We start from the raw sequence: 57112 nt of genomic DNA on the forward strand, positions 1-57112 counted from the left end.
CGGCGCCCCCGGGGCCCGCCCCGCCGCCGGCGCCGGGGGCCGGCCGCGCCCCCCCCCCCACCCCACCCCCCCCCCCGGCGGGGGCGCCCCCCCCCCCCCCCCCCGCGGCGGCGGGGGGGGGGGGCCCCCCCCCCGCTTCAGGGGTGGATCAGCTCGCGGCCGTGTCGCGAAAGCCACTTTCGCGACGTGTGACGTCCCGAAAGTGGCTTTCGCGACATGCTGTCAGGCCGCGCGGAGACCGGGCCCAGGGACGTCCCAGGCGGTACCGCGGTGCTCCAGGTACCAGTCCACCGTCTTCGCCATGCCTTCTTCCAGCGTGACCAGGGATTCCGGCTCGATGCCGACGGAAAGCAGGGTCGAGACATCGGCCGTGACCGGGGTGTCCGGCGTTTCACCCGGCCGCATGGGCAGGTCGGTGATGCCCACCCGCGAGTGGCCGCGCTGCTCGCACAGGTCGATCACCAGCTCCGCCACCTCGCGGATGGTGACCGACTCGGCGGGCCCGATCTCGACCGTGTTCTCCAGCACCCGCCCCTCGGCGGCGGCCTCCAGGGAGGCCACCAGGGTGCGGGCGACGTCGCCGACCCACACCATGTCCGAGATCTGCCGTCCGCCGCCGTAGAGCTCCACCGGCATCCCGGACAGCGCCCGGCAGATCAGCGCCGGGGTGATCTTGCGGACCTTCCCCGCGGCGAACGGCGGCGCGGCCTTCTGGCGCGGGCCGTAGGCGTTCACCGCGCGGACGCAGTTCACGCGGGTGCCGCGGTCGGCGTTGAACATGCGGACGAACCGCTCGACCGTCGTCTTCGAAATCGAGTAGCTGTTGTTCATCCAGTGGTTGCCGACGCAGATGTACACGCCGGGCAGATCGTACTGGGCGACGGCCTCGAGGAAGTTCAGGCCGCCCATGACGTTGGTCTCCACCGCGGGCCGCGGATTGGTGATCGTCTCCTGGGTGCCCAGCACGGCCGCCAGGTGGATGATCCCGTCGCAATGCGCCGCGAGCTCGGTCAGCGCCGTCGCGTCGCGGATGTCGCCCAGCATGACCTCCCATGGCCCGCCGTCCCCCTCGCCACGATGGTCGAACACGACCGGCGTATGCCCTCGTGCGGCGAGCTCCTCGCAGACGTATCGCCCGATGAACCCGGTGCCACCGGTAACACCAACCTTCATTTTAGCCACCTTTTCCCGATAGGCTGGGAATTCCAGGACTTTCCTTTTCGCAGAATCCCATCGGCGGCTCGGCCGGGACGCCTCCAATACTGCCTCGAAAAGCGGTTTCAGCCGAGGAACTTCGTCAGCGCGCCGATGACCTGAGCGGGCTGTTCCTCGGAAAGGTAATGCCCCGCCCCGGCGATCTTGACCACCTGCGGATCCGCCGCCTTCGACGGCATCACCTGGACGAAGTACTGGTGGTTGAACTCCCCGGCCAGGCCCAGCACCGGCATGGTCAGCTTCCCGTACGCCGAGCCGGCCGCGATGTCCTGGTTGAGCGTCCGGTACCAGCCGTTCCCGGCCCGGACGGCGTCACGCGTGTAGTAGGCCCGCGCGTAGACGCTCCGGTCGAAGTCGTCCACCGCCGACGGCACCACCGAGAGCTGATCGATCATCGTGTCCACGACGTAGCGCGAGCGGCCCGAGACGAGCTGCTCCGGCAGGCCTTGCAGCTGGTTGAACGTCCACCACCACGGCGAGAACTGGCCGGGCGCGCTGGGCAACAGGGGTAGCTGGTAGAGGCTCTTGTCGGGCGCGACCACGTCCATCAGCGCCAGTTTGCCGACCGCCTGCGGGTACTTGATCCCGTAGCTGTGCGCGACCATCGCGCCGATGTCGTGGCCGACCAGATCCGCTTTGGCGTACCCGAGCTTGGCGAGCAGCGCGTGGACGTCGGCGGCCAGCGTCTCCTTGTCGTAGCCCGCCGGCGGCTTCGACGACCCGCCCATCCCCCGCAGGTCGACGGCGATCACGCGATGGTGCTCGGCCAGCGCCGGCATCACCTTGTGGAACGCCCACCAGGTCTGCGGCCAGCCCGGAAGCAGCACCACCGGACTGCCGGAACCACCGGCCACGTAATGCAGACGGACACCGTTGACGTCGGCGTAGGAGCTTTGGAACCCGCCCGGCAGGGAGCGGGCGAGCGCCGCGTCCGAATGTCTCCATCCCGTGTTCGCCGCCGCCCCCGTCGCCGTTCCCCCCAGCAGTACCACCGCCGCGACCGCGGCAAGCGCGGTCATGACCTTCTTGAATCTGCGCATGAATTTCTCTCCCACCGCCAGGGAAATGGTCATTGACACCTCAATGATCAGCCGGAAGGGCCGACAGACGCATCTCACTTGTTGCGGGGAAAGGAAAGGAAAACCCGTGAGCGGCAAGGGCGGTTATTGACGGGCAAGGCGAACGTGGGCGCGCTTCTTTCTCGCGGTACATGAAGGCCCCCTTCCTTGCGTCAGGCGCAAGGAAGGGGGCCTTCAGTGCGCGTGAAGGACACCTTCCCAAGTACATGAAGGCCCCCATCCTTGCGCCTAGGTACAGGAAGGGGGCCTTCATGTACCTCAGTGCCGATTCAGGCAGCGCGCGATTCGCGGTCGGCACGCGGCAGCTCGGTCACCGTCGCCCGCGGGGCGGGACGCCGCCGGTTCGCTCTCAGCACCTTGAGCATCAGGCCCGGTTTCATCAGCGCGGTCGGCGGATCGACCAGCCCGGCCACCCGCATGAACGCCGCCGTGATGGCCGGATCGATCGTCGCCGCGTACTGGAGTTTCGCCATGTACGCGTTGCCCATCTTGACCTTGAGCGTCCGCTTCCCTTCCGCGCCGGGGAAGTCGAGGTCACCGCTGGTCGAGATCTCCCAAGGGTTGTCGACGACCTTGCCGATCTCGCGCAGGAACCGCCGCGAGTCCGGTTCGGACCGTCGCGAGAGATGCTCGCGCAGCGCGATGGCCTCCATCGACGCGACCGTCATGCCCTGGCCGTACACCGGATTGAAACTGCAGAACGCGTCACCGAGCACGAACAGCCGCTCCGGGAACCGCTTGAGCCGTTCGTAGCGCCGCCGCGAACTCGCCGGGAACTTGAACGTAACCGGTTCGATCAACGGCTGGACGTCCTTCACCGCCTCGTAGATCTCCGGTGCGGGCAACGACTTCACGTAGTCGAGATAGCCGCGCGCGTCGGTCGGCGGATGATCACCGAGGATCCCGGTGAGCGAAAGGATGCACTCGTTCTCGTTCACCTGCCCGAAGAACGCGCCCCGCGGATGTTCGGGCGAGGCGACCGGGTTGATCGACTGCCAGCCGTCGAACATCTCCGGCCGTTTGCGGAACATCCGGGTGGTGTAGGCCAGCCCGATCTTCACGCGTTCCTCGGACGGCCGTTCGAAGCCCAGTTCCTCAAGCCACACCGGCGTCCGCGAACCGCGTCCGGAGGCGTCGACGACCAGGTCCGCGCCGAGCCGTTCCTCCGCCGAACCGTCGCGAGCCTGCACGCGGACCCCGACGATCCGGTTGCCCGCACGCGTGGCGAGCAGGCCGTGGACGTCGGTGCGTTCGCGGTAGGTGACGTTCGGCAGTGCCGCGGTGCGCTTCCGCAGATGATGCTCCAGCACCGGGCGCAGCGCGGTGATCGACGGCAGCCCGCTGTCGGCGGGTGCGACCTGCTTCCCGTTGAAGTACCACTTCATCCGCGCGAGATCGCCGACCGGGATCCCGGAGTCCCGCAGTTCGTCGAGCAGGTTCGGGAAGAGCTCTTCGAGGATGAAGTAGCCGCGCGCGTGCAGTCCGTGCGCGTGCCAGGTGTGCGGGGTGCCGCGGCGCGGCTTGTCCACACCGAGCACCTCGTCGCGGTCCACGACCACGACCTCGCGATAGAACTCGGAAAGCACTCTCGCCGCCAGGGTGCCGGCGACGCTGCCGCCGATCACCACCGCGCGTTTGCCGACGGGTTCGTTCATGACCATGGCTCCTTGAAGCTCAGGCCGCGAGGTCGTCGGAGGCGGGCGGGGCCTGACCGATCGTGGCGGCGGGGGCGAGAGATGCGGTGGTCTTGACGCGCCGCGCGGTGCGCAGCACGCCGACCACCAGGCTCGGCCGCATCAGCGCGGTCGGCGGGTCGACCAGGCCCGCGGCCCGGAAGAACGCCTCGGTGAACCGGCCGTCGACGGTCGCCGCGGAGTGCAGCTTCGCCATGTAGGCGTTGCCCATCTTGACCTTCAGCGGACGTGGGCCCTCGACACCGGGGAAGGCGAGGTCCCCGCCGGCCGAGATGTCCCACGGTACGTCGATGATCGGGCCGATCTCCTTGAAGAACCGCAACGGCCGCACGCCGCCCGCGTCGAGATGCGTGCCCAGCTGGGCGGCCTCCATGGCCGCGACGGTCATGCCCTGGCCGTACACCGGGTTGAACGCGCAGACACCGTCCCCGATCACGAGCAGGCCTTCGGGGAAGCGACGCAGCTTGTCGAACCGGCGGCGGACACTGGCGGGCACCTTGAAGCTGGCGATCTCGCTGATCGGCTTCGCGTTGCGCACGGCCTGGTAGATCTCGGGCGCGTCCAGCGTCTTGGCGAAATCGAGGAAACCTTTGGCGTCACGCGGCGGGTGGTCCCCGAGCAGGCCGGTCTGCGACAGCAAGGCCACGTTCCCCGGCAGGTTCACGAAGAACGCGCCACGCGGGTTGGCAGGCGAGGCGACCGGGTTGATCGCCAGATCGTCGCCGAACGGGTCGGTGTCCAGCTCGAACAGCCGCGAGGTGTAGGCGAGGTCGATCTTGATCTTCTCTTCGGCCGGACGCTCGTAGCCGAGTTCCTCCAGCCACACCGGCGACCGGCTGCCGCGGCCGGTGGCGTCGACGATGAGATCGGCGAGGAGCGTCTCGGGCTCGGCGTCCTCACCGGTCACGCGGACACCGGTGACCCGCGAGTGGTCGCCGGTCGCGACCAGCGACTGGATCACCGTGCGCTCGCGGACCTCGACGCCCCTCAGCGCGACGACGCGTGCGCGGACGTGCTCTTCGAGCTCCGGGCGGGTCGCGGACACGCTGAGCAGGCCGGATTTCTTCTGCTGCAGGCGTTTCCCGTTGAAATACCAGCGCAGGCTGCCGGAGAGGTCACCGCTGGGGATACCGTCGGCGGTCAGCTCGGCCTGCAGGCCGGGGAAGAGGTCTTCGAGGATCTGCTGGCCGCGTGCGAGCAGCGCGTGCGCGTGGTGCGCCTGCGGCACGCCGCGGCGGGTGCCGGTGACACCGACGATCGTGTCACGCTCGACGATCACGACGGAACGGTAGCGTTCCGAAAGTACGCGGGCGGTCAGCAGGCCGGCCATGCCGCCGCCGAGCACGACGGCGCGTTCGCCAAGGTATTCGCCCATCGCGGGATGCCTCCAAATAGGTAGTCGGCCGGGCCGTCGGAGTCCGACACGGGAAGAATCGTCGTCCGCCTCCGGGGCAAGAGCGTCTCTTCGACTGCTGTTCCGGGAAACCGTTACCGGGCAACCAGTTCTTGAGTGGATCTCAATTCACGCTTGTTAGCGTCGGGCAAGCAATTCCGGCTGTCGGCGTAGTTGGAGAGGTGTCATGCGCGCAACGACCCAGATCCTCGTGATCGGCGGTGGACCGGCGGGCTCCACCGCTGCCGGGCTTCTGGCCAAAGAGGGCTTCGAGGTCACTCTTCTCGAGCGGGACCGCTTCCCGCGCTATCACATCGGCGAATCGCTGCTACCTTCGTGCCGCCCGATCCTGGAACGCCTCGGGGTCTGGGACAAGATCGCCGCGGCCGGGTTCCAGCCCAAGGGCGGCGCCTACTATTTCTGGGGCCCCGAGGAATGGGAGGTGCGCTTCCGGCCGCACGGCCGCGACGGCAGCACCAGCGCGTGGCAGGTCATCCGCGCCGACTTCGACAAGATCCTGCTCGATCACGCGCGCGAGGTCGGCGTCGACGTCACCGAGGGCATCGCGGTGAAGAAGCTCGACTTCGACGGTGACCGCCCGGTCGCGGCGCACTGGGCCGAGGCGAAGAACCCGGCCAGCACCGGACGGATCGAATTCGACTACCTCGTCGACGCCTCCGGCCGCGGCGGCGTGATGGCCACCAAGTATCTGAAGAACCGCAAGTTCCACAACGTCTTCCGCAACGTCGCCGCCTGGTCGTACTGGAAGGACGCGAAGCAGCTCGACCGCGGGCCGAGCGGCGCGATCACCGTCGCCTCGGTCGACGACGGCTGGTTCTGGGGAATCCCGCTGCCCGACGGCACGATGAGCGTCGGGCTGGTCACCGGACGGGACTCCTTCAACGCCGCGCGCAACGAGCTCGGCGGGGTGGACCCGGTGTACCACAAGGCGATCGGCGACTGTCCGGCGATACAGCAGCTGCTGGTCGAGGCCGAGCAGGTCACCGAGGTCAAGGTCGAGCAGGACTATTCGTACGCGGCCGAACGGTTCCAGGGCCCCGGCTTCCTGCTGTCCGGCGACGCCGCCTGCTTCCTCGACCCCCTGCTGTCGACCGGTGTGCACCTGGGCACCTACAGCGCCCTGATCGGCACCGCCGCGATCAGCAGCGTCATCCGCGGTGAGCTCGGCGAGAGCGAGGCATGGGACTTCTACGAAGTCGTCTATCGCCGCGCCTACGAACGGCTGCTGGTGCTGGTGTCCACCTTCTACGAGAGCTACCGAGGCAAGGAGCACCACTTCTTCCGCGCGCAGCAACTGTCCGAAAAGGACTGGGAAGGGATGGACGTGCAGGCGGCGTTCGACCGGTTCGTCACCGGTATCGCCGATCTCGAGGACACCGAGGAGGTCTACCGCCGGATCCAGGGCCACCTGCTCGGCGACGAGAGCGGCAAACACAACCCGCTGGACAACCTCAACCGGGTGCACGAGCACAAGCAGGCTCCGGAGAAGCCCGAAAAGGCGATCAACGGGCTGTACCTGAGCTACGACCCGCATATCGGCATCCGGCGCGCGTGAGCGCCTCCACTCCTCCATCGGCCCAGGAAGGGTTCCTCATGTCAGCCACGCTCCACGGTATGCCCGAGCGGTTCGACGTCATCGTCATCGGTGGCGGCCCGGCGGGCGCGACCTGCGCCGGTCTCCTCGCGAAGGAGGGGCGTACGGTCCTGGTCCTCGAACGCGAACGCTTTCCCCGCTACCACATCGGCGAATCCCTGATCCCGGTCGGCATGCGCCCGTTGCAGGAGCTGGACCTGCTCGACCGTATGGAGGCCCGCGGCTTCGAGCGCAAGTACGGCGGCAGCCTGGTGTGGGGAAACCGGGACGTGCCATGGAACTTCTCGTTCATGAAGGCCGCGGAAGGCACCTACGCCTACCACACGCGCCGCGCCGATCTGGACACGCTGATCCTCGACCGTGCCCGGGAACTCGGCGCGTACGTCGTGGAGGAGACGACGGTCAAGGACGTGATCCAGTCCGGCACCGGCCGCGTCACCGGCGTCCGGTTCACCTTGCGCGGCTCGGCGGGCGACTACGAGGCCAGCGCTTCGCTGGTCGTCGACGCGTCCGGCCAGTCACGGGTGATCGGCCGGAAGTTCAGCGACATCACCTGGCACAACGAGCTCCGCAACGTCGCGGTCTGGACCTACTACGACAACTGCGACCGGCTTCCCGGTGACGAGTGGACCAACATCCTCATCGAAGGCACCACCGACGGCTGGTTCTGGGGTATCCCGATCGACAAGGGCACGATGAGCGTCGGCTACGTGACCAAGTCGGATCTCGCCAACGCCGACGACAAGTCGCTGGAACAGCTCTTCCTCACCGAGCGGGACAAGACGACCCGGCTCAAGGGGCTGCTGGCCAACGCGCGCCAGCACGCCGGGTACCGGACGGCGCGGGACTGGTCCTACACCAACGAAACCTTCTACGGTGACGGCTGGGTGCTCGTCGGCGACGCGGCCGCGTTCGTCGACCCGTTGTTCTCCACCGGTGTCGCGCTGGCGACGCTGGCGGGCAGCTCGCTGTCCAAAGTGGTCGATCGGATCCTCGACCACCCGGCCATCGAGGAGAAGGCGCTCGACCGGTACGCCGGGAACTATCGCGCGTTCTTCGACGAGATCCGCAATTTCGTCGAGCGGTTCTACGACCGGACGAAGTACAAGGAGTACTACTACGACCTCGCCCAGGAGATCGTCGACCCGGAACAGCTCCACGCGCCGAGCACCGACTTCGTCACGCTGATCTCCGGGCTGTCGGGCAAGCATCCGCTGCTGAACATCAGCCTCGACGATCTGGTCGCGAACGTCACCGAACCCTGAGCGGACGGGACATGAAGGAGAGCGAACCCCGGACCGGCCGCCGGGCACTATGGGTCTACATAGGACTGGTCGTGCTCCCCGTCGTCGTCGCGATCGTCCTGCTGGGACAGGGCGAAGGCGGCGCCGGTGCCGCGACCGCTAAGGCGGCGACCGGACCTTCGCTGGCCCAGCTGCTGCTGGCGATCGCCGTGGTGGTCGGTGCCTGCAAGGTGGTCGGCCGGCTGGCCCAGCGGATCGGGCAGCCCGCGGTGATCGGCGAGATCACCGCGGGCATCCTGCTCGGCCCGTCGGTACTCGGCGCGTTGTGGCCTTCGGGCGCGGCCGCGCTGATCCCGAAGGCGACGGTGCCGCAACTGAACGTCGTGGCGCAGCTCGGCGTGATCTTCTTCGTGTTCCTCGCCGGGCTTGAACTGAACACCGCGCTGCTGCGCGGCCGCGGACGGCTCGCGCTGGTCGTCAGTCACGTCAGCATCGCGCTGCCGTTCCTGCTCGGCGTCGGGCTCGCCATGCTCGCCTACACCCGGTTCGGGGCAGGCGGCGGATTCCTGCCGTTCGCGCTCTTCTTCGGGGTGTCGCTGAGCATCACCGCGTTGCCGGTGCTGGTGCGGATCCTGCACGAGATAGGGCTCTTCCGCAGCGAGATCGGTGTGGTGACACTGACCTGCGCGGTGGTCGACGACGTGACCGCGTGGAGCCTGCTGGCGCTGGTGATCGCGCTGACCACGGCGTCCTCGCTGTTCGGGGTGGTACTGACGGTCGTGCTCACCGCGGCGTTCGTCGCGCTGCTCGGCCTGGTGGTCCGGCCGCTGCTGCGGAAGTTCGTGGCCGGGGCCTCGGCAGCACGGCTGCACAGGGTCGCCCCGCTCTCGGTGGTCGGGGTGCTGGTGTGCGCCATGGCGACCGAGTGGATCGGGGTGCACGCGATGTTCGGCGCGTTCGTGTTCGGGGTGGTGTTCCCACGGGACAACCCGATGGCGACCTGGCTGCACGACAAGGCCGGTGGGCTGACGACGGCGTTGATGCTGCCGTTGTTCTTCGCCTACAGCGGATTGCGCACCGATATCGGCCTGCTTTCCGGCGGCGGCGCGTGGCTCTGGTGCGGCGCGATCCTGCTCGTGGCCGTCGCGGGCAAGTTCGGCGGCTCGGCACTGGCGGCGCGGGCGGTCGGCGAGAACTGGAACCGGTCGCTGCAGGTGGGCGCGCTGATGAACTGCCGCGGCCTGACCGAACTGGTGGTGCTCAACATCGGGCTCGACCTCGGCGTGCTCTCCCCGACGCTGTTCACCATGCTGGTGATCATGGCGCTGGTCTCGACCGCGATGGCGGCACCGCTGGCGACCTGGTTCGCCCGCCGCGACGGCCGGAACGTGGTGGATTTCCCCGGCCGCACCTCCGAACGTGCGGCAGCCTGACGCACCGGCAAACGGGAAGACGACCCCGGCGTCCGCCCGCTGCGAAGCTGGACCAGTCGACGATCTAGGAGGTCAAGGTGTCGAGCACCGATGTTCCGACGCGGGAGGAACTGGTTCGCCGCGTGGCCGAACTGGCACCCGCACTGAAGAAGCACTCGGCCTGGCAGGAACAGAACCGGCGGGTGCACGAGGAATCCATCGAAGCACTGGCCGAGGCCGGCGTCTTCAAACTGCGCCGCCCCCAGCGTTACGGCGGTTACGAGGCCGACACCCGCACCCTGGTCGACATCGCCACCGAGATCGGCCGCGCCGACGGCTCGACCTCCTGGGTCGCCTCGGTGTACTGGATCCCGACCTGGATGGCCTGCCAGTTCCCGGAGGCGGTGCAGGACGAGGTGTTCGCCACCCCGGACGTGCGCGTCTGCGGCACGCTGAGCCCGTCCGCGATGGCCGCGCCGGTCGACGGCGGGGTCGTGGTGAACGGCAAATGGGGCTTCATCAGCGGGGCCCTGCACGCGCAGTGGCAGGAGATCATCGCGATCCTCGTGCCGCCGGAGGGCGAGCCGTACCCGATCATGGCGCTGGTGCCGATCTCGGATCTGCTGATCGTGGACGACTGGGACACCTCGGGCCTGCGCGGTACCGGCAGCGTGTCGACGGTGGCACAGGACGTCTTCATCCCCGCGGAGCGGGTGCTCCCGCTGCCGGCGGTGCTGGAAGGCCAGGGCGGGGCTTCGGCCTCGATCTACCGGGCGCCGCTGCTTCCCGTCGCCTCGGCGTCGTCGGTGGGCACGCTGGTCGGGATGGCACGGAGCGCGCAGGACACCTTCCTCAAACGCCTGCCGGACCGCAAGATCACTTACACCGCCTACGATTCCCAGCGCGAGGCCCCGATCACGCACCACCAGGTGGCCGAATCGGCGCTGAAGATCGACGAGGCCGAATTCCACGCGCACCGTCTGTCCACTTTGGTCGACACGAAGACGGCGGACGGCACCCCGTGGAAACTCGAGGAACGCGCGATCGCGCGCGCCGACCTCGGCGCCGTGGTCCGCCGCGCCAAGGAAGGCATCGACATTCTCGCGGCCGCCTCCGGTGGCTCGTCGATCTACCACGGCATCCCGATCCAGCGCATCGCCCGCGACGTCGCCGCGGTCAACCTCCACGCGCTGATGCACCCGAACACCAACACCGAACTGTACGGCCGCGTGCTCTGCGGGCTCGAGCCCAACACCCTCTACATCTAGGAGGATCCTCCGATGACCACGACCGAAACCGGCACGGCCGCCGACCAGGCGGCGATCGCGGCGCTGACCCAGAAGGTGATCGCCGCGTGGGCGTACCACGACGCCGACGCCTTCGCCGGCGTCTTCACCGAGGACGGCACGATGATCCTTCCCGGCGTCTTCAAGAAAGGCCGTGACGACATCCGGGCGTTCCTCGTGGAATCCTTCGCGGGCAACTACAAGGGCACCCAGGTCACCGGCCGTCCGCTGGAGATCCGCTTCTTCACCCCGGACTCCGGTGTCCTGATCACCCAGGGCGGTGTGCTCGGCCCCGGCGAGACCGAGGTCGCGGACTCCCAGTCGATCCGTGCGTCGTGGACGGTCGTCAAGCGGGACGGCGCCTGGCAGCTGGCGTCGTATCAGAACACGCCTGCCAAGCAGCAGCTGCCCAAACCGGGCACGGTCGCCTGACCCTCCCCATACGGAACCCGGGCCTCCCCTCCTCAGGGCCCGGGTTCCGCCCTTTCTACGCTCTGGCGGGCCTCCGACCGTGTGCCCAATGTGGCATTGGGGACGTTGGGGGTCCCCAATGCCACATTGGGCGCGTGCGGAGGCCTGGCTGGTGATGCGGGAGACAAGTCCGTGAAGGCCTCCTTCACTACCCTGAAAGTTGGGAAGGAGGCCTTCACTACGACCGACGGCCGACCCACCTCAGGCCTGGCAACGAAGAGGCGCGGACCGCACCGCTAGCCGATGCCGAACACCTCGACCGGATGCGGAATCCGCACCTGCCCCGCGGAAACCGTGCCCAACGCGGCGACCGCGTCGAGCAGCTCCGCCCGGCCGGTCCCGCCGCGCCAAGGCTGATGCCGCGCGAAGGTCAGGAATTCGAGAATACGGTGTGCCGGCTCGGAGACCGGCACCGTGATCTCAGCGCCCACCGTGACGGACCGGAACTCGATGCCGAACCGCGTCAGTTCCTCCGCCAGCGTCTGCGCGAACAACGGCCGCACGACGCCTTGCCGGGCGAGGGATTCCGCGAAGGGACCGTTCAGCCGGTTCAGCGGGGGCACCGCGACGACCAGCCGCCGGTGCCGGTTGCGGGCCTCCTTCAGCACCGCCATGCCCTCGTCGGCGCCGAGGTAGCACAACGACTGGACGAACAGGCCATACTCGGTCGGCGTGATCCGGAGGTCGGCGACGTCGGCCATGCTCGCCGTGAGCACGCGGTGGCCCCGGACCTTCGGCAGCCCCGCCAGCTTCGCGCGCAGTCGTTCGACCGCTTCGCCGTTGGTGTCGACGCCCTGGAACCACACCGTTCTCCGCGGCACGCGCGCGATGAGCTCCAGTTCGAACATGCCGAACCCGCAGCCGTACGACGTCAGCTCCAGATCGGCGTCCGCCCCGATCAGCTTCGACGTCTCCTCGACCATCAGCCGCTGCTGGTCGGTCAGGCTGCGGAAGGTGGCGTTGCAGGTGTTGTAGTCCAGCTCGTCCATCGGCGCTCCCCGGGTCAGGCCCCCGAAACACCGAAGCCGTGGCGCGCGCACGCGTCACGGCTCCGGTGATCGAGCGGCGATTGCTCAGATCCGCTTCTTCAGGGCACGGACCGAAAGCGCCCCGAACACGATCGCGATCACGGCCGCCCAGACCAGGGACCAGATCACCGCCGAGGTGACCCCGTCGCCACCGTTCATCAGTCCGCGGCACGCCTCGAGCAGGATCGCCACCGGGCTGACCTCCGCGAACGCCTGCAGCCAGGACGGCATCGTCTCGACCGGCGCGAACACGCCGCTGACGAAGTTCAGCGGCAGGATCACCGCGAACGCGAACACCTGGACCTTCTCCGCCTGGTCGGCGGCGACGCCCACCAGCGTGGGCACCCAGGAGAACGCGATCGCGAACACCAGCAGCAGCAACCCGGCCGCGAGCACGCCGAGGAAGCCCTTCTCCGGCCGGAAGCCGAGCAGCAGCCCGACGCCGACCACCAGCAGCACGGACCAGACCTGCTTGAACTGGTCACCGATGATCCGCCCGGCCAGCGGCGCCCAGCGCGCGATCGGCAACGAGCGGAACCGGTCGAACACGCCCTGGGACAGGTCGGTGTTGAGGCCGATGCCGACGTTGATGGTCGCGAACAGCATGCTCATCACCAGCATGCCCGGGATCATGAACTGCAGGTACGCGCTCCGGTCACCGGAGATCGCGCCACCGAACACGAAGGTGAACAGCAGTGTGAAGATGATCGGCTGGAAACTGATGTCGGCCAGCTGCTTCGGCTCGTGCTTGACCGAAACGGTGCTGCGCCAGGCCAGCGTGAACATCTGCGAGATGCCCTGGAAGAACCCGACCCGGGCCGACAACTGCCGCGGCGGCAGCGTCGTGGTCGCGGCGGTCATCGGATCTCCTCCTCGGTCTCCTCGGCGGTCTCCTCGGCCGGACGCCCGGTCAGGCTGAGGAACACCTCGTCCAGGCTGGAGCTGCGCAGGGACAGCTCGCCGATGACGATGCCCGCCTCCTCCAGCCGCCGGACCGCGCCGGGCAACGCCGCCGGGTCGGTGACCGGGACGCTGACGACCTGGCCGGAAACGTCCGGCGTCGCGCCGGCGATTTCGCCGACCAGCCGCACGACCTTTTCGAGGTCGCCGGCCTGGGCACCACGCACCGTCAGGCGCTGGGCGCCGGTGCTGGCCTTGAGCTCGTCCGGCGTGCCCTTGGCGATCACCTTGCCGTGGTCGACGACCACGATCTCGTCGGCGAGCGCGTCGGCCTCCTCCAGGTACTGCGTGGTCAGCAGCACCGTGACGCCGTCGGCGACCAGACCGCGTACGACGTCCCACAGCTCAAGCCTGCTGCGCGGGTCGAGACCGGTGGTCGGCTCGTCCAGGAACAGCAGTCGCGCGTCCCCGACCAGGCTGGCGGCCAGGTCGAGCCGACGGCGCATACCGCCCGAGTAACCCTTCGCCGCCCGGCCGCCCGCCTCCGTGAGGGAGAACCGCTCCAGGAGCTCGTGCGCGCGGGCCTTGGCCGCCCGCCGCGAGAGGCCGAGCAGCCGCCCGATCAGCAGCAGGTTCTCGACACCGGTCAGGCTTTCGTCGACCGACGCGTACTGACCGGTCAAGCCGATCAGCTGCCGCACCTGGTGGGCGTCCTTCTCGATGTCGTACCCGGCCACGGTGGCGTGGCCCTCGTCCGGCGTCACCAGCGTGGACAGGACCCGGACCGTGGTCGTCTTCCCGGCGCCGTTCGGGCCGAGGACCCCGAGCACGGTGCCCGAGCGGACGGTCAAGTCGACCCCGTCGAGCGCGGTCGTCTCGCCGAACCGTTTCACCAGCCCTTCGGCGTGGATCGCGAATTCAGTCTCGGTCCCCCGCGGCCCCGGGCCGGCCCTCGACGCGGTCGCGGGTTCGACGTTCTGCAACATGACGCACTACCTTCCTGTTCCTCACAACGGAGACACTCTCGTGCGGTTACATCATGCGACCGAGTGCGGCGTGGGAGCAGTGAATGGTTAACCTTCCGGGTATGAATTCTTCATTTTTGGGATGATTATCCCAGCCTGAAAAAACCGCACCTTCGCCGAGAATACCGATGGAACACGTCGCCGTCCTTCTCCATAAATGCGGTAAATAATCGTGGCCCGTTCTCGAATCCCGCTGCTAACCTGCGAATGTCCGCCTCTTGGCGAATTCCCGCCGATCAGCACGGAAAGGACTGTCACGCCTCATGGTCGCCGTCGTCACCGCAGCCCCGAGGACCAGCACGGTCTTCGCGGGATTCGCCGCGTACGGCGCATTGTGGGGCCCGTACCTTTCGATGCTGCCGGACGTCCGCCACGCCACCGGCGCCGGTGAAGCGCAATTGGGCGCCGCGTTGCTGATCGGCGCGCTCGCGGCGATGCCCGCGATGTTCGCGATCGGCCGGTTGCTCGACCGGTTCGGCCGCCCGGTGGCGGTCGCGACCTTCGCCGGATTCGCGCTCATCTCGCCGACACCCGCCTTGGCCGGATCCGTTCCGGCCTTGTTCCTGGCCCTGGGATTGTTCGGTTTCGGCTCCGGCGCCTGCAATGTCGTCGTGGTCGCGCTGGCGGCGTCGGCCGAAGCGGGCGACGGACCACGCGTGATGAATCGCGCGCACGCGTTGTTCAGCATCGGCCTGCTGACATGCAGTCTCGGCACCGGGGCGGCCCGCACCGCGGGAGTACCCGCCGAAGCGATCGCGCTGACGCTTTCGGCGCTGGTCGTGCTCGGCGCGATCGCGGCGAGGAATTCCGTCCCGGGGCGGCTGGTGCGGCAGGGCCGCGAACCGGGAAGGCGCCTGCGCCTCGGCCCGGCGATCCTGCTGCTGTGCCTGCTGGCGGCGCTGGCCATGGTCGTGGAAAGCGGCGTCCAGCAATGGAGCGCGGTGTTCCTCGCCGACATCACCCGGGCGCCGGTCGGGATCTCGGCCGCCGCGCCCGGCATCTTCGCCGCCGGTATGGCGCTGGGCAGGTTCGGCGGGCACTGGCTGTCCGGCCGCGCGTCGGATCGCCTGGTGCTGCTCACTTCCGGCGCGCTTTCCGGAGTGGGCGTGCTGATGCTTTCCCTGGCCGACGCTCCGGTGCACGGCCTGGTCGGCACCGCCGTGGTGGGCGGCGCGATCTCGGTGTCGACGCCCACCGTCTACGGGCTGATCGGGCGGGGCGCGACCGCGGAGGACCGCGGCGCGGTGATCGGCTCGGCGGCGTCACTGGCCAGTGTCGGCCTCTTGCTCGGCCCGGCGGTGGTCGGCCAGATCGCCGGGCACACCGACCTGCGGGTCGCCATCGCGACATTGTCCGTGGCCTCGGTCGCGGTCTGCCTGCTCGCGCTGCGCGTGCCCGCACGGAATCAATGATCGGAGGATGGACCCGATGGGCGACGTAACAGGGGGTCGTGGAGGCTCGGACTTCGCCGAAGGGCGGCAGCGGCGGCAGCTCGTCGGGGACGACATCCCCGACGGCTGCCCGTTCGGCTCACGAAAACGCGACGGACGCCGTGAATGGCTGGTGAGCAGCTATTCCGAAGCGCGCGATTTCCTGCGTGACAAGCGGTTCAGCCGGGCCGTGCTGGCCGAGACGACCCATCCGCGCGGGCCGGCCACCCGGATGTCGGTGACCGACCTGGACCCGCCGAGGCACACCCGGATCCGGAAGCTGATCGGCGGCGCGTTCTCCGCCCGCCGGGCGGAGCAGCTGCGCGGCTACGTCGAAACCACCGCCGACGGCCTGCTCGACAGGCTGATCGGCACGGGCCCCACCGCGGACCTGATCGCCGGCTTCTGCGCCCCGCTGACCTTCACCGCGCAGGCCGAGCTGCTGGGTGTTCAGGTGTCGCGGCGCGAAGCCGTCCGCAAACGCGCGAACGCGCGGCTCGGCAAGCCGGGCTCCCCACGATCCGCCGTCTACCAAGGCGAACTGCTGTTGCACGACGAGGTCGCGATGATGCTCGCCGACACCGAAGACCCGCCGTCCGGGCTGATGGCCGAACTCATCGAGGCACACCGCTCGGGCGCGCTCGACGAAGCCGAACTGACCGGGCTGGCGGCTTCGCTGTTCTTCGACGGGCACGCGCTGGCGGCCGCGCAGATCGCCAACGCGGTGTTCTGCCTGATCTCCCGGCCGGGCTTGCTGGCCTCGCTGGACGCGGACCCGGCGCTGCTGGACGCCGCCGTCGAGGAAACACTCCGGTACAGCCCCGCGGTGAACTTCAGCATGACGCGGGTCGCGACGGAAGAAGTCACCATCGCGGGCCTGAGGATCAAGCCGGGCGACCTGATGACCGCGCTGCTGCCGGTGGTCAACCGCGACGAGGAGGTCTTCACCGAGCCGGACCGGTTCGCGATGGACAGGAACGGCAGGCATCTGTCATTCGGGCACGGGACGCACCATTGCATCGGCGCCCACCTCGCCCGGGTCGAGATCCAGTCGGCACTGCGCGCGCTTTCCCGTCGTGCGCCGGAACTCTCCCTCGCCGTACCCGAAGACTCCCTGGAGTGGACCGTCTCTCCGACGATGCGCGCATTGTCCGCGCTGCCGGTTCGCTGGACTTCTTCCGCTGTGCTCGATCCCTTGGAGTGTCGCGCGCGACGGTGGGAAGATCGGCCGGCGGCCTGAACACGGGCCTGGAGGACAACGAAGGAGTTCGTCATGCGCGAAATCGCCGCGGGATTGTTCATGTCCTTGGACGGGGTGGCCGAACGGCCCGACCGCTGGATGGGCCAATACTGGTCCGACGAGATGGGCGAAGGCATCAGCGAGAGCCTCGCCACCTCGGACGCCATCCTGATGGGCAAGGACACGTATCTGGCCTTCGAACAGATGTGGAAGCCGCAGGGTGACAGCAACCCGATGGCGGCGTTTCTCAACGGGACGCACAAATACGTCGTTTCTTCGACACTGGACGAAGCGACGCTGACCTGGCCGGACACGAGCCTGATCACCGGTGACATCGCCGGCGAGATCACCCGGTTGAAGGAAGCACCCGGCAAGAAGATCCGGGTTCCCGGAAGCCCGAAGCTCGTCCAATGGCTGCTCGCCGAAGGACTCCTGGACGAACTGGCGCTCAACATCATGCCGCTGGTGGCCGGCGAGGGAGCGAAACTGTTCGACGGAACGGACAAGGAGATCCCGCTGAAGCTGACGCGCGCGAACGCGCTGAAAACCGGCGTCATCGGCGCCGTCTACACCCGCGCCTGAATTCACGGGGACCGTGAAAATTTCACTGTTCCGTCGTGACGAGATCCTGGCCCGATCACACACGAATCGACTACCGGGCATTCGGCGGCGCTGCGACACTGGTGAGCAGGCGCGATCATTCACGCGCACCGGCGAGGAAAGGAACTTCTGTGACTGCCGCAGCCCGCAAGACCAAGCAACCGGCGGGTGAGGGAATCCGCGTCACCGGCGCTCACGAGAACAACCTGAAGGACGTCTCGCTCGAGCTCCCGAAGAACCAGATCACGGTTTTCGTCGGGGTTTCGGGTTCCGGGAAGTCCTCCGTCGTGTTCGACACGATCGCCGTCGAGGCGCAGCGTCAGCTGAACGCCACCTTCCCCTGGTTCATCCGCAACCAGCTGCCCAAACACGAACGCCCGCACGTGGACGCCATCGAGAACCTGACCACCCCGGTCGTGGTCGACCAGCGCCCGCTCGGCGGGAACGCGCGCTCGACGGTCGGCACGGTCGCCGACATCCACCCGCTGCTGCGGGTGTTGTTCTCCCGTCAGGGAAAGCCCAGCGCGGGCAATCCCTCGCTGTACTCGTTCAACGACCCCAACGGGATGTGCCCCGACTGCGAGGGCATCGGCCGCGCGCTGCGCCCGGACCCCGAGCTGATGCTCGACATGACGAAGTCGCTCGACGAGGGCGCGATCCTGGTGCCGGGCTACCCGGTCGGCAGCCCCGGCTGGCAGTTCTACGCCAACCACGAGGCCATCAACCCGGCCAAGAAGCTCAACAAGTACACCGCGAAGGAGATGGACACCCTTCTGCACGGCAAGGAGGGCAAGGTCCAGCTCACCTTCAAGAACGGCAAGACGCAGACGCTGACGTTCGAGGGGCTGGTCGCGAACTTCACCCGCCGCCACCTCAAACGCGACACCGGATCGATGAGCGAGAAGACCCGCGCCCAGGCGGAGAAGTTCATCACCGAAGGGCCTTGCCCGGCCTGCCGCGGCGGACGGCTGAGCGAGGCGGCGCTGGCGACCAAGCTGGCGGGCAAGAACATCGCGCAGTGGTGCGAGCTGCAGATCACCGATCTGATCGAGCTGATCCGGTCCATCAAGGACAAGCAGACCGCCGCGATGGCGCAGGGCGTGCTGGCCGCGCTCGAACGTATCGAGGCGATCGGCCTCGGTTACCTTTCGCTGGACCGGGCGACGACATCGCTGTCCGGTGGTGAGGGGCAGCGGCTCAAGCTGGTCAAGCACCTGGGCAGCGACCTGACCGGGCTGACCTACATCTTCGACGAGCCCAGCGTCGGCCTGCACCCCCGCGATGTCGGACGCCTCAACGACCTGCTGCGGGCGTTGCGGGACAAGGGAAACACGATCCTCGTGGTCGAACACGACCCGGATGTCATCGAGATCGCCGACCATATCGTCGAGATCGGTCCGCGTGCGGGCGTGCACGGCGGCGAGGTCGTCTTCCAGGGGACGTACCGGCAGCTGCGCGCCGGCAAGACGTTGACCGGGGCCGGGCTGGCACGCGCGGGTGTCGTCAAGGAGGATCCGCGCCGTGCCACGGGAAAGCTGCCGATCAAGCGGGCTTCACTGCACAACCTGAAGAACGTTTCGGTCGACATCCCCACCGGCGTGCTCACCGCCGTCACCGGTGTCGCGGGCTCGGGCAAGAGCTCGTTGATCTCCGGTGTCTTCCGCGAGGCGCATCCGGACGCGATCTTCGTGGACCAGACGCCGATCGCGGCGTCCTCCCGCTCGACTCCGGCGACGTACCTCGGCCTGATGGACCCGGTGCGCAAGCTCTTCGCGAAGGCGAGCGGCGCGAACGCGGCGTTGTTCAGCTTCAACTCCCAGGGCGCTTGCGAGGAATGCCAGGGCCGTGGCGTGCTGATCACCGAAGTGTCCTATATGGACCCGATCACGACGCACTGCGAAAGCTGTGACGGGCGCCGGTTCAAAGACGAGGTGCTCGCACACAAGCTGCGGGGCAAGTCGATCGCCGACGTGCTGGAACTTTCCGCGGAACAGGCGGCGGAGTACTTCACCGAGGCCCCGGTGCTGGCGAAGGTGAACGCGCTGATCGAGACCGGGCTCGGATATCTCGGGCTGGGTCAGGCGCTGAGCACGCTGTCCGGCGGTGAACGTCAGCGGATCAAGCTGGCGGACCGGCTTTCCGGCGGCGGGAACGTCTACATCCTCGACGAGCCGACCACCGGTCTGCACATGACCGACATCGACATGCTGCTGGGCCTGCTCAACGGCATGGTCGACGCGGGTAACACGGTGGTGGTGATCGAGCACAACCTGGCGGTGATCGAGCAGGCGGACTGGATCATCGACCTCGGGCCCGGCGGCGGCAAGAACGGCGGCGAGATCGTCTTCACCGGCCCGCCCGAGAAACTCCTGACCGCGGAGAGCTCACTGACCGGCGAGTACCTCAAGCGCTACCAGCAGGCGGGCTGAGACCCGGCTCTTCCTTGAAGGGGACGTCCCACTCGGGGCGTCCCCTTCAACGCGTTCGGCGCAGGATACGAGACGCCGCGCGCCGCCGACGATCGGCATGCTGAAGGCCGGTGCGGTGAGGAGGCTCGGATGGCGGTGCGGCTGGTGCTGACCGGCGGGCTGGAATGGCTGGACCCGATTCCGGAAAGCGAACGCGCGACGGTTTTCACCGCGTTGTTCGCCGTCTGCGACGGATCCGCGTTCCTGACCTACGGTGTTTTCAAGGTCGGCGGCGGTCCCGGCCGCTTCCTGTTGACCGTGGCGCCCGCGCTGGCGATCCGGGTGCGGATCGACTGGGCCCGTTCGGAGTTCGAGTTGCTCGGGCTCAGCAGGGAACCCGTCGAGTGGCCGCGAGAGCTGGATGTGCTCTGAAAGCGTATTCTGTGGATCTCCGGTCATCCAACGCCCCTTTGCCGAGTACATGAAGGCCCCCTTCCTTGCGCCTAGGTACAGGAAGGGGGCCTTCATGTACCTCTCGCCCATGCCGCCAGGGAAAACGAATAACAACGCCGATAACCGGAATACTCCTTGGCGGATTCCCCGGTCAATGAGGCTCCTGCCGACCGGCGGGCCGGCACCAGGCTGCTCGGGCAAAGTTACCGCCGACGACGGACAGTAGCTGAGAACCCCACGGCATCGCACAAAAGTCACCAGCTGTCGAACACCCTGGCGAGCGAGCGCGGCCCGTCGCGGCCTAACCGATTGCGACTCGCGGGCCTTGACAACCACTCGCACCAGCTCGAATATGAGAAAGGTTTGACATTCACCAAGTGCTCTGGGGGCTAGAAGATGTTAAACTGGCATAAGGAGGAGACTGCGGACGGTACGCAGATTCCCGTGGCCAGGAGGGAAGGTGAGTGGGGAGCCGTCAGCTCGGATCCGCCGCTCGGCGAGGTAGTCGAGGTACCGCTCGACGCATTGTCCGTGGAGGACTCCCCAAGGGCTGCCGGGGTGGATCTGGCCTACGCACAAGTGCTCGCCGAAACGGACGCTCCACTTCCGCCGATTCTCGTCCACCGCCCCACGATGCGGGTGATCGACGGGACACACCGGTTGCAGGCGGCGAAAATGAAGAACGCCGCCGTGATCAACGCCCAGTTCTTCGACGGAGACGAGCAAGCCGCCTTCATCCTGGCGGTGAAGTCGAATATCGCGCACGGCCTACCGCTTTCCCTCGCCGACCGCAAGAGCGCCGCCTGCCGGATCCTCAACGTCCGTCCACAGTGGTCTGATCGTGCGATAGCGGCGGTCACAGGTCTGTCCCACAAGACGGTCGGCAAGCTGCGCCGGCGTTCGAGTGGGGAAGTTCCCCAGTCGAACGCCCACGTCGGCCGGGACGGCCGCGTCCGCGCGTTGGACCCGGCCCAAGGCAGGCGGCGCGCCCACGAGCTGATCACGAGCAATCCCTCCGCCTCCGTCCGGGAAATCGCGCGAGGCGCGGGGATTTCCCTCGCTACGGCGCACGACGTCCGCCATCGGCACCGCCTCGGCGAGGCGCCTTCGGCAGCACGGAAACCCACCCCGGCGAAGCCACGCGTTCGACCGGTCGACGCCGTCGACCCCAGCACCACACAGGGAGCCGACGATCAAGCGGCCGTGGAGCGGCTCCGATCGGACCCCACGATCCGGTACACCGAGTCGGGGCGGACCCTGGTGCGCCTGCTGGACGGACATCTGAACGACCGGGACGAATGGGATCAGGTCGCCAGGAACATACCCGAGCACCGGCTGGAATTGATCTCCGAACTCGCCAAGGCACGCGCGGAGGACTGGCGGCAGTTCGCGGAACTGCTCCAGAAACGCAAGCGCTGACCCGACCCGAAGGGGCTTTCCGCGCGGCATGAGCGCGGAAAGCCCGACGCGGGCTGTTGCGAACCGCGGACGCTTCAGGACACAATGGTGTCGAATCCGCCCGCATGCACGGATATGCGGGATCACTGGGAAGTACGGCGGAGAGCACACTGGGGTGCCTTTCACTGCCGTAATCATAAAAATTCAGGTTCACTCGGCCGAAACCACCGGCCTGGTTCTGCTGCGCCCGCTCGCGGCGAAACCGCCATTTTCCGAACCCATCCATCCGTGCCCATGCGCACGGATTCAGCAAAGGGGACCCATGACCGCGGAAGACGCGCGCGCTGAATTGCGTCAGCAGATTTTCTCCCTCCTGTCCGAAGTCGCGGGCGGCGTCCTGGAGAACCAGACCATCGAGGCGGACACGGAGTTCCCCGAGACGGGCATGAGCTCCATCGAGTACCTGGCGCTCATCGAGAAGATCGAGACGAAGCTCGATGTGTTCATCGACCTCGAAGAGAACGAAGATCTGACCACTGTGGACAAGTTCTGCGACTACCTGCTGGAGCAGGTTCCGTCGGCCTGAGGCAGCACCTTCGTTCTCTCCCCGGACAAACGATTAAGGGGTTCTTGGCATCATGCACGCAAAGGCATTCGGTCTCTTCCTGCCTCCTTTTCACGACCCTTCGGTCAGCCCCCACGCGTCGCTGAAACGCGATATCGAACTGTGCGGACTCGTCGACGACCTCGGGTTCGACGAGATCTGGCTCGGCGAGCACCACTCCAGCGGCTGGAGCACGCTCAGCTCCCCTGAAATGCTGATGGCGGCGCTGGCCCGCGAGACACGCCGCATCCATTTCGCCACCGGCGTGATACCGCTTCCCTATCACCACCCCTTGCATGTCGCGGAGCGGATCGTGCTGCTCGATCACCTCTCCGCCGGCCGCGCGATCCTGGGCGTCGGAACGGGGACCTACGTCCACGACATGGAAATGATCGGCGTGGACCCGGCCTCGGTCCGCGATCACTTCCGGGCCGCGCTGGGAACGGTGCAGGCGCTCATCAACGGCGAAACGGTCACCACCACGACACCGTGGTTCACCGTGAAGAAGGCCGTGCTCCAGCTCCAGCCGCTGAGGGGCCCCGGTGCCATCGAGACCGTCGTCGCGTCGTCGTTGAGCCCGGCCGGAATCGAGCTCCTGACCGACACGGCGACGACCCCGACCGTCCACGTGGCACCGCCCTGGGGCTCCATCCGGCCCGGAATGGACCCGGATCCGGTCGGCGCGCTGATCGAACGCGTCGACGCCTACCGGAACAAATCCGCGGGCGGGACACGGATCCGCTGCAATGTCTTCGTCCACATCGCCGACTCCCCTGCCGCGGGCATCGAAGAACTGCTCGACGGTTTTTCCGCGCTGCGCCGCGGCCTGTACCGGAACACCTTGGGCATGCCGATCCCGGACTCCCCGGTCGCCCACCGCAAGACGCTGCAGAACCTCGTCGACACCGGCGGCTTCATCGTCGGCGACGCCGCGACCTGCGCCGCCCGGATCCGCGATCTGCTCGACCGCGTCGGCGACCCGGTCTCGCTGAACTTCTTCGTCCCGAGGTGGATTTCGCACCGCGCGACCCTCGATCAGCTGACGGCGCTCGCGCACGAGGTCGTACCCACCCTCGTCGGCGGCTACGACGGCACCACCGAATCCCTCCGGCTCACTTCGGAAGAGGCCGCGCGCCAGCTGAAGTCCCGGACCGAACTGGTCGGCAACGGAGGCGACAAATGAGCTCCGCCGCGGTGAAGCTGGACTTCAGTTCCGACGAGTTCCTCGCGGACCCCTGGCCCATCTACAAGGAACTCCGGCGCTCGGACCCGGTGCACTGGTCGGCGGCGTTCAACGCCTTCCTGGTCACGCGGTTCGAAGACGTCCAGAACCTGCTGGCGGACCGTGAGGTCGGCAGCGGGTTCCCGATGCGCAGCAGCCGCCGGCTGTTCGGCCGGACGTTGCTGGACACCGACGGTCCCCGCCATCGCGACCTGCGCAAGCTGTTCATGCCGCTGTTCGCCGGCGGGTCGGTGAAACGGCTGCGCACCGAGATCCTCGTTCCCGCGGTGGACCAGGTGCTCGACTCGATCGAGGCCGAGATGGGACCGAAGGACGAGGTCGACGTCGAGTTCATGGAGCGGGTCGCGGTCGGGGTGCCCTACGCGATGGTCACCCGGCTGTTCGGGCTGCCGCCGGAGGACGCCGCCTGGCTCCGCCCAAGGGTCCTTCCGCTGGCGGGCGCGATCGAGTTCCCGGCGACGTCGCTGGACTCGGCGCTCGCGGCCAAGGCGGAGCTGATCGAGTACCTCAAGGACAAACTCGCCCGTCGCCGCGAGGGCGATCGGATGCCGTTCCTCGACCTCGTCTTCCCGCCGGGTGAACCGGTCGACGAGTCCATGCTCGGCACGGCGACGCTGTTCCTGCTGGCCGGGACCGAGACGAGCGTCGCCACCATCGGCAAGATCATGTACGCCGTACTGGCGCACAATGTCGACCTGTCGACGCTGGCCGACCAGGAGTACCGGACCAAGGTGGTCCGCGAGACGCTGCGGTGGGAACCGCCGAGCCACACCATCCTCAGGTACGCGACCACCGACCTGAACCTCCACGGGGTGGACATCCCGCGCCGGTCCGCGCTCCTGCTCTCCCTGGGCAGCGCCAGCCGCGACGAGAACGCGTTCGAGGATCCGGACTCCTGGCGTCCGGAGCGGACCGACCAGCGGCTGCTGGCCTTCTCCTCCGGCCCGCACACCTGCCTGGGCATCCAGCTGGCGCTGGCGGAGTTCGACACGCTGTTCGAGCGGTTGTCGCACCGGTTCGCCCGCGTCCGGCTCAGCGGCTCGCTCGACGGCGTCCGGCCGGGTTTCTGGCGGCTGCGCGAACGGGGCCACATCTTCCGGCGGCCCGATCACCTGCACGTCCGGCTGGAGCGCAAGCGCGCGGGGAGCAGCGAGGCCGATGCCTGATGTGCTCGTCGCTCCCTACGATCTGAAGACCGAGGTCGCGGCCGAGCCGTCCGAATACCAGCGCGCGAAGCTGGTGCTCGCCGCGTTCGCGGTGACCCTGTGCCGGTGGACGGCGGCGACCGAGGCCGCGATCTCGGTCGCCGGAAGGGTGATCCGGGTCCGGGTCGACGACAAGGCGCGCGTCGAAGACTTCCTGGAATCGGTCCATCCGGTCGGGGTCGTCGAAGACGGACCGGTGGATCTCGTGCTCGCTTCCCTGCACGGGGATCTGCGGACCGGGGAGATCCGCTTCGTCACCGAGGTGCCGGACGCCGCGCACGGGTTCGTCGCCGACGTCGCCACCGCGGTGGCCGAACTGGCCTCGCTCGACGGCTCTCTTCAGGACGTGCGCTGCATCGCGCCGGACCGCCGCCGGATCCTCGACGCGCTGACCGGCGCCGACACCCCGCCCGCCGACATCGAAACCCTGTTCCTGGAACAGGTCCGGCTCCGCCCGGGGGAGGTCGCGGTCCGGGACGCGGGCGCAGAGCTGACCTACGGGCAGCTCGCATCGGCCGCCGATCGGTACGCCGTCCTGCTGCGGCGCGCCGGGGTACGGCCCGGCGACACGGTGCTCGTCGCGACCCGCAGGTCCGTCGGCGAGATCGTGGCGCTGCTCGCGATCATCCGCGTCGGCGCCGCGTACGCGGGATTCGACGACGACGCACCGGACGCCCGGATGGCACGCATCATCGGCAAACTGGCGCCCGCGGCAGCGGTGGTCGACGCCGCCACCGCCGATCATCCGGTCCTGCGCGAGCTGACCCGGGTCGATTCCTGGCTCCCCGGCCAGGAGATCGACGCGGACCCCGAGGCACCGGCACCCGGCAACGACGATCCACAAAGGACGGCGTATATCGCGTTCACCTCCGGCTCCACCGGTGAACCGAAAGGCGTCGTCGTCCCGCATCGCGCCGTCACGCGGCTCGCGCGGACGACGGAACTCCAGCCGCGCCCCGGTGACCGGGTGCTGCGGATGGCGCCGCTGGCCTTCGACGCGTCGACGTACGAGATCTGGGCGACCTTGCTCAACGGCGCAACACTGGAGGCCTTCCCCGGGAGACTTCCCACGGTCCGGAAGCTCGAAAAGTTCTTCAGCGAGCGGAAGGTCTCGGTCGCCTGGCTGACCGCCAGCCTGTTCCGGCTGGTCGTCAAGTCCCGTCCGCAGGCGCTCTCCGGACTCCGCTGGCTCTTGAGCGGCGGAGAGGTCGTCCCGCACGACGCGGCGGCACAGGTGCTCGATTCCCACCCCGGGCTGGTGCTCACGAACGGCTACGGGCCCACCGAGAACACCACCTTCACCACCACGCACACCGTGCGCGGCAGCGCGGAGATCGACGGTCCCCTGCCCATCGGCAAGCCGATCGCGGGTACCAAGGTCTTCGTGCTCGACCGGAACGCCCGGCTCGTCCCGCCCGGTGGGATCGGCGAGTTGTACGCGGCCGGATCGGGTCTCGCCGACGGCTATCTCGACGACGAGATCGAAACGGGCAAGCGGTTCGGCCATTTCTCCCCGGACGTGGACGAACGCCTGTACCGCACGGGCGATCTGGTCCGGCTCGCCCCGAACGGGGACGTGCTGTTCCTCGGCCGCGCGGACAAGCAGATCAAACTCGACGGCCATCGCATCGAGACCGAGGAGATCGGCACCATCCTCGCCGGTCACCCCGGTGTCCGCGACGCCGTGATCGTCGTTTCCCGGCGAGCGGACCAAAGCCCTCAGCTCGTGGCGGCCATCGTCGTGCACCCCGGGGAGGACACGGAACCCCGCGCCTTGCGCGCGTTCCTGTCACGGCGGCTCCCGAGCTACGCGTTACCCGCCCACTGGGTGGTGGTCGACGAGATCCCGCTGACCCGCAACGGGAAAGTCGACGAACAGGCCCTGATCGCGAACGCCCGATGAAGGAGAAATCGATGAGGTTGTCGCTCGGGCAGGAGCGGCTGTGGCTGGTGCAGCAACTCGACCGGACCAGCGCCGCGTACAACATTCCGATCGTCTTCCGCTTCCACGACGGCGTGGATTTCGAAGCACTCGACAAGGCGCTCGGCGCGCTCGTCGAACGGCATCCGGTGCTCCGCTGGAGGTTCGTCGTGGACGAATCGGGCACGCCCTCCGCCGTACCGGCCCCTGAGTTCCGCATCCCGGTGGCGCGGCGCACCGCGAGCGACAACGACTGGCAGCGGCATACGGCCGATCTGGTCCGCGAACCGTTCGACCTCGCGGCGGCGCCGCCCATCCGGGCGATGGTGGTCGAATGCGGCGACGGGTCAGCGGTGCTGTGCCTGGTGAACCACCACATCATCACCGACGGCCGGTCCATCCAGATCGTGACCGAGGACGTCGTCAAGCTGTACCGGTCGGAGACCCTCGCACCACTCGAGGTGACCTACGAGGAGTACGTCGCGGTGCAGCGCACGGCCGCCGGTTCGGTGGCGGAGCACATCGACTATTGGCGGCGTGAGCTCGCCGGTTTCGAACCGCTGCGGCTGCCGACGGACCGGCCGCGATCGGGTAACCCCGGCTTCGCGGGCGACCACGTCGACTTCGAACTCCCCGCCGAGCTCACCAAGGCTTTCAGTGCCTTCGCCCTGCGGAACCGATGCGCGCTCTCCAGCGCCGTGGCCGCCGTGTTCCAGGCGTTGTTGTCCCTCCATTCCGGACAAGAGGACATCACGATCGGCACGGTGCTGGCCGGCCGCGACGACCGCCGGTTCGCCGACGTCCTCGGCTTCTTCGTGAACACCGTGGTGCTGCGCGCCCACATCACGCCGTCGATGTCGTTCCGTGAGCTGCTGAAGGTGACGCGCACCAAGATGGTCGACGCCTACGCGCATCAGCAGGCGCCGTTCGACCAGGTGGTCGCGGAGGTCCGGCCCGAACGGGACGCGGGCCGCAACGCGATCTTCGACGTCGTGGTCGTGCACAACGGGGAGATCCCCACGCCCGGCGAAGGCGAGATCTCCAGCGTTCCCTGGGCGGGCGTGGCGACCCGGTTCGATCTGGAGCTGGTCACCCACCTTCAGGACGGCAAACTGCACGGCTCGCTGGTGTTCCGCACCAGCCTGTTCGACCGCTCCACCGCCACGCGGCTCGTCGGCAGGCTCGTCCGGCTCGTCGAGCACACGCTGGAGCACCCCGACGAGCCGATCTTCGAGGCGCTGCGCGGGCAGCTCGACTACTGGCGCAAACAGCTCGACGGCGTGCCCGCCGCGCTGGAACTGCCGACGGACCGTGCCCGCCCGCCGATCGTGTCCTACCGCGCCGACTCGCTCTCTTTCGACGTGGACCCCCATGTCCGTGAAGCGGGCAGCCGTCACGACGCCACCCTGTTCATGACGCTGCTGACGGCCTTCGACGTCGTTCTGTCCCGCTACGCGCGCACCACCGACGTCACGGTCGGTGTTCCCGTGGACGAGGCCAAGTTACTGGTGCTGCGCACCGATCTCTCCGGCGATCCCACCTTCGCGGAACTGCTGGGCCGCGTGCGGGAGACCACGCTCGGCGCGTACGCGAACCAGGACGTCCCGTTCGAGCGTCTCGTCGAAGAACTGGTGCCGCAGCGGGACTTCGGCCGCAACCCGCTCGCACAGGTCGTCCTCCGGCTGGTGGACGAGCCGTTGGCGGACGTCACACCGGCAGGCACCCGCTCGGAACCGTTCGATCTCGAATGCCTGGTGTCGGACCGGGGCGGTGTGCTGGAAGCGCGGATCGACTACAACGCCGAACTGTTCGACCGGGTCACGATCGAACGTTTCGTCCGGCATTTCCGGCAGCTGCTCGCTTCCGCGGAGCCGGAGCAGCCGCTTTCCGCTTGGCCGATGATGAGCGACTCCGAGCTCCGGCAGCTGACGGACGACTGGAACGACACGGCCAAGGCGTTGCCGGAGCCGGCGACCGTGCCCGCGGTGTTCGCCGGCCAGGTGCGCGAAAGTCCACAGAGGACAGCGCTGGTCTGCGGCGACGACTCCATGACCTACGCGGAACTCGACGCCCGCTCCAACCGGCTCGCGCACCGGTTGCGCGCACTGGGCGCCGGACCGGGAACGGTCATCGGCGTCTGCCTGCCGCGTTCCCTCGGGCTGATCACCGCTTTGCTCGCGATCCTCAAGACCGGCGCCGCGTACCTGCCGATCGACCCCGAGTACCCCGAGGAGCGCCAACGGCTCCTGCTCACCGACGGTGAAGCCCGGCTGGTGATCACGACCGACCTGATCGGCGATCCCACCCTCGGCGAGGAATCGCCTGCCGCGCTCGAAACCGGTGTGGGACCGAGGGATCTGGCCTATGTCATCTACACCTCCGGCTCGACCGGACGCCCCAAAGGCGTCGAGATCGAGCACCGGTCGATCATCCGGCTCGTCACCGGGCTGCCGGAAGGCATCCTCGGTCCGGACGAAGTGGTCCTGCACGCGTCGGCGATCTCCTTCGACGCGGCCACCTTCGAGATCTGGGGTGCGCTCCTCAGCGGCGCGACCTGCGTGATCTCGACCGAGCGGGTGCTGACCGCCCGGCCGCTCGCGAACGCGATCACCCGGCACCGGATCAGCACGGCCTGGCTGACCTCGTCGTTGTTCAACCACATCGTCGACGAGGACATCACGGCGCTGACCGGGCTCCGCCGGCTGCTTGTCGGCGGAGAAGCGCTGTCGGTCACCCATGTCCGCCGTGCCGTCGCCGCGCTGCCCGGCACGCGGTTCTTCAACGGCTACGGCCCCACCGAATGCACCACGTTCGCCACCTGCCACCCGATCCCCGCCCCGGTCCCCGGGAACGCCGACACCATCCCCATCGGCCGTCCGCTCGGCAACACGCGCGTGTACATCCTCGACGAGCGCGGAGAGCTCGCGCCGACCGGAGTACCGGGAGAACTGCACGTGGCCGGGCCCGGTGTCGCACGGGGCTATCGAGGGCAGCCGGAACTCACCGAGCAGCACTTCGTCCCCCATCGCCACGACACCACCGGCGACCGGCTCTACCGGACCGGGGACATCGTGCGGCACAACGCCGATGGCGACATCGAGTACCTCGGGCGCGTCGACGACCAGGTCAAGATCCGCGGCTTCCGCATCGAACCCCGCGAGATCGAAGCCGCCCTTCTGTCCACAGAGGACATTTCGCAGGCCGCCGTCATCGCCCGCGAAGACCCCTCCGGCCAGAAGAGGCTCGTCGCCTACCTCAAGGTCTCGGGTGTCCTCGACGACACCGCCCTGCGCACTCACCTGCGAAGCGTGCTGCCGGAGTACATGGTGCCCGCGGCGTTCGTGTCCCTTCCCGAACTCCCGTTGACCATCAACGGGAAACTGGATGTCCGGGCGCTTCCGGAGCCCGGCGGCGACATCCGGGCGGACAAGGCCGCGCCGCCGCGGACTCCGACCGAGGAGACCCTGGCGGAGATCTGGGCCCAGGTCCTCGGGCGCGAAACCGTCGGCAGGGACGAAAGCTTCTTCGACGTCGGCGGGCATTCCCTGAAGGCGGCGCAACTGGCCGTCCGGATCGGGGAGACCCTCCGGATCGACCTGCCGTTGCGGACACTGTTCGAGCGGCCCACGATCGCGAAGCTGGCCGAGGAGATCAGCGGCGAACGGCGGACCGCCGTCCGCTCGTTCGATCCCCATGCCGTGTTGCGCGGCGTCCTCCCGGACATGCTCCCGCCGCGTGGCTCCGGTGACCTCTCGGAAGTCCTGCTCACCGGCGCCACCGGATTCGTCGGCGCGTACCTGGTCCGCGAGTTGCTGACGCGCCGTGACGTGCGGGTGCACTGCCTCGTCCGCGCGGCCGACGAACGGTCGGCATGGCAACGGCTGCGCGAGAATCTGGACCGCTACGGCCTGTGGGAGGACGTGGACGAGAAGCGGATCACCGTCGTTCCCGGCGATCTCGCGGCGCCAGGGCTCGGGCTCACCGGCGGGACGTTCGACCGGCTCGCGGGCGAGATCGACCTGATCTGCCACAACGGCGCCCGGGTCGACGCGCTCTCCAGCTACGAACAGCTCGAAGGCGCCAACGTGGGCGGCACGCGCGAACTGATCCGGCTGGCGGTCACCACCCGGCTCAAGGCACTGCAGTTCGTGTCGACCATTTCCGCCGGCGGGGAGAACGGCTCCCGCAGCGGTTACGCGGAGACCAAGTCGCACGCGGAACAGCTGATCACCACGGCGTACGAACACGGGGTGCCGTCGGCGGTCTACCGGCTGCCCCGGATCGTCGGGGATTCGCGCACCGGGCAGGGGAACACGCGAGACATCATGTTGCGGGTGCTGCGGATCATCCTCGAACTGGGCTCCGCACCCGGCACCGAGATCGAGGAACCGTGGATCGCGGTGGACGAGACGGCGGGCGCGCTCGCCCGGCTCGGCATGGAGCAGCGGCGGGACGGCAGCCGGTTCGTGCTGGCGAGCCGTCGGCCGATGCGGCTCACGTACCTGGTCGAACTCCTGCGTGGCACCGGCACGGAGATCGGCACCTTGCCGGTGGCGGACTGGCTCTCGGCGCTCGAAGCTCATTCCCCGGAGGAGCACGCCATCCTGAAGCTGCTCTTCGAGTCCACTTCGGACACTTCCGGCGAAGCCGTGCCGAGCGGTGAATTCACCCCGGTCGTCGTGCCGAGCCCCGACGACGGCGCGCTGCTCCGTTACATCGACAGGATGCTCGTCCGGACTTCCGCACAACACCAAGGGCTGTCGCGAAAATGACCCGTGAGAACCAGCGTGCCCTGTACCGGTCCATGAAACTGATCCGGGAGTTCGAAGAGCGCTGCCTGGCGATGGCCATCGCCGGTGAGATCGACGGCGGCATCCACCCGTACATCGGGCAGGAAGCCGTCGCCGTGGGCATCTGTGCGAACCTGACGGACCGGGACTTCATCACCAGTACCCACCGGGGACACGGACACGTGCTGGCGAAGGGCGCGGACCCGCGCCGCCTGCTCGCCGAACTCCTCGGCACCCTCGAAGGCTTCAACAAGGGCCGCGGCGGATCGATGCACGCGGCGGACATGAAGCTGGGCATCCTCGGTGCCAACGGAATCGTCGGAGCCGGCGGGGCGATCGCCTCCGGTGCCGCCTGGGCGGCCAAGGCCCGCGGCGATTCGGAGGTCGTCGTCAGCTTCTTCGGCGACGGGGCGATGAGCCAGGGTGTCCTGCTGGAAGCGTTCAACCTGGCCGCGATCTGGTCCCTGCCGGTGCTGTTCGTCTGCGAGAACAACCAGTACGCGACGAGCCTCAAACTCGAATCCGGGCTCGCGGGCGGTGCGGCCCGGCGCGCGGAAGGCTTCGGGCTGGTCTCGCGCACCGTCGACGGCATGGACGTCGAAGCGGTGGCGGACGCCGCCGCGGAACTGATCGACGGAGTCCGGGCGGGCCAGGGCCCGGCGTTCCTGGAATGCCAGACGTACCGGTTCTTCGGCCATCATTCCGTGCTCGAACTCCTGGGCGTCGAGTTCCGCGATCCCGACGAAGTGGCCCTTTGGCGCCAACGGGATCCGATTCCGTTGCTGGGAGATCAGCTGGGCGATGCCGTCGTGGCCGAGATCGACGCGGCGGTCAAGGAAACCATCGACGAGGCGGTCGAGTTCGCGAAGAACGCCCCGTCGCCCGACCCGAAGGACGCATTGATGTACCTGTACGCGGGAACCACCGCGGTCCGCCAGGGGGTGATCCTGTGAGCGAGCTGCCTTCTCCGGAGAACTTCGGCTACATGCACGCGATGAACCTCGCCCTGCACGCCGAGATGGCGGCCGACGAGGACGTGTTCCTGCTCGGCGAAGACGTCGGCGTCGGAGCGAGCGGGGTCACCTCGGGGCTGCTGCCCCGGTTCGGCCGGGAGCGGGTGCTGGACACGCCCTTGTCCGAACAGGCCTTCACCAGTTTCGGGACCGGCGCGGCGATGGCGGGCAAGAAGCCCGTGATCGAGTTCCAGATCTCTTCGCTGATCTACCTGGTCTTCGAGCAGATCGTGAACCAGGCCCACAAGTTCTCCTTGATGACCGGCGGGCAGGTCCGGATCCCGGTCACGTATCTCGTCTCCGGTTCGGGTTCGCGGTTCGGCTGGGCGGGCCAGCATTCGGACAACCCATACAGTCTCCTCGCCCACGCGGGGATCAAGACGGTGGTCCCCGGCCTGCCGGCGGACGCGTACGGGCTACTGCGGTCGGCGATCCAGGATCCGGACCCGGTCGCCGTGTTCGCGCCTTCGTCGCTGCTGGGGGCGACGGATGTGTCCTACGACGGGGAAGAGGAGATCGTCCCGCTGGGACAGGCGAACGTCGTCCGGGAGGGCGGCGACCTGACGGTGGTGGCGGTGGGCCAGCACGTCGGCACGGCGATCGAAGTCGCCGAGAGCCTCGGCGACCGGGTCGACATCGAGATCATCGACCCGCGCACGGTCTACCCCTTCGATTGGGAGTGCCTGCGCAAATCGGTCGACAAGACCGGGCGCCTGGTCGTGATCGACGACTCGAACCGCATGTGCGGGCTGGGGGCGGAGATCATCGCGACGGCGGCCGAGGAATTCGACCTGGTGGCACCGCCGAGGCGGGTCTGCCGTCCGGACGGCACCGTCATCCCGTACGCCCTCGCGCTCGACAAGGCCCTGGTGCCCGGTGCCGAACAGCTGACGGCCGCCATCAACGCGACGGTGAAGTAGGGGACCATGGAGACCTTTGACCGCTACCTGCGGACACAGGACGCCTTCGACGCCGTGCTCGCCACCGTGTCACCGGAGCAGTGGGACGCGGCGTCGGCGTGCGAGCACTGGACGGTGCGTGACGTGACGGGTCACGTCATCTGGGGCTTGGAGGTGCTGCGCCAGCACGCGTCGGGCCGGGAACTCACGGTGGAGAACGGGCCCGCGGGCTCCGCGAAACCCGGTGAGCTGGCCGGTGAAGATCCGCTGGCCGCCTGGCGCGCGACCCGCGACGCGACCGATGCCGCCGTCACCGGCGAGATGTTCGATCAGCCCGCTCCGGCGTGGTACGTGGCCAACCGCCCGGACGCGACCGTCACGGATTACCTGGCACTGCTGACCTTCGACACCCTGGTGCACACCTGGGACATCGGCTCCGCGCTCGGTGTGGAGGTGCGCATGGACCCCGACGTCGTCGCGCCGTCGTTCTCGCTCGCCCGGCTGATCATCAGCCGTACGCCGGGAACCTTCGGCCCGCGGGTGAAGCCGCCGGCCGATGCCGACCAGCAGGCGCGGTTCCTGGCTTTCCTGGGCCGATCGGCCTGAGCCTCGCGGAAGCGCGCGGCTCCGCCCAACTGTCCACAGTGTCCGATTAGTGACCATGTGATGCTTTTCTGAAGTACATGATGGCCCCCTTCCTTGCGCTAGACGCAAGGAAGGGGGCCATCATGTACTCCGCCTGGCTACGCAAGCGCGAACCGCGGCCGCTCTCGTGAGACACACTGCCCGCTCATGGCCGTTCACGCGCCCAGACCATAAGGCCCGCCGAAGCCACGTCGGCGGCGTAACGAAGGGCCCCTTCCTTACCTTCAGAGTAGGCAAGGAGGCCTTCACCACCACCTGGGCCAGCCCTCGCGGGCTCCTTGACTCCCGCTCCGCCGCCTTGACTTCCGGGTCTTGGGCTTTCGCGACACGCCATGTACGCCCCCTCGTTAGACCTTCTCACGTTCCCTCTTGACGCTCACCGCGCTTCGCTATAGCTTCTAACTATCGCAACAAGCGCTAACCGAGCGAAGGAGAAGGAACATGTTCAGCACCTCACGCCGCTGGATCGGCACGCGCGCGGCCCTGCTCGCGGTCCCACTGGCCATCGCGGGCGTCCTCGGCGTCACGGCACCGGCCCAGGCCTCCCCCGCCCACCACACCAAACCGACTTCGCTTACCTGCCAAGGAAAAGGCATCGACCGATCGGCCAAGGTGCACTACCGGACCGAGATCTTCGTCAAGGCGCCGCTACGCACCATCTGGAACCTGCAGACCGACGTGGAGGCCTGGCCGACCTGGCAGAACCCGGTCATCCCCGTGACCATGAAGCGGCTGGACGACGGCCCGCTGCGCAAGCATTCCCGTTTCCAGTGGACCATTCCCGTTCCGCCCGGCATGCCCTACCCGCCCGGCGACGTGACCATCGTGTCCACCGTCCGGCAACTCCAGCCCGGCAAATGCATCCGCTGGACCGGCCCCCTCGACGGCCCCGGCGGTATGCACATCGACGGCGTCCACGTCTGGAACTTCGTCAAGGTCCCCGGCGGGGTCATCGTCCGCACCGAAGAAAGCCACACCGGCCCGCAGGTCGACAAGGACGTGCCCAACTCCACCGCGATGCTCGGGCAGGGCCTCGAAATCTGGCTGAAGGACCTCAAGAAGGCCGCCGAGCGCCGGTAGCGAAGACGACCGGGCGACGCGGCCACCAAGTCCGAAGGCCGCGTCGCCGAGCTCACCTGTCCCGGACCCGCCGCACGACACCGAGCCGCGGATCGGCATCCGGTTCGATCCGCTCCACCGTGAAACCTTCGCGCTCGAAAAAGGCTCCCGCGCGTTCGTCCGCCACGAGATGCTCGGCGTACACCCGCTCGAAGTCCGCGGGCAACCGTCCGATGAGGACTTCGAGCAACCGCGAGGCCAGCCCGTGATGCCGAGGATGCGCGTACAGCTTGCGGATCACGTGCTCGCCGCCGTCGAGACCGCGCTGCCCGACGCCGGCCAGGCGTCCGCCGTCCTCGGCGACCACGACCGAACCACGGGCGACGGCCCCGGCGATGTTCGTCGCGTTCCACCACATCCGCACCTGCCGGGCAGCCTCTTCTTCGCCGATCAACGGCGCGTAATGGGCCCGGACGTGCTCCTCGCCGAAGCGGCAGACGGCCATGACGTCGTCGCGATCCGCGTCCCGCACGACCGGTCCGTTTTCCATCGCCTGCCCCGATCCGCCGCACCGGAGGCCCTTTTGGGCAGTTTCCGATCATCCGGCTTGTCCCGGTGCGCGCCCGGTGGTAACGATACGGGCGATCCACCTCGCGACCTCTCGCAATCTCTCCGATCGCGACCCAGCCCCATCGAGCCAAGGCGACGCATGCAACCCAATTTCGACGCAGGTGAGGACTTCGCACTCCTTCTGGAGCGAGAGGCAAGGAAACTCGAGGAAAAAGCCCAAGCTCTGACGGCCGCGTTCACCGCCTCGGCGTCCACGGTGACTTCTCCCGACGGCTCGGTGACGGTGACGGTCGAGGCCAACGGCTCGCTGAGCGCCATCGAGTTCGGCAACCGGGCCACCTCGCTGGGACCGGCGCGGCTCTCCTCGCTGGTCATGCAGACGGTGCGCGAGGCCCAGCGCAAGACCGTCGAGAAGGTCACCGAGTCCTACACCGAGATCAACGGCGAAGACGAGGCCGCCCAGTTGGTCCGCACGTTCCTGCCCAAGGTCGAGGACGAGACGCCGGACGAGCCGGAACAGGACAAGTGGGCACCCGAGGCGCACAACGAGCCGCCGCCTCCTCAGACGGGGTACCGGCCGCCGCCACCGCAGGCCGGTCCCCCGATGCCGCCGCAGCCCGGCCGTCCCGTGCGGCCGCCGAACCCCCCGGCGCCGCGACCCCGGCGACCGGCCTCCCCCGACGACGATGAAATGAGCCCATGGTGACCGGATTCGGTGTCAAGACGGATGCCATGACCGAGTTCGCCGGTCACCTCGACAGGCTCGAGGACGCGCTGCGCAAGAGCGCCGACATGGTGGGCAGTTGCGTGGCGGACCCCGGCATCTTCGGCATCTTCGGCGGCCAGATCTACGGCGCCGGCGCGAGCATGCACTGCGGGAAGGCGCGGGACCAGCTGAACAAGTACTCGGAGAACGTGCAGGAGTTCTCGGACAGGGTGCGCGAGGCGGCGAAGCAGTACAACGCCAACGAGCAGGAGACCGAGAGGCTGATCACCGAAGCCGGCAAGGGGATCGACGAGGTGAAGGTCAAGTGAGCGACGAGTACCACCGCGGCGATTTCGGGAACAACACCGGCACCAAGGCCAGCGACTTCAAGGACGAGAAGAACAACTTCCTCGCGGGCAGTGGCGACACCGCGGGCGCGGGCTTCTTCGATTCCGCGTTCTCGCTGAAGAAAGCCGTCGACGAAGGGGACAGCCTCAGTATCGGCCTGGCCTCGGCGGGGATGGCGATCGAGATCCTCGGCATGGTCGTCGACCCGATCGGCTCGCTGCTCACCGCCGGTATCGGCTGGCTGATCGAGCACATCGTCATCTTCCGCTGGCCGCTGGACTTCCTGCTCGGTGACCCGAAGGGCATCGAGGCGGCCAAGACCGCGATCTACAAAGAGGGCGCGGAGGTGCGGGAGTGGGCGAAGGACCACGCCGCCGCCACCGGCAAGTTCATGGAGAAGTGGGACGGCGAGGCCGCCGACACGTTCCGCGCCGACATGGAAGGCGTCACCGCCCAGATCGAGGCGCTCGCCGGGTACATCGAGTTCGCGGGCAAGCAGATGGGGATCGCCGGTGCCGTGATCGGCGCCGTCCGCGGCATCGTCCGCGACATCATCGCCATGACGCTCGCCGGCATCCTCAAGGCCGCGATCGTGGCAGTGGCGCTGGCGCCGGTCACCTTCGGCGGTTCGATCATCGCGGCGATCGCCTCCATCATGACCACGGTCGCCGTGGCGATCGCCAAGATCGCCAAGAAGATCGCCGACATCGCCAAGACGCTCGCCGAGATGATCAAGATCCTGGCGAAGACGCGCGGCGCGGCCGACGACGTCGTCAAGCTGACGCTCGGCGGCGGCAAGATCAAGCTGCCCAAACCGAAACCCGGCGGTGGTACCCCGATGCCCGGCGGCAAGAAGCCGATCGAGGGTCCGCCGCCGAAGCCGGGCGACACCACCCCGGACGCCACGCCCAAGCCTCCTCGGGAAAAGCTCAGCGACATGCCCCTCCGGATCGTGCGCGAGAAGCTGGCGAAGGAGCTGGAAGGGGTGGACGGGGCGGCGGACATCCTGAAGCGGTTCGACTACTGGAACAGCTTCCCGATCGGCGACCTCCACAAGAGGTTCCCCAAGGTGGCGGACGCGATCGAGAAGACGACCAAGATCCTGAGCGACCCGACCTACGGCGCGTCGGGCATGGCCGGGAAGACCATCGTCGAGCTGACGAAGGCCATCCCGCCCGCCGCGAACGAGAAGCGGCCGGAGGACAAGGAAGAGAAGTGAGGACAGGCGGCCCCTACCGGTGTTCCGGCGAGGGGCCGCCTGTGCTTTTGTTCGGTCATGACTGAACGGGTGAACATCTCCTCCGGCGGCGACTACGAGACCGTGTTCGGCTACAGCCGCGCGGTGCGCGTCGGCGAGCACATCCACGTTTCCGGGACCACGGCGCGTGAACCCGCCCGCTCGGGTGACGCGTACGAGCAGGCCGTGGCCGTGCTTTCGATCATCGAGGCCGCGCTGCGGGACGCCGGTTCGAGCCTGGTCGCGGTGGTCCGCACGGTCACCTACGTCACCGACATCAAGGACGCCGACCTGGTGGCGCGGGCGCACCGGGAAGCCTTCGGTGACGTGCTGCCCGCGGCGACCATGGTCGAGGTCTCGGCGTTGCTCGACCCGAAGATGAAGGTCGAGATCGAGGCCTACGCCATCGAGAAGTAGCTCAACCGCCGTGGTCGTGGCCCGGCATCGGAAGCAGCCGTGACACGCGGTCTTCGGTGCCGGGGGCGACGATGACGAACTGGCCCATCATCCCTTTGTCCTCGTGGCGCAGGATGTGGCAGTGGTACATGTAGGGCGCCGCCGGATCCGCGTGGCGGCCGAATTCGACGGCGAGTTTCACGGTGGCCTGCTTCGGCACGTAGACGGTGTCCTTGGGGCCGCTCAGATAGGCGGGCGGCGGCGCGCCGTTGATCGCGAGAACGCGGAACGCGACCTCGTGGATGTGGAAGTTGTGCGTGTAGGTCGTGTTGTGGATCTCCCAGATCTCACGCGCGCCGGCCGGGACGACCTCGTCGATCCGCGTCATGTCCATGTCCTTGCCGTTGATCTCCGAACCGGTCAGCGTCATGCGCCGGACACGGGCTCCGGGCGGCACCTCGGGCAAGGCAGCCGAGGAAAGCCGCGCGGGCAACGGTGACACGTCCCGTCGCGGTCCCGCCGCGATGATCTTGAGCAGATCGAAGTCGCCCTCCTCGATGTCCGTCGCCGCCTCGGTGCGCTCGCCGACGCTTCGGAGGACCACCTGCTCTCCGGGAGCGAAGGAGGCGACGATCTCCAGCCGTTCGCCGGGGCTGAGCACCGCCCGCCGGACGGCCGCCGGTCCGGGCAGGAGACCGCCGTCGGTGCCGATCACGTGGAACTCGCGGCCGTCGGCGAATTCGAGGAAGTAGACCCGGGCGTTCGACGCGTTCAGCACCCGGAAGCGGATCCGGCCGGCGGGCACCTCGACGAACGGATCGAACGTGCCGTTGACCAGGATCGTGTCGCCGATCAACCCGAAGGTGCCGTCGAACTCCTCCACGAGCCGCCCGTCGGAGTCGAGCCGCTTGTCCTGGAGGATCAGGGGGATGTCGTCCACCCCGTAGTCCGACGGCAGACCGGACGCGGCCGCCTCGGGGTCCACGATCTGGATCATTCCCGCCAGGCCGCGGTAGACGTGCCGGGCGGTCTGTTCGTGCGGATGCGGGTGGTACCAGCCGGTGGCGGCGGGCTGGTCGACCGTCCACTCCGGACGCCAGGTCGCGTCCGGTCCGATCGTCTGATGTGGACCGCCGTCCATCCGCGCCGGAAGGCGCATCCCGTGCCAGTGCAGGGTGGTCGGCTCGCCGATCCGGTTGGTGACGGCCATCGCCACCCGGTCACCGCGGCGCATGCGCAGCGTCGGGCCGAGGTGGTCGCCGTTGATCCCCCACGTGCTCGCCCGCATGCCCGGGATCAGTTCGGTGCTTCCCGTGCGGAGGGTGAGCTCGAACCTGCGGATACCGGAGGCGTCCAGGTCCGGCGACAGCAGCGGCGGCATCCGCAGGCGGTTGGCGAACGCTCCCGGCCGATGAGCCGTCCCCGGCGAACAGCCCGCGACGACGGTACCGGCGGCCACGAGCGCGCCGAGCTTCAAGAAGGAACGTCGGTCCATGCCGCGATGATCTCGGCGAGCGGGCGCCCGGCGCGTCGGCCGGGAACGGTAATCCGGGAAATCCGACCGGCGCGGTACGTCATCCCGGTGCGGTAGACCCGTTGCCCGTCAAGGGCGGACGCGCGGCGGGGCGGGCTCGGCCAGAGTCGCCACCATGAGAAAACTCGTCACGACGGCGATCGCCGTCACCGCCTTCCTGACCGGTTCACCCGCGCTGGCCGAGCCGGGCGGACTCGATCTCATCGTCACCCGGGAGGGTTTCACCGCACCGTCGACCGTCCGTGCGGGCGTCCTCACCCTGGCGGTGCGGTCGGAAGACCCGGCGGGCGCATGGGTGGGCCTGGTGCGGCTGCGCCCGGGAGTCGCGCTCGAAACCTATACGCGGCACCTGAAACAGGCGATGTCCGACGATCCCGCGGACGCGATGGCGGGTGGCAGGGCCGTCACCGCCGACGCGGAGATGTTCGGCGGTGTCGCCGTGGGCGCCGTCCCGGCGGCGGCCGAGATCGCCGTGTCCCCCGGTGACTACCACCTGGTGGATTTCCGTGACGTCGGCGAGCGCGACTTCGTCTCGCGGATCCGGCCGCTGCGAATCGGCCCGGGGACGTCACCGAAAGCGCCCAAGGCGACGGCGGCGATCATCGCGACCGGCAACGGATTCCTCGCGCCGCGTTCCCTCACGTCCGGCGCGCCGGTGTTCGTGCTCAACGCGTCCGGCCAGTTCACCGAAGCCATGCTGCTGCCGGTGCGGCCGGGGACCACGCTCGCCGACCTCGACGCCTTCTTCGCCCGCACCGGGCCGAGCCCGTTCACCGGCCGCCCGACGGGGGTCGTGCCGCTCTCGCCATGGCGTTCGGCGATACTCACCACGGCGCTCCCTCCCGGCGAGTACGCGCTGGTCACCTGGGTGCGCGACCTGCGCACCGGGGAGCCGCTGGCGCTGCGCGGCGCACGTGCCCTGGTGCGCGTTGCCTGACATCACAGAGGTCCTGATGAGCGTGAGACGACCCACGACGGCCGAGACCGCGACCGGGATCGGCGTCGCGGCGCTCGTGGCCGTCGCGGCGGTGACGCGGATCGGGCCGAGCGGACCGGAAGGGGCGCTCGGCCCGGCCGGTGCCGTCCTGCTCGTCCTGCTGGCCGCGCTGATCAGCGCACGCCGGATCTTCCCGTTCGGGGTGCTGGTGGCCGTCAACGCGGTCGTCGCGGCGTGGTTCGTCCTCGACTGCCCTGGCAGGCTGATCACGGTGGCGGCGCTGATCGCCTGCTACACCGTCGCGGCCGAACGCGGCTGGCGGCTCGGCGCGGCGGCCTGGGCGGTCACCGCCGCGGTGTCCACGGTCGTGGTGCACGGAACCCTTGGCGTGACGTGGTTCGACGACCGGGCGGTGAACGCGCTTTCGCTGGAACTGGCCGCGGTGGCGCTCGGTTCCGCCGTCCACTACCACCGCGCGTACGCCGCGGGCGCGCGGGAAGAGGCACTGCGGCTCCGGTTGCGGGAAACCGAACAGCGGCTGGAGATCGCCCGCGAACTGCACGACGTGGTCGGCCACACCATGGTGACGATCAGCGTGCAGGCGGGCGTCGCGACCCATGTGCTGGAACGGAACCCGGAACAGGGCGCCGCGGCACTGCGCACCATCAAGACGATCAGCGACGAAGGGCTGGCCGAAGTCCAAGCGTTGCTCGGCATGCTTCGCGTCGACGGGACCGCGGCCGACCGTGGCGGCCTCGCCCGGCTGGAGACCCTGCTGGACGTGACGAGGGCGACCGGTGTCCCGGTGGAACTGGTGGTGGAGGGCGAGCGCCGCTCCTTGCCGCCGCGGGTGGACCTGGCCGCGTTCCGGACCGTCCAGGAAGCACTGACCAACGCGCGGCGGCACGCGCGGCCGACGTCGATCCGGGTCTCCCTGCTCTATGGTGACGACGTGCTGGAGATCGGGGTTCGCAACGACGGAGCGGGCGAGAGCGCCCCGTCTCCCGCCGGCGGCAACGGGATCACCGGACTGCGCTCGCGGGCCACGGCTTTGGGCGGAACCCTGCACGCGACGCGGACCGGTGACACGTTCGAAGTCACGGCCACGCTCCCCACGCCGTCGGTGGACCGCTGATGCCGGTCCGTGTGCTCATCGCCGACGACCAGTCCCTGGTCCGGGCGGGTTTCCGGGTGCTGGTGGAGTCCGAGGACGATATGGAGGTCGTCGGCGAGGCCGGAGACGGGGCCACCGCGGCCGACCTCGCCGAGCGGCTCCGCCCCGACGTGGTCCTGATGGACGTGCAGATGCCCGGCACCGACGGGATCGAGGGTATCCGGCGCATCACCGCGAACCCGGAGCTGTCGGCCGTGCGCGTCCTCATCCTCACCACTTTCGACACCGAGGAGTACGCGGTCGCGGGCATCACCGCGGGCGCGAGCGGCTTCCTGCTCAAGAACACCGCGCCCGCCCAGCTCCTGCACGGCATCCGGGTGGTGGCGGGTGGCGAGGAACTGCTGGCTCCCGGGCTGACCCGCAGGCTGATCGCGCGGCTCGTCACCCCCGCCCAGCCGACGGTGAACGACACGGTGTTCGCCGAACTCACCGTGCGGGAACGGGAAGTCGTCGCGCTCGTCGCCGAGGGGCTGAGCAACGCGGAGATCACCGCCCGGTTGTTCATCAGCATGGCGACGACCAAGACCCACGTCAGCCGCGCGCTGGGCAAACTCGGCGCGCGCGACCGGGCTCAGCTGGTCGCCATGGCCTATCAGCACGGCCTGGTCAGCCCACCCGAGCCCGGCCGGTGAACTAGCCGCGCCCCTCGACACGGTAGGTCACGTGGACCGCGCCCCTTCCCGCGTCCGCCCTCACCTGGACAACGGACGCGGGACCCACACCCTCGAACAAGCGGGTGCCGCCGCCGACCATCTCCGGCACGAGGTGCAGCCGCAGTTCGTCGACGTGGCCACCGCTGAGCGCCTGCTGGACGACCGACGCCCCGCCCGCGATCACGACGTCACGTCCGGCCGCCGTTTCGTGTGCCCGCCGGAGCGCCGCCTCGACGCCGGTGACGAACGAGAACCGGGTCGACCCCTTCACCAGATCGGGTCCGGGCCGGTGGGTGACGACGTACACCGGCATCCCCCAGGTCCCGTCCTCGCCCCACAGCCCGATCCCGACGTCGAACAGTGTCCTGCCGATGACGAACGCGCCGGTGTTCTCGAACATCACCCGGGCCGCCGCCTTGTCGACGTCGTCCGGATCCTCCATGCTCCACGCGGTGAGCCGCTGTCCCGCGGTCCCGAACGGCGCGTCCACACCGACACCTTCGCCCGCCACGTATCCGTCCAGCGACGGGCTGATGTCGACGATCGTCTTCCCCACCGGGGCCTCCCTTGTCCGTTTCCCCGATTGTGGGCAAGGGGGCGAGCGCACACATCCGTCCACAGTGGTACATCCGTCCGTACCCCGTGGGGATGACGGTCACCTCCCGAAAGACCCGACCAGTGCTTCGGGAGCTTCGCGCGTCTCGTAAAGCTTCCAGAAGGCGTCGGCGAAGACGTCCGGGTGGATCACCTCGGGCTCGAAGTCCATCGGGCTCGCCGTGAGTGCCCGGTGCGGCACGCTGCCCTCGATCAGCGCGCCGACGTTGACGGCGCCGGCGTAGATCCCCTTCTCCTCGAGCACCGCGTTCAGGTTGTGGAAGTAGTTCCGCAGTCCGGCCTGCGCCATGCCCACGTTGCCGAGGAAGGGCGCCGGGTACCGGCCGGATTGCCCGGCGGTGAACAGGATCGCGCCGTCGCCCCGCTCGGTCATCGCGGGCAGCACGGCCCGCACCAGCGCCACGGCGGACACCAGGAACCGGTCCAGGACGAGCCGCAGGTTCTCCGGATCCACGTCGAGCACCGGCACGATGCCCTCTCCCATGGTCCCGCCGCCGGGGTTGAACGCGACCGCGTCGATCCGGCCGATGGCGGTGACGGCGGCGGCGATCTGAGCCGGTTCGTAGACATCGGCGACGAACCCGCTCGCCTCGATGCCGTCGCGACCGAGTTCGGCGACGAGCGCGTCGAGATTCTCCGTGGTGCGCGCGACGAGGGCGATCCGGAAGCCCTCGCGGCCGAACCGGCGGGCGAGCGAAAGTCCCAGCACCGGTCCGGCGCCGAAGATCGCGAGCGTCTTGGTCATCTGTCCTCCCAGAGTTAAGTTGAGGTCTCCCTCAACTTATACCCGTAACTTGAGGCCACCTTCAACTTGGCTACGATGCGAACATGACCAAACCCCTGCGGAAGGACGCCCAGCGCAACCGCGACCTGCTGATCGAGGCAGCCAGGGGGCTCTACGCGGCACGCGGCCTCGACGTCGCGCTCGAAGAGATCGCCAAGACCGCGGGCGTCAGCATCGGCACGCTGTACAACCACTTCCCGCAGCGCGCGGATCTGGTGAGCGCCGTGTTCGCCGACCGGGCCGAGACCGTCGCGAAGCTGGCCGAACACGCACTCTCCCTCGACGACGCGTGGACCGGTTTGACGTCGTTCGTCGAACGGGTCTGCGAACTGCAGGCCGCCGACCGCGGCTACAACGAACTGGCCTCGACGCGGCCACCGCAGGCCGGAGACCTCGAACGCGGCTACGAACTCATGACCCGGATCGTCGAACGCGCCAAGGAGAGCGGTGCCCTGCGCGACGACTTCACCCTGGAGGACATGGCCTTCGTGACCTGGGGGATCGCGCGCACCGTGGAAGCGACCGCGACCGTCCGGCCGGAGGTCTGGCGCCGCCACCTCGCGCTGCTGTTCGACGGGATGCGAGCACCGGCCGCGAACCCGTCACCGATCCCCCCGCTGCTACCGGAGGAACTGGCCCGAATCATGGGTGGCTGCGGCTGAGGGCAACCCTCCGCCCCTCCGGCGCGTGTTCACCCCGGAGGGGATCCTATGAAGTCGAAACTGTCGCTCATCGCCCTGACCCTGCTCGCGACGACGGCCTGCTCCGGGGAGCCACCGCCGGCCCCCGCGACGGTCACCGTCACCCCGCCGTCCTCGGTGCCGAAACCGCCTGCCGGGCCGGACGCCAAGACCGTCGCCTGGCTCGACGGAGTATGCGGCGCGGTGTACGGCTACATGAAGGCTTCCAACGACTACGCGAGTAAGCAACGATCGGGTACGGAGGTGACCCGCGGCGCACTGAAGGAAGATCTCAGAGCCCGCGCGGGTTTCGCGGGCAAGGTCGTCGACGACCTGACCGCGCTTCCCCCGTCGCCGATTCCCGGCGGCGACGCGGTGAAGAAGTCCCTTGTGGACCAATACGCCGCCGCGAGGGACGCGGCGACCGCGGGCGAGCAGCGGTTGGAGAAGTCCGGAAACGAAGCCGCCATGGACGCGGCCATCAAGGCGATGGAGGCCACGCAGAAACCGATCACGGAAACCCCCGACCTCATGCCCGCGCTCAAAATCGACACGCAGGACCTGATGGCCGCCGCCGCGGAGGCCAAGAAGTGCGTGCCCGCTTAACGAGCTCGGGGCCGTCTGCGATCGCATGTCGCGAAAGCCACTTTCGGGACATCACACGTCTCGAAAGTGGCTTTCGCGACACATCTCCGGACCCATGTGACTCACCAAGCCGCGTCCGCGCACGTTGCGAAAGCCACTTTCCCTACCTTCAGAGTAGGGAAGGAGGCCTTCACCACCGCCCGGGTCGGCCACCCGTGCTCCCGGCGTCCGCGCACGTTGCGAAAGCCACTTTCGCAACTTTGAAGGTTGCGAAAGTGGCTTTCGCAACGTGCCACGTTTGCCTTACCCCTCAAGAGAACCGAAGGCGCACCGACCAGCGCTCGGCCCACTCAGGCAGGCGGAGTGAAGCCGGGCGGCATCACCATCGGCCGCCCGGTGTTCAAACCCCCGTCGACGAGAACGGAAGCCCCGGTCAGGTAGCCGAAATCCGGTGACGCCAAAGCGAGGACGGCCGAAGCGATCTCAGTGGCCTCGCCCATCCTCGCCAGGCCGTGGACGTTCAACGGGCCCCAAGCCTTCTTGAACTGCGCCCACAGATCGTCGGGAATACCCGGCGGCCGCACCAGCCGCGTGTCGATCGTCCCCGGATCGATCGACAGCACCCGGATCCCCTTCGCCCCGTAGTCCAGCGCGGCCGCGCGCACGAGACCCTGCACGGCGCGTTTGCTCGAGGTGTAGGCGGCGTGCCCCGGCCTGGTCTGGTCGGCCTGCGCCGACGCGGTGCAGACGATCACCCCGCCGCCCGCTTTCAGCAGATGCGGCACCTCGTACTTGATCGAGAGGAACACGCCGCGCGCGTTGGTGCGCTGCACGTCCTCCCATTCGTCGACGGAGATCTCGTGCAGCGGCTTGCCGAGGTGGATCCCCGCGTTGTTGAACGCGATGTCGAGCCTGCCGTACCGGCGGGCGACGTCGTCCACGAAGGCCTGCACCTGTTCGGGGACCCGGACATCCGCCCGGAAATAGGTCGCCTCCCCGCCCGCGCGGCGGATCTCCCGCTCGACCCCGCGGCCGAGTTCTTCCCGCCTGCCACAGAAACCGACCTTGGCTCCGGCCGCGGCGAAGGCGATGGCCGTCGCACGGCCGATCCCCGACGTCGCCCCGGTGACGATCACGACCTTGCCCGCGAACCGCCGCCGGTCTTCCCCCGCCGTTGCCGTGTTCGCCGCCAGCATCGCGACACCGGCCGCCGCCGCGCCTCCGAGCACCGCGCGCCTGCCCACTGCTTCGCCCACAGTTCCCTCCAGATGGATAGTTCCACTTTCCAAAACAGAAAGTAGAGCTATCCATCTGAGAGAACTCTCAAGAATCGATCTCCGGCGTGATCCCGCCCGCCGCGGCGAGCGCGCGATGCAACGCGAGTTCCGCCGTCGCCCCTTCGGCGAGGACGATCCCGGTGCACGACCGCTGATCCGCGAGATGCCGGATCTCGTCGCCGGGGCTCGCCGTCGGGTACCACTCCGGCGCGCCGGGCAGACCGGGCAACCTGTCGAGCCCCGACCAGCCCCTCAGCACGCCTTCCGCGGCCGGATACGCGAGGACGAACCCGATCCCCGGTCCTCCGCCGATCTTCTGGGTGAGCAGGGCGGGCTCCTCGCCCAGCGCCATGGCGATCATCGCGGAATAGACGTTGGTGCCCAACGACCGGCACAACGCCTCGCCGAGCATCGCCCCGCCGATCCGGATGTTGATCTCGACGACCTCCGGGCCGTCGGCGGTGAGCACGAACTCGGTATGCGCGAAGCCCTGCTCGTGTCCGGCCGCCTTGAGCACCCGGCCGATCCAGTCGGCGAGCCCGGCGTACTCGGCCGCGGGGAAGGCCACCGGGAACGCCGCGGCCTCCTCCCGTCGCACGGGTTCGGGCGAAAGCTGACGGGAGAGGATCCCGAGCAACCGCGTCCGTCCCTGCCAGGTGACGGTTTCCGCGCTGTAGAGCGGGCCGGCGAAATACGGCTCGGCGATCAGATGTCCCTTGAGCGGCGTTTCCTTCGCCTCCAGCCTCGCCCGGTCGAGTTCGGCCTGATCGCGGACGAGCCACACCCCACGGGACGACGTTCCCGAAGAATCCTTGACCACCATGGGAAATCCGAGTTCTTCGGCGACCATGACGGGCACCGGCCTGCCTCGGGTGAGCCCGTGTTCGTACAGCAGATCGCGCACCGCGCCCTTGTCCCGCAACACCCGGACGGCGGCCGCGTCCGGGCCGGGCAGGCCGAGCCGGGCGGTGAGTTCCGCGCCCGGCAGCGCCCAGGTATCCGTCGAGTTGATGATCCCGGCGAGGTCCGGGATGGCGCGCAAGGCGGTTTCGCAGGCCTCGATGTCGGTGGTGTCGATGTCGACGACTTCGAGCCTGCCCGGGCCGAGCGTGCCGAGCTCGTAGCGGTAGATATCGCGGTTTCCGGTGAACAGCACCAGTTTCCGCCCGGCCTCCGCCGCCGCGTCGGCCAGCCTGCCCAGGCCGAAGGTGAGTGCTTCCAACAGGACGACGGTCACGACGCCCGCTCCTTCCGGTACAACGGCAGCGAGGGTTTTCCGAATCGGCGGCGCCGCCAGTCCATGGCGGCCCACGGCAGGGCGAGCTCGTCCAGCGAAGTGATCTCGCGCGGCGCGAGTCCCGCCGGGTCGACGGCCTCCCGATGCCGGGAGAAAACCCTCGCCGTGTAGCGATGTCCGGTGTCGGCGCCGATCACCACATGCGTCCGGTCCGGATTCCGTGCCGCCTCCCAGCCCGCGACGAGGTACGCGGCGCCGGTGGACAGCCCGGCGAACACGGCGTGCTCGCGCATCAGGCCGACCGTCGCGGCCATGGCGTGCACGAAGTCCAGCCAGTGGATCCGGTCGTACAGCTCGTGATCGACGTTGTCGAACGGGATGGCCGAGCCGATACCCGCGATGATCGCGTCCGGATCGGTGAACCTTTCGCTGCCGAAGGTGACACTGCCGAAGGGCTGGACGCCGGTCAGCCGGACGTCCGGATCTCGTTCACGCAGCGAGCGCGCGATCCCGCCGGTCGACGCGCCGGTGCCCACGCTGCCGACGACGGTGAGCGGCCCGGACGGCAGTGCGCGGGCGACGAGGTCGGCGACCTCGGCGTACCCCAGATAGTGCACGGGATCGTGGTACTGGCGCATCCAGTGCATGTCCGGATGCCGGTCCAGGAGTTCGCGCACGCGCGCGACCCGGCGCCGCTGGTCGAGACGGAGGTCGTCCGACGGCGGCATCTGATCCACCGTCGCACCGAGGATCTCCAGCTGCGAACGCATCGTGAGATCGACGGTGGTGGACGCCACGATGTGACAGCGCAGGCCGTAGCGGTGACAGGCCATCGCCAGCGCGAGCGCGTAGATCCCGCTGGAGCTGTCGATCAACGTCTGTCCTTTTCGGACGGACCCGTCGGCGAGCAGCGACCGGACCGCGCCGAGCGCGGCGTAGACCTTCAGCGTTTCGAAGCGGATCAGCACGACGTTCGGTTCGAGCCGGATCAGCGACGGTGTCTTGATCGCGTCGGTGACGTGTTCGTGGACCAGCGCGGACATCGCGGTCACCGGCCGATCGAGCGCAGGTACGCGGCCAGCGACTCGGCGCCCGCCGCGTTACGGGGACCGCTCACGAGGTCGCCGTAGGAGATGACGTGGAACCGGTTGTCGCGCACGGCGGGCGTGTTCTTCAGCTGTGGCGCGGATTTGACGAACGCGATCTTGTCCTGCGCCGGCCGGTCGGCGTAGTCCACCACGACGATCACCTCGGGTTCGGCCTTCACCACCGCTTCCCAGCCGACACTCCCCCAGCCGTCCTGCAGCTCGCGGAAGACGTTCGTCCCGCCCGCGGCGTCGATGATGTCGTTGGGAGCGGCGTGTTTCCCAGCGGTGAAGGGCTGATCCGTGCCGGAATCGTAGACGAACACCTTGGCGGGCGGCGTTTTCGGGGCTCCTGCGCGGACCTTGTCGAAGCGCCCCTTGAGTTCCGCGACCAGTTCGTCGGCTCGCTGACGGACGCCGAAGATGTCTCCGAGGTTGCGCAGGTCGGTGTAGAGCGCTTCGAGCGGTGTCACCTCAGACTTCGCGGTGGGATACTCCCAGCAGGTCTCCGTGTGCAGGTAACTGCGGATGCCGACCTGCTCCAGCAGTTTCGGCGTGATCCCGCGTTCCTCGCTGAACCCGGAGTTCCAGCCCGCGATCACCCAATCCGCCTTGGCGTTCACCAGGATCTCGCGGGTGACCCGCGAGGTGCCGAGCCGTTCGACCTTGGCGTAGTCGTCCTTCCACGGCGAACCGGCGATCGACGGATCGCCGAGCGAATTCATCACGTAGCCGCGCATCCGACCGGCGAGACCGAGTGCGAACAGCTTCTCGGCACCGGAAACGTCGTAGGCCACCGGACGCTGCGGCGCCGGGAAGGTGACCTGCGCGCCGCAGTTGGTCACCGTGGCCTGCGCCGGCGCGGTCGGTCCTGCCTCGACCTGGGCACCGCAGGCGCTCAGGAGCAGTGCCGCGGCGAAGAGCGCGGTCACCCTGGACGGCTTCATCGTGAGATCCCCTCGGTTTCGTCGGCGGGAAGGTCGTAAAGCAGCTGGAGCGCACCGGTCACGGGGTGGGTCACCCGGGTGACCTCGACGCCGAACACGGCGTGGACCGTTTCCGGCGTGAGCACTTCGGCCGGGGTGCCGCAGGCGGCGAGCGATCCGGCGCGCAGCAACGCGATCCGGTGGCAGACGGCGGCGGCGAGGTTGAGATCGTGTAGCGCGACGAGCACGGTGAGCCCGCAGTCACGCAGGAATTTCAGCAGTTCCACCTGGTGCCGGACGTCGAGATGGTTGGTCGGCTCGTCGAGGACCAGCACCTCCGGTTCCTGCACGAGCGCCCTCGCCACCAGGGCCCGCTGCCGTTCACCGCCCGAAAGCGTCAGCACACTGCGCTGCGCGAGATGGGTGATGTCCATCCGCCGCAACGCTTCCCGGCACAGCGCGCGTTCACGGGCCGAAAGCCGGAGATTGCCGCGCTGATGCGGCGACCGCCCGAGCGCGACGACCTCCTCGACGGTGAAGTCGAGATCCGCCCGGCTGTCCTGGGTGAGCGCGGCGATCCGACGGGCGGTGTCGCGCAGGCCCTGTTCCGCGATGTCGGTCCCGTCGAGCAGGACCGCGCCGCCGGACGGAGCCAGCGCGCGGTAGACACAGCGCAAGGCGGTCGACTTGCCGCTGCCGTTGGGACCGAGGAGGCCGACGACCTCGCCCATGCCGACGTCCAGCCGCAGCTCGCGGATCAACGTCGTCCCGGCCACCTCGACGGAAAGTTCGCGCAGCGACAGCATCAGCGACCTCCGAACGCGTAGCCGCGGCGCCGCATCACGACGAGGAACACCGGAACGCCGATCAGCGCGGTGATCACGCCGAGCGGCAGTTCCTCCGGGGCGACGAGCGTGCGGGCCAGCAGGTCGACCCACACCAGGAAGACCGCGCCCACCAGCGGCGCGAGCGCCAGCACCCGGCGATGCCCCGAACCAGCGATCATCCGCACCACATGCGGCAGGACCAGTCCGACGAACCCGATCGAACCGCTGACCGCCACGAGCAGCCCGGTGACGACCGCGGTGAGCAGGAAGAGCCAGCGGCGCACCGCGGCCGCGTCGGTGCCGAGGCTCATCGCGGTCTCGTCGCCCATGGACAGGACGTCGAGCGCGGTGCCGTACCGCAGCAGGACCACGATCGCGACGGCCACCCCGAGCGCGGCCAGCGGCAGCGACGCCCACGTCGCCGAGCCGAGGCTGCCGAGCAGCCAGAACAGCACGGTCTGCGCGGCCTGGCCGTTCGGCGAGAGATAGACGAGCACGCTCATCACGGCCTGGAAGGCATAGGTGAGCGCGACCCCGGTGAGCACGAGACGCAGCGGCGTCAGCCCGAATCTGCTGCGGGCGGCCAGATACACCAGCGCCGTCGCGCCGAGCGCGCCGAGGAAGGCCGCCGTCGACAGCGCCAGCACGCCGAGCCCGGCGAAGAGGCCGAACACGACCACGGCGGCGGCGCCGACCGAGGCGCCGGAGGAGATCCCCAGCACGAACGGATCGGCGAGGGCGTTGCGGACCAGCGCCTGCACGGCCACCCCGACCACCGCGAGCCCCGCCCCGACCACGGCCGCCAGCAGTACCCGCGGCGTGCGGACCTGCCAGACGATCGAGTACCCGGTGACCTCGTCGGCGGTGATGGTGCCGCCGGTGATCGCCTTTCCCAGGTAGCGCAGGACATCCGCGAGAGCGACGTTCGACGGGCCGAGCGCGATGCCCGCGATCAGCGAGATCACGAGCGCGGCCGAAAGCACGAGCACCGGACCGGTGAGGCGGAGCGAGCGCGCGGTGTCGTCCGGTTCCGCGAAGAGGCGGAGCGGTTCAGCCGGCACGTTCACCACGCACGATCAGGCGGCGCGCGTGGTTGTCGTACGGCGAGCCGTCGAAGTCACCGAAGCATTCGACACCGGTGAAGCCCGCCGTCTCGAACAGCGCCTTCAGTTCCGCGGCGCTGTACAAGAAGGAGAGGATCGACGCCTGCTTCGCCTCGCCGCCGCGAACCAGGGTCCACTCGGTTTCCAGGCGCGTCCAGTCGTCGAGGATGGTGTCGCGCATGAACACCGTCCCGCCGTCGACGTCGACCGCCTTCGGCCGCCCGACCCAGCCCGCCAGCACCTCCTTGCCGAGCACGTCGACCAGCAGCCTGCCGCCGGGCGCGAGGCTGGCGTAGGCGTTTCGCAGCACCGTGAGGTTGTCGCCGGGATCGGTGAAGTAGCCGAACGACGTGTACATGTTGATGATCAGGTCGTACGCGCCAGGCTCGGTGTATTCGAGCATGTCGGCCTGGATCAGCTTCGCGGCGACTCCCGCGTCTTCGCAGGCCACGCGGGCTCGTTCGAGCATCGCCGGACTGAGGTCGACGCCGGTCACGTCGGCACCCCTCTTGGCCAACGGCACGACGTGGATCGCCGGGCCGCACGCCAGATCGAGCACCTTCGCGCCGTCCGCGATTTCGAGCAGCGGTGACGTGGCCGTCAGGCGTTCGGCCTCTTCGGCCCGGCTGGGCGGGAACATCACGTCCGCGAAGCCGACCCACAGGTCGTCGTCCTCGTACCAGTGCATCTCTCTCCGCTCGCCGGGCCGCACGATTCAGCCCCACAAGTCGTCGAAAGGTCGCCTTTGGTTCCCGGCGCCCGCCAAATCCTCACGTGGCGTGATGCCGGGGCATGTCGCGAAAGCCACTTTCGCGACGTCTGATGTCCCGAAAGTGGCTTTCGCGACACGGCCGCCCGGGGGTCGTGAGTGTTTTGGGTCGTCAGGGCCAAGGGCGCCTACGGGATTCCGGTCGCGGCTTGATCGCGGGCCAGGTACACCAGCAGCCACAGCGGTCACAGCTGCTGCGCGTGAAGGCTCCCTTCACTCGGCAACTCGACCTTCACACCTTCCCCAGTACATGAAGGCCCCCATCCTTGCGCCTAGGTACAGGAAGGGGGCCTTCATGTACAACCCGGCCGGGCGATCACGGAGGCGGGATCAGATCGATGAAGAACGTCTGGTCAGGCGCACCGGAGCAGCGTTCCCGCACCACCTCGGTACCCGCCACGGTGTCCAGGTCACGCAGGCCGAGGCACTGGCTGGTGCCGACCGGCCGGATGACGAACCGCCCCGGTTCCGCCGGACCGGCCGAGCCGATGGTGAACAGCTGGTCCATACCATCGTCGTCACAGTCGTCGCGGGGTTCGAGCAGGTCGTGCCCCAGTCCCTCGTTCACCACCGTGAGGCAGCCGACCCCGGTCTCCGGGTGGTGCCACTGGATCTGCACGGCGTTCTCTTCCCCGACGGGGTCGAGGAACAGATGTGGCGACGCGTCATCGTCACAGGCCTGCTGGGCGACGATGGTTCCGGAGTAGAGCCGGGTCCGGTCCGTCCCTTCGGCCAGGCAGAACTCGGGCGAGCGCGCGGGCCGGATCCGCGCCCAGCTGCCCACCTCCCGCACGTCCAGCCCCGGCACCACGGCCACGGTGTCCTTGGCCTTGGAGGAGGCCCCGAAGGAGCGCGTCAGATATCCCAATGTCCCGACGAGGACGACGCTCACGATCGCGGCCACGATGAGCGGCGCCCGCCAGCGACGGCGGCGTCGAGGTTCCGGTTCCGGCGGCGCGACGGCTTCCGCTTTCGTCTCCTCGGCGGGCCGCGGCGAAGTCCCCATCGCGATCCGTGTCCGGGCGTCGAGCCACCGCCGTACCTCTTCGTCGTTCAACCCGCACGCGCGCGTGAACGTCTCGACGAACGATTCGCGGGGCAGCGTGGTGCGGCCGAGGGTGGTCGCGACCGTACTCGCCGGAAGGGTTCCCCCGAGTTCTTTGGCTTTTCCGGCCAACTGCCGATAAGTCAGTCCGGACCACGTTCTCAATACACGCAGTGCCGCCGTGAACTCAGCCGGTGAAGCCGCGGCGTCCGGCGGGTGAACCGTCGTCGGCGACTCCCCGTCGCCGTCCCCCTCGTCAACGATCATCGCTCTAGATTGACGGAGGCGATCTCAGCCGCGATACCGCCATTCAGCGGCGCCGGAATCTGCTGTTCGGCCCACTCGAACAATTTCGAACAAGGCCGAACTACCCGAAGGTTGCCCCTGCGCTGGTCAGGAAGTCAGGCTGACGTCAACCGGTCCCCACGCCGGCCGAATCTGGGGAGTCCCGGGAATGCCGGGCCGGAGAAAATGAGCAAACCAGAGGAATCCGTACGACCATCGTCAAGGGCGACGGTGAACCCGGCGGAAACGGCTGGTTCATCTTGGAAGGCGTCCACTGAAATCTCTGTTCTGAAGACCGGATGACGTCTGCCGTCGCCCGAATCCGGCGGCGGCCACCGATTCCGAAGGATATTCCTCGTGCGCCGCCTTTCTGAGCACACACGAGGAACGAAAGCTGCGAATCCAGCAGAAGACCACTTGTTCACGGACCAGACCTGTATTCGCCCGGTGACCGTGCGTCGACATAAGCATTCGCTCTGTCCTCCGGCGATATGGCTCGGTCTTGTTCGAACTCGGTCGTCCCTGAATGGCGAACACCGGATTGTGGAGCGTTGTTGATGCATAACGGGCAAAATGATGCGGCCGAATGGCAGGTGGCCGTCGTCGGCGGGGGTAATGCGGGGCTCTGCGCGGGGATAGCCGCATTGCAGTCGGGCGCGACCTCCGTCAGCGTCTTCGAAGCCGCGCCGAAAGAACTGCGCGGCGGGAACAGTTCCCTGACCAGGACGATGCGTTTCTCCTGGCAGGGAAGCACGTTCATCGCCGCCCTGCTACGGCAGGCGGACAAGGAACGGGTCGAAGAGATACTGGCGGGCCGCACCGGCTATACCGGCGAGGAGTACCTCGGCGACTGGCTGCGGGTGTCCGGCGACCAGGTGGACGTCGCGCTCATCGAGTCGATCATCCGCCGTTCGACGGACACGATCGCCTGGATGCGCGACTTCGGGCAGCGCTGGGCGCCGAGACCGACTCCGCTTCCCGGTGACGTGCCGATCGTCCTCGACGGCGGCGGCCAGAGCCTGCAGGACCGGAACTTCGGCCGGTTCGAACGGCTCGGCGGAACGGTCTTCTACGACAGCGCGGTCACCGGCTTCGAGAAGACCGCCGACGGCCGGTACCTGCTCCACGGTTCCGGTCCCGCGTTCCCGGCGATCGCCGACGCGCTGGTGCTGGCGTCGGCCGGTTTCGAGGCGAACGACCGGCTGCGTGAACGTCACCTCGGCGAGGAGTGGCGGGACGTGAAGCTGCGAGGCGTCCCGTTCAACGAGGGCGCTCCACTGACAGCGGCCGTCGAACTCGGCGCGGACACGGCGGGCAACTGGGAGAAGTGCCACACCACACCGCAGGGCATCGAACTGCCCGACCACATGCTGCCGGGACAGATGCACAAATCCCACGGCCTCGCCCGGTACGCCTATCCGCTGGGCGTCGTGGTCAACCGGGAAGGACGCCGGTTCTTCGACGAATCCGGCGGCTACAGCAACCTCACCTACGTCACGCTGGGCCAGAAGATCCAGGAGCAGCCCGGGAGAACGGCCTTCCAGATCTTCGACGACAAGGTCGTCTCGTCGGGCGCGCTTCCCCAGGGTTATGTCGGCGATCCCGCGTCGGTCACCGTCTCCTCGCTGGAGGAAGGCGCCCGGCGGCTCGGTATCGACGCCACGAACCTGACCGCCGAAATCCAGCGGCTGCATGCGGACCAGGAAGAAAAGCGGCTCGACACACCGCCGTACCTGTTCGTCCCGGTGGTCTGCGGATTGACCTTCACCTACGGCGGGCTGTCCGTGACCCCGGACGCCGAAGTGCGCGGCGGCGGCGAACCGATCAGCGGCCTGTACGCGGCGGGCGTGATCGTCGGCGGTCTTTACGACCAGGGCTATCCGGGCGGCACCGGCCTGATGGCGGGTGCCGTGCTCGGCCGGGCGGCCGGCACGTCCGCCGCCCGCCACGCCATCCGGTCACGGGGAGGGGAAGCCCGTGTCGGCACCGTCGCTGGCTGAGAAGACGATCGTCATCGTCGGACTCGGCAAGATCGGCTCGCTGTACGCCGCTTGTTACGGCCAGGCGGGACACCGGATCCGCACGGTGGACATCGGCGACGGCGCCGACTGGGAGCGGGTCGCCCAGGTGCCGGATCCGGCGTCGGTCGACGCCTGGGTGGTCGCCACCCCGACGGCGACCCATCTCGCGGTGGTCGACGAGATCCTGCGGCGGCAGCCCGATGCCCGTGTCCTGCTGGAGAAACCGGCCTGCTACCCGGAGGACCTCACCGGTCTCGGCCGCACGGTCCGGCGTCATCCCCGCGCCCGGATCATCGTCAACGACGTGTACTCGCACAGCGAGGCCGTGCAGCGCTTCGCGGCCTCCGTGCGGAACCTCGGCGAGTCCGACCCGATCCGGAAGATCACCATCGAATTCACGAAGAACCGGGAGCTCGACGTCGCGAACGGCAGGTTCGTCGACACCCAGTACGGCGAAGCCGGCTACGAGGGCTTCCACATGTTGAGCATTCTGCGCGCGATCCTCCCCGCCGATCAGTACCGGACCTATCTGCGCACGGTGCCGTCTTCGGTGACGGCGGAGATGCGGGTGCGGACCACGGCTCCCGGCCTGCCCGACGTCGAGCTCTACACGTCGTCGACCGGTGCCATCGCCTTCCCCGAACTGGCCGGATTCGCTTTCCCCGAAAGCGTTTCGAGGAACTTCATCGCCCCGGCGGTCATCCCGTACGGCTCCGAGTTCCGGTACCGCTTCGCGGACGTGGAACTCCAGTCCGGGAGACACGTCACCTTGGTCTTCGAGCCCCTCTTCGGCGCGGACCCCGATCACAAGAACATCCACGCGATCCACGTCCGGCATACGGCACCGCCAAGCCATTTCCTCATCGCCGTCAACCATTTCAAGGAGGCACTTCTGACCCAGCTGGACCTTTTGCGGCACCTCGGCGAGGGCACCACGGTGGTCCGCCCCGCGGAGCACCGGTTCCTCGCCGCGCTGGGTTCGGCGATGTTCACCGGCACCTTCCCGCAGACAACGGAAAACGAGAAGTACGCACGAATTGGGAGCGAA

50 protein-coding genes (1 of these 50 cut by a window edge) are annotated in these 57112 nt (G+C 68.5%); 31 read left to right on the forward strand and 19 right to left on the reverse strand.

All coding sequences use genetic code 11. The features are described from left to right. Positions 1-222: 222 nt before the first annotated feature. From ACIBTM_RS02615 to ACIBTM_RS02630, 4 genes are all read right to left on the reverse strand, one after another. Positions 223-1173 carry an NAD-dependent epimerase/dehydratase family protein gene (locus tag ACIBTM_RS02615; RefSeq protein WP_395874829.1) on the reverse strand — a complete coding sequence of 317 codons (951 nt, stop codon included), beginning with the start codon at positions 1171-1173 and terminating at the stop codon, positions 223-225. A gap of 107 nt (positions 1174-1280) precedes the next feature. Further along, the gene (locus tag ACIBTM_RS02620; protein ID WP_395874830.1) at positions 1281-2255 is read right to left on the reverse strand and encodes an alpha/beta fold hydrolase; all 975 of its coding nucleotides are present in this window, start codon (positions 2253-2255) and stop codon (positions 1281-1283) included. A gap of 308 nt (positions 2256-2563) precedes the next feature. Further along, positions 2564-3949, reverse strand: coding sequence for an FAD-dependent oxidoreductase (locus ACIBTM_RS02625; RefSeq protein WP_395874831.1), 1386 nt, complete (start codon positions 3947-3949; stop codon positions 2564-2566). A 19-nt stretch (positions 3950-3968) separates the two neighbouring features. Then, on the reverse strand, positions 3969-5363 hold the full coding sequence (locus ACIBTM_RS02630) for an NAD(P)/FAD-dependent oxidoreductase (RefSeq protein WP_395874832.1): 1395 nt from the start codon (positions 5361-5363) through the stop codon (positions 3969-3971). A gap of 205 nt (positions 5364-5568) precedes the next feature. Here ACIBTM_RS02630 and ACIBTM_RS02635 point away from each other — a divergent pair, with 205 nt between their 5' ends. From ACIBTM_RS02635 to ACIBTM_RS02655, 5 genes are all read left to right on the forward strand, one after another. Continuing rightward, positions 5569-6957: an NAD(P)/FAD-dependent oxidoreductase gene (locus tag ACIBTM_RS02635; RefSeq protein ID WP_395874833.1), complete on the forward strand. Its 1389-nt coding sequence runs from the start codon at positions 5569-5571 to the stop codon at positions 6955-6957. Positions 6958-6995: 38 nt separating this feature from the next. Next, positions 6996-8261: an NAD(P)/FAD-dependent oxidoreductase gene (locus ACIBTM_RS02640; RefSeq protein ID WP_395874834.1), complete on the forward strand. Its 1266-nt coding sequence runs from the start codon at positions 6996-6998 to the stop codon at positions 8259-8261. An 11-nt stretch (positions 8262-8272) separates the two neighbouring features. Then, positions 8273-9673 carry a cation:proton antiporter gene (locus tag ACIBTM_RS02645; RefSeq protein ID WP_395874835.1) on the forward strand — a complete coding sequence of 467 codons (1401 nt, stop codon included), beginning with the start codon at positions 8273-8275 and terminating at the stop codon, positions 9671-9673. A 77-nt stretch (positions 9674-9750) separates the two neighbouring features. Further along, positions 9751-10920, forward strand: coding sequence for an acyl-CoA dehydrogenase family protein (locus tag ACIBTM_RS02650; protein WP_395874836.1), 1170 nt, complete (start codon positions 9751-9753; stop codon positions 10918-10920). 12 nt (positions 10921-10932) lie between these two features. Further along, on the forward strand, positions 10933-11370 hold the full coding sequence (locus ACIBTM_RS02655) for an SgcJ/EcaC family oxidoreductase (protein ID WP_378369500.1): 438 nt from the start codon (positions 10933-10935) through the stop codon (positions 11368-11370). A 275-nt stretch (positions 11371-11645) separates the two neighbouring features. On the opposite strand, the gene ACIBTM_RS02660 is transcribed toward ACIBTM_RS02655, so the two are convergent. From ACIBTM_RS02660 to ACIBTM_RS02670, 3 genes are all read right to left on the reverse strand, one after another. Beyond that, a complete protein-coding gene (locus ACIBTM_RS02660; protein ID WP_395874837.1) occupies positions 11646-12398 on the reverse strand; it encodes a class I SAM-dependent methyltransferase in 753 nt (250 codons plus the stop codon). Positions 12399-12482: 84 nt separating this feature from the next. Next, positions 12483-13298 carry an ABC transporter permease gene (locus tag ACIBTM_RS02665; protein WP_395874838.1) on the reverse strand — a complete coding sequence of 272 codons (816 nt, stop codon included), beginning with the start codon at positions 13296-13298 and terminating at the stop codon, positions 12483-12485. Beyond that, positions 13295-14323: an ATP-binding cassette domain-containing protein gene (locus tag ACIBTM_RS02670; protein ID WP_395874839.1), complete on the reverse strand. Its 1029-nt coding sequence runs from the start codon at positions 14321-14323 to the stop codon at positions 13295-13297. The genes ACIBTM_RS02665 and ACIBTM_RS02670 overlap by 4 nt, the downstream gene beginning before the upstream one ends. A 302-nt stretch (positions 14324-14625) precedes the next feature. Between ACIBTM_RS02670 and ACIBTM_RS02675 the strand changes: the two genes are divergently transcribed. The 15 genes from ACIBTM_RS02675 (at position 14626) to ACIBTM_RS02745 (ending at position 35291) form a co-directional block, all read left to right on the forward strand. Next, positions 14626-15774, forward strand: coding sequence for an MFS transporter (locus tag ACIBTM_RS02675; protein WP_395874840.1), 1149 nt, complete (start codon positions 14626-14628; stop codon positions 15772-15774). A 16-nt stretch (positions 15775-15790) separates the two neighbouring features. Next, the gene (locus tag ACIBTM_RS02680; RefSeq protein WP_395874841.1) at positions 15791-17032 is read left to right on the forward strand and encodes a cytochrome P450; all 1242 of its coding nucleotides are present in this window, start codon (positions 15791-15793) and stop codon (positions 17030-17032) included. Between the two features lie 33 nt (positions 17033-17065). Then, a complete protein-coding gene (locus tag ACIBTM_RS02685) occupies positions 17066-17614 on the forward strand; it encodes a dihydrofolate reductase family protein (protein WP_395874842.1) in 549 nt (182 codons plus the stop codon). A 149-nt stretch (positions 17615-17763) separates the two neighbouring features. Continuing rightward, positions 17764-20061, forward strand: coding sequence for an ATP-binding cassette domain-containing protein (locus tag ACIBTM_RS02690; protein WP_395874843.1), 2298 nt, complete (start codon positions 17764-17766; stop codon positions 20059-20061). A gap of 129 nt (positions 20062-20190) precedes the next feature. Continuing rightward, positions 20191-20472, forward strand: a complete 282-nt coding sequence (locus ACIBTM_RS02695; protein WP_395874844.1) for a DUF6235 family protein — start codon at positions 20191-20193, stop codon at positions 20470-20472. 465 nt (positions 20473-20937) lie between these two features. Beyond that, positions 20938-21912: a streptomycin biosynthesis protein gene (locus tag ACIBTM_RS02700; RefSeq protein WP_395874845.1), complete on the forward strand. Its 975-nt coding sequence runs from the start codon at positions 20938-20940 to the stop codon at positions 21910-21912. 301 nt (positions 21913-22213) lie between these two features. Continuing rightward, on the forward strand, positions 22214-22477 hold the full coding sequence (locus ACIBTM_RS02705) for an acyl carrier protein (protein WP_395874846.1): 264 nt from the start codon (positions 22214-22216) through the stop codon (positions 22475-22477). A 52-nt stretch (positions 22478-22529) separates the two neighbouring features. Then, positions 22530-23678 (forward strand): LLM class flavin-dependent oxidoreductase, encoded by a 1149-nt coding sequence (locus tag ACIBTM_RS02710; protein ID WP_395874847.1) that lies wholly within the window; start codon positions 22530-22532, stop codon positions 23676-23678. Then, complete coding sequence (locus tag ACIBTM_RS02715) at positions 23675-24904, forward strand: cytochrome P450 (RefSeq protein ID WP_395874848.1); 1230 nt, start codon at positions 23675-23677, stop codon at positions 24902-24904. Before ACIBTM_RS02710 ends, ACIBTM_RS02715 begins: the two co-directional genes overlap by 4 nt. Next, the gene (locus tag ACIBTM_RS02720) at positions 24897-26846 is read left to right on the forward strand and encodes an amino acid adenylation domain-containing protein (protein ID WP_395874849.1); all 1950 of its coding nucleotides are present in this window, start codon (positions 24897-24899) and stop codon (positions 26844-26846) included. Before ACIBTM_RS02715 ends, ACIBTM_RS02720 begins: the two co-directional genes overlap by 8 nt. A gap of 11 nt (positions 26847-26857) precedes the next feature. Beyond that, positions 26858-31636: an amino acid adenylation domain-containing protein gene (locus tag ACIBTM_RS02725; protein ID WP_395874850.1), complete on the forward strand. Its 4779-nt coding sequence runs from the start codon at positions 26858-26860 to the stop codon at positions 31634-31636. Beyond that, entirely contained in the window at positions 31633-32607 is a 975-nt protein-coding gene (locus tag ACIBTM_RS02730; RefSeq protein ID WP_395874851.1) for a thiamine pyrophosphate-dependent dehydrogenase E1 component subunit alpha, read from the forward strand. Before ACIBTM_RS02725 ends, ACIBTM_RS02730 begins: the two co-directional genes overlap by 4 nt. After that, entirely contained in the window at positions 32604-33587 is a 984-nt protein-coding gene (locus ACIBTM_RS02735; protein ID WP_395874852.1) for an alpha-ketoacid dehydrogenase subunit beta, read from the forward strand. The genes ACIBTM_RS02730 and ACIBTM_RS02735 overlap by 4 nt, the downstream gene beginning before the upstream one ends. A gap of 6 nt (positions 33588-33593) precedes the next feature. Beyond that, positions 33594-34172, forward strand: a complete 579-nt coding sequence (locus tag ACIBTM_RS02740; protein WP_395874853.1) for a TIGR03086 family metal-binding protein — start codon at positions 33594-33596, stop codon at positions 34170-34172. A 480-nt stretch (positions 34173-34652) separates the two neighbouring features. After that, positions 34653-35291, forward strand: a complete 639-nt coding sequence (locus tag ACIBTM_RS02745) for an SRPBCC family protein (protein ID WP_395874854.1) — start codon at positions 34653-34655, stop codon at positions 35289-35291. A 52-nt stretch (positions 35292-35343) separates the two neighbouring features. Here ACIBTM_RS02745 and ACIBTM_RS02750 read toward each other — a convergent pair whose 3' ends face one another. Further along, on the reverse strand, positions 35344-35820 hold the full coding sequence (locus ACIBTM_RS02750) for a GNAT family N-acetyltransferase (RefSeq protein WP_395874856.1): 477 nt from the start codon (positions 35818-35820) through the stop codon (positions 35344-35346). Positions 35821-35979: 159 nt separating this feature from the next. Here ACIBTM_RS02750 and ACIBTM_RS02755 point away from each other — a divergent pair, with 159 nt between their 5' ends. The 4 genes from ACIBTM_RS02755 to ACIBTM_RS02770 are packed head-to-tail and all read left to right on the forward strand — an operon-like array spanning position 35980 to position 38548. Then, a complete protein-coding gene (locus ACIBTM_RS02755) occupies positions 35980-36546 on the forward strand; it encodes a YbaB/EbfC family nucleoid-associated protein (RefSeq protein ID WP_395874857.1) in 567 nt (188 codons plus the stop codon). Beyond that, on the forward strand, positions 36540-36875 hold the full coding sequence (locus tag ACIBTM_RS02760; protein ID WP_395874858.1) for a type VII secretion target: 336 nt from the start codon (positions 36540-36542) through the stop codon (positions 36873-36875). The genes ACIBTM_RS02755 and ACIBTM_RS02760 overlap by 7 nt, the downstream gene beginning before the upstream one ends. Beyond that, positions 36872-38113 (forward strand): hypothetical protein, encoded by a 1242-nt coding sequence (locus ACIBTM_RS02765; protein ID WP_395874859.1) that lies wholly within the window; start codon positions 36872-36874, stop codon positions 38111-38113. Before ACIBTM_RS02760 ends, ACIBTM_RS02765 begins: the two co-directional genes overlap by 4 nt. A 57-nt stretch (positions 38114-38170) precedes the next feature. After that, positions 38171-38548: a RidA family protein gene (locus tag ACIBTM_RS02770; RefSeq protein ID WP_225949325.1), complete on the forward strand. Its 378-nt coding sequence runs from the start codon at positions 38171-38173 to the stop codon at positions 38546-38548. A gap of 1 nt (position 38549) precedes the next feature. Here ACIBTM_RS02770 and ACIBTM_RS02775 read toward each other — a convergent pair whose 3' ends face one another. After that, positions 38550-40022 carry a multicopper oxidase domain-containing protein gene (locus ACIBTM_RS02775; RefSeq protein ID WP_395874860.1) on the reverse strand — a complete coding sequence of 491 codons (1473 nt, stop codon included), beginning with the start codon at positions 40020-40022 and terminating at the stop codon, positions 38550-38552. Between the two features lie 154 nt (positions 40023-40176). On the opposite strand from ACIBTM_RS02775, the gene ACIBTM_RS02780 reads away from it, so the two are divergent. From ACIBTM_RS02780 to ACIBTM_RS02790, 3 genes are read left to right on the forward strand one after another with little or no spacing between them, the layout of a single operon-like run. Continuing rightward, the gene (locus tag ACIBTM_RS02780) at positions 40177-40998 is read left to right on the forward strand and encodes a hypothetical protein (protein WP_395874861.1); all 822 of its coding nucleotides are present in this window, start codon (positions 40177-40179) and stop codon (positions 40996-40998) included. A gap of 16 nt (positions 40999-41014) precedes the next feature. Further along, positions 41015-42133 (forward strand): sensor histidine kinase, encoded by a 1119-nt coding sequence (locus tag ACIBTM_RS02785; RefSeq protein ID WP_395874862.1) that lies wholly within the window; start codon positions 41015-41017, stop codon positions 42131-42133. Continuing rightward, positions 42133-42804, forward strand: a complete 672-nt coding sequence (locus ACIBTM_RS02790) for a response regulator (RefSeq protein WP_395874863.1) — start codon at positions 42133-42135, stop codon at positions 42802-42804. Before ACIBTM_RS02785 ends, ACIBTM_RS02790 begins: the two co-directional genes overlap by 1 nt. Position 42805: 1 nt before the next feature. On the opposite strand, the gene ACIBTM_RS02795 is transcribed toward ACIBTM_RS02790, so the two are convergent. Next, positions 42806-43381, reverse strand: a complete 576-nt coding sequence (locus ACIBTM_RS02795) for a dihydrofolate reductase family protein (RefSeq protein ID WP_395874865.1) — start codon at positions 43379-43381, stop codon at positions 42806-42808. A 99-nt stretch (positions 43382-43480) separates the two neighbouring features. After that, the gene (locus tag ACIBTM_RS02800) at positions 43481-44185 is read right to left on the reverse strand and encodes an SDR family NAD(P)-dependent oxidoreductase (RefSeq protein WP_395874866.1); all 705 of its coding nucleotides are present in this window, start codon (positions 44183-44185) and stop codon (positions 43481-43483) included. An 83-nt stretch (positions 44186-44268) separates the two neighbouring features. Here ACIBTM_RS02800 and ACIBTM_RS02805 point away from each other — a divergent pair, with 83 nt between their 5' ends. Both ACIBTM_RS02805 and ACIBTM_RS02810 read left to right on the forward strand, forming a co-directional pair. Beyond that, positions 44269-44886 (forward strand): TetR/AcrR family transcriptional regulator, encoded by a 618-nt coding sequence (locus ACIBTM_RS02805; protein WP_395874867.1) that lies wholly within the window; start codon positions 44269-44271, stop codon positions 44884-44886. A gap of 48 nt (positions 44887-44934) precedes the next feature. After that, positions 44935-45510 (forward strand): hypothetical protein, encoded by a 576-nt coding sequence (locus ACIBTM_RS02810; protein WP_395874868.1) that lies wholly within the window; start codon positions 44935-44937, stop codon positions 45508-45510. A 329-nt stretch (positions 45511-45839) separates the two neighbouring features. On the opposite strand, the gene ACIBTM_RS02815 is transcribed toward ACIBTM_RS02810, so the two are convergent. The 8 genes from ACIBTM_RS02815 to ACIBTM_RS02850 all read right to left on the reverse strand — a co-directional run bounded on the left by ACIBTM_RS02815 (position 45840) and on the right by ACIBTM_RS02850 (position 54025). Next, on the reverse strand, positions 45840-46745 hold the full coding sequence (locus ACIBTM_RS02815) for an SDR family NAD(P)-dependent oxidoreductase (protein ID WP_395874869.1): 906 nt from the start codon (positions 46743-46745) through the stop codon (positions 45840-45842). 67 nt (positions 46746-46812) lie between these two features. Next, positions 46813-48003, reverse strand: a complete 1191-nt coding sequence (locus tag ACIBTM_RS02820; RefSeq protein ID WP_395874870.1) for an ATP-grasp domain-containing protein — start codon at positions 48001-48003, stop codon at positions 46813-46815. After that, the gene (locus tag ACIBTM_RS02825; protein WP_395874871.1) at positions 48000-49055 is read right to left on the reverse strand and encodes a cysteine synthase family protein; all 1056 of its coding nucleotides are present in this window, start codon (positions 49053-49055) and stop codon (positions 48000-48002) included. Before ACIBTM_RS02825 ends, ACIBTM_RS02820 begins: the two co-directional genes overlap by 4 nt. Beyond that, a complete protein-coding gene (locus ACIBTM_RS02830; RefSeq protein ID WP_395874872.1) occupies positions 49052-50035 on the reverse strand; it encodes an ABC transporter substrate-binding protein in 984 nt (327 codons plus the stop codon). The genes ACIBTM_RS02825 and ACIBTM_RS02830 overlap by 4 nt, the downstream gene beginning before the upstream one ends. Beyond that, entirely contained in the window at positions 50032-50820 is a 789-nt protein-coding gene (locus tag ACIBTM_RS02835; RefSeq protein WP_395874873.1) for an ABC transporter ATP-binding protein, read from the reverse strand. The genes ACIBTM_RS02830 and ACIBTM_RS02835 overlap by 4 nt, the downstream gene beginning before the upstream one ends. Next, complete coding sequence (locus ACIBTM_RS02840) at positions 50820-51911, reverse strand: FecCD family ABC transporter permease (RefSeq protein WP_395874874.1); 1092 nt, start codon at positions 51909-51911, stop codon at positions 50820-50822. Before ACIBTM_RS02840 ends, ACIBTM_RS02835 begins: the two co-directional genes overlap by 1 nt. Continuing rightward, complete coding sequence (locus tag ACIBTM_RS02845; protein WP_395874875.1) at positions 51892-52632, reverse strand: class I SAM-dependent methyltransferase; 741 nt, start codon at positions 52630-52632, stop codon at positions 51892-51894. Before ACIBTM_RS02845 ends, ACIBTM_RS02840 begins: the two co-directional genes overlap by 20 nt. Positions 52633-53029: 397 nt before the next feature. Beyond that, the gene (locus tag ACIBTM_RS02850; RefSeq protein WP_395874876.1) at positions 53030-54025 is read right to left on the reverse strand and encodes a helix-turn-helix domain-containing protein; all 996 of its coding nucleotides are present in this window, start codon (positions 54023-54025) and stop codon (positions 53030-53032) included. Between the two features lie 575 nt (positions 54026-54600). Here ACIBTM_RS02850 and ACIBTM_RS02855 point away from each other — a divergent pair. Together ACIBTM_RS02855 and ACIBTM_RS02860 are read left to right on the forward strand one after the other, a co-directional pair. Beyond that, on the forward strand, positions 54601-56043 hold the full coding sequence (locus ACIBTM_RS02855) for an FAD-binding protein (RefSeq protein WP_395874877.1): 1443 nt from the start codon (positions 54601-54603) through the stop codon (positions 56041-56043). Then, positions 56021-57112: the 5' portion of a Gfo/Idh/MocA family oxidoreductase gene (locus ACIBTM_RS02860; protein ID WP_395874878.1), read on the forward strand. Its footprint extends 6 nt past the window's final position; only the first 1092 of its 1098 coding nucleotides appear in the window; its start codon is at positions 56021-56023; its stop codon lies off the right edge, out of view. Before ACIBTM_RS02855 ends, ACIBTM_RS02860 begins: the two co-directional genes overlap by 23 nt.

The organism is Amycolatopsis sp. NPDC049868, assembly GCF_044461365.1.
GTDB lineage: Bacteria > Actinomycetota > Actinomycetes > Mycobacteriales > Pseudonocardiaceae > Amycolatopsis.

What these genes read in the sequence shown, in the direction of transcription:
- ACIBTM_RS02615 (WP_395874829.1), bottom strand. Translation starts at nt 1,173, where the DNA reads ATGAAGGTTGGTGTTACCGGTGGCACCGGGTTCATCGGGCGATACGTC.
- ACIBTM_RS02620 (WP_395874830.1), bottom strand. Translation starts at nt 2,255, where the DNA reads ATGCGCAGATTCAAGAAGGTCATGACCGCGCTTGCCGCGGTCGCGGCG.
- ACIBTM_RS02625 (WP_395874831.1), bottom strand. Translation starts at nt 3,949, where the DNA reads ATGAACGAACCCGTCGGCAAACGCGCGGTGGTGATCGGCGGCAGCGTC.
- ACIBTM_RS02630 (WP_395874832.1), bottom strand. Translation starts at nt 5,363, where the DNA reads ATGGGCGAATACCTTGGCGAACGCGCCGTCGTGCTCGGCGGCGGCATG.
- ACIBTM_RS02635 (WP_395874833.1), top strand. Translation starts at nt 5,569, where the DNA reads ATGCGCGCAACGACCCAGATCCTCGTGATCGGCGGTGGACCGGCGGGC.
- ACIBTM_RS02640 (WP_395874834.1), top strand. Translation starts at nt 6,996, where the DNA reads ATGTCAGCCACGCTCCACGGTATGCCCGAGCGGTTCGACGTCATCGTC.
- ACIBTM_RS02645 (WP_395874835.1), top strand. Translation starts at nt 8,273, where the DNA reads ATGAAGGAGAGCGAACCCCGGACCGGCCGCCGGGCACTATGGGTCTAC.
- ACIBTM_RS02655 (WP_378369500.1), top strand. Translation starts at nt 10,933, where the DNA reads ATGACCACGACCGAAACCGGCACGGCCGCCGACCAGGCGGCGATCGCG.
- ACIBTM_RS02660 (WP_395874837.1), bottom strand. Translation starts at nt 12,398, where the DNA reads ATGGACGAGCTGGACTACAACACCTGCAACGCCACCTTCCGCAGCCTG.
- ACIBTM_RS02665 (WP_395874838.1), bottom strand. Translation starts at nt 13,298, where the DNA reads ATGACCGCCGCGACCACGACGCTGCCGCCGCGGCAGTTGTCGGCCCGG.
- ACIBTM_RS02670 (WP_395874839.1), bottom strand. Translation starts at nt 14,323, where the DNA reads ATGTTGCAGAACGTCGAACCCGCGACCGCGTCGAGGGCCGGCCCGGGG.
- ACIBTM_RS02675 (WP_395874840.1), top strand. Translation starts at nt 14,626, where the DNA reads ATGGTCGCCGTCGTCACCGCAGCCCCGAGGACCAGCACGGTCTTCGCG.
- ACIBTM_RS02680 (WP_395874841.1), top strand. Translation starts at nt 15,791, where the DNA reads ATGGGCGACGTAACAGGGGGTCGTGGAGGCTCGGACTTCGCCGAAGGG.
- ACIBTM_RS02685 (WP_395874842.1), top strand. Translation starts at nt 17,066, where the DNA reads ATGCGCGAAATCGCCGCGGGATTGTTCATGTCCTTGGACGGGGTGGCC.
- ACIBTM_RS02695 (WP_395874844.1), top strand. Translation starts at nt 20,191, where the DNA reads ATGGCGGTGCGGCTGGTGCTGACCGGCGGGCTGGAATGGCTGGACCCG.
- ACIBTM_RS02705 (WP_395874846.1), top strand. Translation starts at nt 22,214, where the DNA reads ATGACCGCGGAAGACGCGCGCGCTGAATTGCGTCAGCAGATTTTCTCC.
- ACIBTM_RS02710 (WP_395874847.1), top strand. Translation starts at nt 22,530, where the DNA reads ATGCACGCAAAGGCATTCGGTCTCTTCCTGCCTCCTTTTCACGACCCT.
- ACIBTM_RS02715 (WP_395874848.1), top strand. Translation starts at nt 23,675, where the DNA reads ATGAGCTCCGCCGCGGTGAAGCTGGACTTCAGTTCCGACGAGTTCCTC.
- ACIBTM_RS02720 (WP_395874849.1), top strand. Translation starts at nt 24,897, where the DNA reads ATGCCTGATGTGCTCGTCGCTCCCTACGATCTGAAGACCGAGGTCGCG.
- ACIBTM_RS02725 (WP_395874850.1), top strand. Translation starts at nt 26,858, where the DNA reads ATGAGGTTGTCGCTCGGGCAGGAGCGGCTGTGGCTGGTGCAGCAACTC.
- ACIBTM_RS02730 (WP_395874851.1), top strand. Translation starts at nt 31,633, where the DNA reads ATGACCCGTGAGAACCAGCGTGCCCTGTACCGGTCCATGAAACTGATC.
- ACIBTM_RS02740 (WP_395874853.1), top strand. Translation starts at nt 33,594, where the DNA reads ATGGAGACCTTTGACCGCTACCTGCGGACACAGGACGCCTTCGACGCC.
- ACIBTM_RS02745 (WP_395874854.1), top strand. Translation starts at nt 34,653, where the DNA reads ATGTTCAGCACCTCACGCCGCTGGATCGGCACGCGCGCGGCCCTGCTC.
- ACIBTM_RS02750 (WP_395874856.1), bottom strand. Translation starts at nt 35,820, where the DNA reads ATGGAAAACGGACCGGTCGTGCGGGACGCGGATCGCGACGACGTCATG.
- ACIBTM_RS02755 (WP_395874857.1), top strand. Translation starts at nt 35,980, where the DNA reads ATGCAACCCAATTTCGACGCAGGTGAGGACTTCGCACTCCTTCTGGAG.
- ACIBTM_RS02760 (WP_395874858.1), top strand. Translation starts at nt 36,540, where the DNA reads ATGGTGACCGGATTCGGTGTCAAGACGGATGCCATGACCGAGTTCGCC.
- ACIBTM_RS02770 (WP_225949325.1), top strand. Translation starts at nt 38,171, where the DNA reads ATGACTGAACGGGTGAACATCTCCTCCGGCGGCGACTACGAGACCGTG.
- ACIBTM_RS02775 (WP_395874860.1), bottom strand. Translation starts at nt 40,022, where the DNA reads ATGGACCGACGTTCCTTCTTGAAGCTCGGCGCGCTCGTGGCCGCCGGT.
- ACIBTM_RS02780 (WP_395874861.1), top strand. Translation starts at nt 40,177, where the DNA reads ATGAGAAAACTCGTCACGACGGCGATCGCCGTCACCGCCTTCCTGACC.
- ACIBTM_RS02785 (WP_395874862.1), top strand. Translation starts at nt 41,015, where the DNA reads ATGAGCGTGAGACGACCCACGACGGCCGAGACCGCGACCGGGATCGGC.
- ACIBTM_RS02790 (WP_395874863.1), top strand. Translation starts at nt 42,133, where the DNA reads ATGCCGGTCCGTGTGCTCATCGCCGACGACCAGTCCCTGGTCCGGGCG.
- ACIBTM_RS02800 (WP_395874866.1), bottom strand. Translation starts at nt 44,185, where the DNA reads ATGACCAAGACGCTCGCGATCTTCGGCGCCGGACCGGTGCTGGGACTT.
- ACIBTM_RS02805 (WP_395874867.1), top strand. Translation starts at nt 44,269, where the DNA reads ATGACCAAACCCCTGCGGAAGGACGCCCAGCGCAACCGCGACCTGCTG.
- ACIBTM_RS02810 (WP_395874868.1), top strand. Translation starts at nt 44,935, where the DNA reads ATGAAGTCGAAACTGTCGCTCATCGCCCTGACCCTGCTCGCGACGACG.
- ACIBTM_RS02830 (WP_395874872.1), bottom strand. Translation starts at nt 50,035, where the DNA reads ATGAAGCCGTCCAGGGTGACCGCGCTCTTCGCCGCGGCACTGCTCCTG.
- ACIBTM_RS02835 (WP_395874873.1), bottom strand. Translation starts at nt 50,820, where the DNA reads ATGCTGTCGCTGCGCGAACTTTCCGTCGAGGTGGCCGGGACGACGTTG.
- ACIBTM_RS02845 (WP_395874875.1), bottom strand. Translation starts at nt 52,632, where the DNA reads ATGCACTGGTACGAGGACGACGACCTGTGGGTCGGCTTCGCGGACGTG.
- ACIBTM_RS02850 (WP_395874876.1), bottom strand. Translation starts at nt 54,025, where the DNA reads ATGATCGTTGACGAGGGGGACGGCGACGGGGAGTCGCCGACGACGGTT.
- ACIBTM_RS02855 (WP_395874877.1), top strand. Translation starts at nt 54,601, where the DNA reads ATGCATAACGGGCAAAATGATGCGGCCGAATGGCAGGTGGCCGTCGTC.